The following is a 57,671-nucleotide window of genomic DNA, read 5'->3' as shown; positions in this document are numbered from 1 at the left end:
TTGTGGTTGTTTGTCATTAACGCAATGTCCGTTACGAAATCCTGATGATCAGTTAGGACGTGATTCTGCTGGCGCACATTTTCAGCAAGTGCTCATGAGTCTAAAAGACCTACCTACTCATTTAGCTGATGATGAATGGGATGAAACGAGCCACGTGTAAGATATTTTACTTGGTATGTGCCAGTTTCTTTTTTGACAGCGTAATCATCAGTACGCCTAAAATATTTAACAGACAACCCATCCACTGAATTGTATTTAGATGTTCATCTAAAAAAGCGACAGCCAGTAAAATGGTTAAAATTGGCCCAATAGAAGCAATCATGGCAGATTGAGCAGCCCCTAAGCGCACAATACTTTGCATCATTAAAATAGTAGGTAACACCGTCACAAAAAAGCCTAAGGCGACCCCATAACCCAACACGCTTAACGGTAACCGTTGTAATAATTGTACGGGTTCAGGAATGGTTAGAGCAAAATGAACCAGTGTGCCCATACAGGCAATACTGAGCGCTAAGCCTGTAAAGTGCCACGACCCAAATTTCAGCATAAGCTTGGGGGTCATAAGTAAATAGGCAGCAAAAGCCACAGCACTGGCAAAAACAAAACTTGCACCGAGCCAAAACCCACTTTCATGTGGGGTATGACTTTGTTCTTGTAACATCACAATCACGGTTCCGCCGTAACTGAGTGCAATCGCAAAGATGCTTTTTAAACTTAGTTTTTGTTTATAGATAAAACTTGAGGCAATTACTGTCAGTGTCGGATATAAAAATAAAATAATCCGTTCTAAAGACGCGCTGATATACATTAGACCCTGAAAATCTAACCAACTGGCCAAATAGTACCCGAGCAACCCTGCCACAATCAGTAAAAGCCAATCCTTCTGTTTAATGTCTGTATACGATTGACGACTGAACCAACAAATCAGCAGAAAAAAAGGCAATGCACTGGCCATCCGCAAAGCCATGAGTACCGTTGCATTGACTTCAGGGGAAAGTGCATAGGCCTGCTTAATAAAAATAGCCTTCGTGCTGAACAAAAAAGCCGCGCAGATTGCACAAAGTGAACCTACTTGAGTGCGGGTCAAAAATTGTTGCATGGATGATCATTCTTAATCTTGTAGAGGATATGAAAAACAGTATAAAAGGCCAAAGCTAAAAGTTGAAATGTAAAATAATTATGGACTCCATTGCCAAAAGGTATCGATGAAGAATACAAAAAGCACTGTATTGAGTTTTTTTGAGCTTTTAATCTGTGGAATTGACACGAATGAGCTCTAGCAAATGTGATGAATAACTGAAAAGCACTTTATTTGTAAGATAAGAAATTACTTTATGCACCAATATGAAGCGAATTAGGTCAATTTGACTAAAATATTGTGTGGGTCATCATGGTGCAAAATATTCAAAAAAATATTTTATTATTAATTTTTTACTTTATTTGACTTAATCTATATAAGAAAAATAAATATAAAACGACAATTGGGTGAATCGACATGAAACAGCTGACATTTAACCAAATCTGTAGAATTGACTAAAACCACCAGAAAAAACCTTCGATACAAATGAAATTTAGGCGTGATATTTTGTCATTCAAGTCAATGATAAATTTTTGCTCTTTGAAAGAGGCGAAAATGCAAGGGATTCTCTGACTTTGGAGAGTAACTCAAAGATTTTTGATCTATGCGTAAATTGTCAGAATCATCAATTCTTGTTTAGAGCATTAGCAATTTAGATGATTTTGGAACAATGGTTGGGGTTGGATTTATGACAAAAAACAAAAGTAGTATAAAAAATATTCATAGCATTAAAAATAAAAATGAATAAGTACAATATAACACCATATTTTTTATGAATCATCAGTTCAAAATATGGGTATTTATTAAATAAATATTGGGTGGTAATTTAGAAAACTTCAATTAGAATCCAAAAAATGAACAAAACATCCTGAGGGGAAGCATCGCTGACTTGCGATGTTTACTTTAAAAAAACTAGCTTGAGGAACGCTCATGCAGATCGGAATTCCAACCGAAACAGTCGTCGGTGAAAATCGTGTAGCTGCTACGCCAGAGACAGTAAAAAAGTTGATCAGCGCTGGTCATACCGTTGTTATTGAACGTGGAGCAGGGGTTAAAGCTGCTTACATTGATAGCGCATATGAGCAGGTTGGCGCCAAAATTACAGATGATGCCTTTACTGGTAGCCAAATTATTTTGAAAGTTCGTGCCCCAATGGGAAGCGAAATTCAAAAACTTGCGCCAAATACCGCAGTCATTGCAATGTTTGACCCCTACCGCAATCCAGAGTTGGAGCAATTTGCGACTCAACAAGTGTCTGCATTTGCGTTGGAATTGTTGCCACGAACCTTATCTCGTGCGCAAAACATGGACGTATTGTCATCTCAAGCCAATTTGTCAGGTTATAAATCTGTGCTTTTGGCAGGGGCTGAATATCAGCGCATGTTCCCAATGCTCATGACCGCAGCAGGGACTGTAAAACCTGCACGTGTTGTCATTATGGGTGTAGGGGTTGCGGGTCTACAAGCCATTGCAACAGCAAAGCGTTTGGGTGCAGTGGTTGAAGCTACAGACTTACGTCCGACTGCACGTGACCAAGTAGAATCACTGGGTGGGAAATGGCTAGACGTACCAATGTCAGCAGAAGAACAGCAAAAAGCTGCTGACGCTGCTAAAAATGGTTATGGTTGGATGCCGGGCGAAGACTATATTCGTGATCAAGCCATTATTGTGGATAAAGCTGTATCGAACGCCGATATTGTGATTACAACCGCATTATTACCAGGCCGTGATGCACCGCGTTTAATTAAAGCTGAAACTGTTGCCAAAATGAAACCAGGCTCTGTCATTTTAGATATGGCGGTCGAAACAGGTGGTAACGTCGAAGGTTCGAAGTGCGGTGAAACCGTTTTCACTGAAAATGGCGTGAAAATTTTGGGTATCCCGAATTTACCTTCGACTATTTCGACGGAAGCATCGGCACTATATGCACGCAATGTTTTTAACTTCTTAGAAACGTTGTTTGATGCGGATAAAAACTTCGTGATTAATCCAGAAGAAGAAATTCAAAAAGCCCTGCTAGTAACTCATAGCGGTCAAGTCCTGCTGAAGCGTGGTTAAGGAGAGTCATCATGGTTGAAACTATTACTATTTTCGTCTTAGCCATCTTTGTTGGTTACTACGTGGTTTGGGGTGTGACACCTGCATTACATACACCACTGATGGCAGTAACCAATGCACTGTCTTCGATTATTGTGGTTGGTGCAATGCTACAAACTGTGGGAATTCCAGGTGTAGTCGATGCAAATGTACAATTTCAAAGCATTAATGTTGTTAGCGTATTAGGTGCAGTGGCTGTATTTTTAGCCAGCATCAATATTTTCGGTGGTTTCGCAGTAACAGCGCGCATGCTTGAAATGTTCAAGCCGAAGCAAAAGAAAAAAGAGGGCTAAAACATGGAATTCATTCGAGAATATGCAGAGTGGTTCTACCTTATTGGTGCAGTCCTTTTCATTTTGACTTTACGTGGCTTATCAGGGCCTAAAACAGCAATTCAAGGCAACCGTTATGGCATGATCGCTATGGCGATTGCAGTCATCACGACTTTCTTTGTCGCAGATCATCCTGTTGTTTGGATGATTGGTGGCGCAATGGTGTTGGGTGCAGTTGTTGGTATTGCACGTGCACGTACTGTTCCAATGACGCAAATGCCTGAAACTGTTGCCTTGATGCATTCATTGGTGGGTTTGGCAGCGGTTTTAATTGCGATTGCTGCAATTTTACACAACAACCAATTGACTGCTTTGTTTGTAGAAAATGAAACTGCTTTAACTGCTGCAGGTGTACAGCATGTACATATGAGCAGTGTGCATTTGTTTGAATTGTTTGTCGGCTGTTTTGTGGGTGCCATTACTTTTACCGCATCAGTATTTGCATACGGTAAATTGGCTGCTAAAAAATGGGCAAAAACCATTTCAGGTGGTTGGGTTAAACCCGTTCAAGCGCTTATTTTTCTAGCAATGCTAGCTTGTGGTATTTACTTCTTTACCACAGGCAATATGAATGCATTCTGGGCAATGACAGTACTTGCATTGGTGTTTGGTTGGGTATGGATTGCGCCAGTTGGTGGCGGTGATATGCCAGTTGTGGTATCGCTTCTGAACTCATTTTCTGGTTGGGCTGCAGCAGGAATTGGTTTCACGCTAGAAAACAATATGCTGATTGTTGCAGGTTCTCTGGTGGGTTCTTCAGGTGCAATTCTGTCTTACATCATGTGTAAAGCCATGAACCGTTCAATCATCAACGTATTGTTTGGTGGTGCAATGGGCGGAACAGCCGTAGCTTCTGCGGACAAAGGCGAACAAGCACAGCGTAACCATCGTTCAGGTTCAGCAGATGACGCAGGCTTCTTGATGTCAAATGCAGACAGCGTTGTGATTGTACCGGGTTATGGTATGGCGCAAGGTCGTGCACAAAATGCTGTGAAAGAACTGTGTGAAATTTTAAAAGGACAAGGGGTCAAAGTTCGCTTTGCAATTCATCCAGTCGCTGGTCGTATGCCGGGTCATATGAACGTACTTTTGGCTGAAGCAGATGTGGCGTATGAAGATATTCTAGAGATGGATGAAATCAACTCTGACTTCCCTGCGACAGATGTTGTGTTAGTCATTGGTGCGAATGACGTAGTTAACCCTGCAGCCAAAGATGATCCGACGTCGCCAATTTATGGCATGCCAATTCTTGAAGCGCATAAAGCAAGAACGATTATGGTCATCAAACGTTCTATGGCAACAGGTTATGCAGGCTTAGACAATGACTTGTTCTATAACGAAAAAACCATGATGATTTTTGGTGATGCGAAGAAAGTAGTTGAAGATATGACCAAAGCCATTAATGGCAACGGACATTAATTGATTGCGTATCATGAAATAAAAAAACTACCTTAGGGTGGTTTTTTTATTACTACATTTATTGGAGACATAGTCTTAAAAACAGGTTTACATAAGTTAAAAATAAAGATTTTTTTATTTTTAGTATTGGGCGGGTTGCTGTAACTGCGAGCGTAATTATTTAAATATAAGTATTGAAAGTGGTTACCTTTATAGTAATTTTAACCATCACTCTACAGCCGTTATTGGTGATCTTCTATGAAATATTTCATAGATTTTATGTAGAAACTCTGAAAAATAAACTCGTTGCAAAGAGTGAAAACAACATGGAAGATTTTTTCCAAAAGCCGATTGACCTCGCTGAATATAAATAATAGACATTAAAAAAGCGGTCATGATGACCGCTTTTTTAAATCTTGTGCTTAAGCGACAGACTCAGGAGTTGTACGCCAAAGGCTTTCTAAATCATAAAACTTACGGGCTGTCGGCAACATGACATGTACAACGACAAGGCCGAGATCAACCAAGATCCACTCAGCATCACGTTCACCTTCAACACCAATTGGACGGAAGCCCGCTTTACGCGCTTCTTCAGCAACATTGTCTGCAAGAGATTTAATGTGGCGAGTAGATGTACCGCTTGCAATCACAATTGCATCAGATACGTTGCTGATTAAGCTGACATCTAGCTCTACGATTTCTTTTGCTTTTACATCTGCAAGTGCTTCACGCACCACTTCTAGACAAATTTGTACGTCTTTCTTTTGGGTGTTGGTTAGATCGTGAGAATTAGAAGCGCTGGGCGATGGTTCTAAATTCATGGAGGGCCTGATTTCCTGACAAATATTTATGCTCTAATATAGCGGTTTTAGTAATAAATTTCAAATCAACTAAGCATTGGTTTAAATGGGTTTAAGCAAAGTATTTGTCTTTCCAAGCAAAAGTTTTTTCAGAAGCTTGACTTGGACGGTATTCTGCAGCAATAAAACCGGTATATGGACTTTGTTTTAGCCATGTAAAGATAGATGCATAATTGATACTTCCAGTATCAGGTTCATGTCGTCCAGCACAATCTGCAAATTGGATATGTCCAATAAATTCAATATTTTCCTGAAGACCTTCAAGGATATCTTCACCCATCATGGCCAGATGATAGCAATCATATTGCATTTTTAGCGCTGGGTGTTGCACCGCTTCTAGCATTTCTTGTGCCTGAGCAATATTTTGCACTAAAAAGCGAGGCATATCTGTGCCATTAATCATTTCAAAAACAGGTTGAATACCTGTATGACTGAACATATGACAGGCCATTTTAAAATTGGCAGATAAAGTGTTTAGGCAGGGGAGAAGGTCTGCATCTTGAGGTTGTCTACCAGCTAAAATATTCACACTCGGTACATTTAACGCTGTGGCATAGGCAAGGGCTTTTTCTACAGCTTGATGAAATTCAATTTCTTTACCAGGTACGCCTGCTAAGCCATTACCGCCTTGCATTAAGTCACCCGCAGGCACGTTAATTAAGCAGAGCGTTAAGTCATGTACGGTCAATTGGGTTTGAATTTGTTCAATGCTCAATTCATATGGAAATTGGATTTCAACATGATTAAAACCCTGAGCGCGTGCCAATGCAAAGCGTTCAATTAAGGGCACTTCGGTAAAGATCATGGAGAGATTGACAGCAAGTTTAATCATATTGGCATTCCATGCAGATTTAAATTGATGAATCTAGCTTAGCAGGATTATTCAGCTTCAACATGCTGAATAATCGTGGCTAAATCTTTTTCGGCAAAGCCATTGGCTTGATGAGCCTGTAGTTGATTGAGCGCTTGCTGCGCCACAGGAATTTGAAGTTCACATTCGGTTGCCAGCTGAATTGCATTATTTAAGTCTTTAGATAGTGTTTGAACTTTCCATTGCACAGGTTCAAAGCTGTGTGAGGCCATGCGTGGGGCTAAAATTTGAAAAGGTTTTGAATCGGCAAAACCACCTGCTAAGGCAGGTGCCAATAAACGGGTATCTACGCCAGCGAGTCCAGCCAATGCAACGGCTTCGGCAATAAGTGTGCTATTGGCTGCCACAATCAATTGATTACAAATTTTAGTGGCTTGACCTGTGCCTGTTTCGCCCATACGGGTTACACGTTGTGAAAGCACATTATAAATTAGGGTTAAGTCTTGAATCGTTTGTGCATCACCGCCTGCAAAAATGACTAAAGTACCGAATTCGGCACCTGCTGTTCCTCCTGAAACAGGGGAGTCAATCCAGACCACCTGTTTTTGGGCAGCTTGTTGGGCCAATATTTGGGTTTGTTTTACCGATAAGCTAGAAAAATCGACCATCACTTGCTGTGCTTGAAGGTAGGGTTCAATTTGTGCATATACAGATGCCACAGCATGATCATCGGCCAGACAGCTTAAAATGACTGGATATTGGCCAATATGGGCAAGTTCGAGTGAACTTGCACCACTATCAATCAACTCGTCACAGGCCGTGGCGGTACGGTTCCAAACAGCAACATCGAAGCCTGCTTGAATTAATCGAGTCGCCATTCGACTGCCCATTAATCCCATGCCTAAGAAGGCAATTTTACTGTGACGGTCAACAATCATATTATTTCTCTATTTTACCCATACATCTGGTGTATTTATTGGAATTGGCGAGGTAAAAATTGAACGTCTGGATTTTTATCTTTTTTACGTGCCAATTTGCTGTTCTTACCTAAAAGTAATTTGAGTTGCCAGATTTTTTCGAGGCGCAAGGACTTATTTGAATTGTGTTGCATGGCATCTAAAACGCGCTTAACCGCAGTTAAAGCATCTGGTGAGCGGTTCAACATTTCTTCAGCCAAAGCTTGAGCTTTAACCAATGGTGATTCATCAAGATGGGTGACTAGACCAATGTCTTTGGCATAGTTGGCGTCAAAAATTCGTGCTGTTAATGTCAGTTCTTTGGCCAAGTCTAAGCCGATAATACCTTTCATTGTACGGCTAAGGCCCATATCAGGGACAAGCCCCCAGCGACTTTCCATAATGGACATTTGCGTGTTCGGATGTGCAATTCGAATATCCGCAGCCAATGCCAATTGCATCCCAGCGCCAAAGCAAAAGCCTTCAATGGCCGCAATCACAGGAACTGGTAAATCTTGCCAAATTAAAAACGCTTTTTGAAATAAGCTTTGTCCCGGTTTAATTAATTCCCATACAGCATAAGCAGTATTTTTAGGATTGTTTAAGTCAGAAAGGTCAATGCCTGCGCTAAAAACTTGCGCTTCACCTGTTAAAATCACACAGCGGATAGAGCGGTCTTTTTTGATGAGATTAGCAATACGCACTAATTCTTTTAATAGTGCAAAACTCATGGCATTGCGCTTATCGGGACGGTTCAAGCTGACCGTAGCGATACCGTTCTTTTTTTCTAATTTGACCAATGACATAGTGAAAACTCTTATTTTATCCAGATTTTGAGCATAGCATGCGCGCTCTTGGCATGCATGACAGCGCAGTCACGAATTTTAGAGCGCAAGATTAAGCCAAATTTTTTGTAATGCTATTGCTCATATTTACTTAAAATAGATTGTGCAACTTGTTGAACTTGATCCATCACCGTTTTTAATTCATCGGCACGGTTTAGGGTTTCTTGAACAAAGGCATCATCTGCTTTACGCCGTTCTTTACGTAATGTGGAAACAAATTGTTCAAAGCCACCCGCCACGTCTTGCAAAGCTGGTGTACCCACATAGCGGGTTGCACCATAGAGACGATGCAACACATGTTCGAGTTGTGGATAATCTTCAAGTTCAATCAGCTGTTCAATTTCATGTAATTCTTGCTGGAAACTATCCACCAACATTTTCAGTAAGTCGGTGGCTAAATCCTCTTTATTGGCGGCTAAATGTAGACTTTGTTGCCAATCTAAAATATTCGGATCGAGTGCATCAATGACAATTGCACGGTCTATGACTGGTGCTTTTTTAAAGTTTTCTGCAGTCCAATGGGTCAAAATTTGAATAATTTGTTCCATTTGAATGGGCTTGGTGACGTAATCGTCCATTCCGACTTGCAACAGTTTCTTTTTCTCATCTGAAAGTGCATGGGCGGTCAGTGCAATAATAGGTAAGCGCTTATGATTTTCAAAAGTCGATTCAAGTGAGCGAATGGCACGGGTGGTATCTACACCAGACATGACGGGCATTTGAATATCCATGAAGATTAAATCAAATGCCTTCGATTTACGTTCATGATTGGTTTTAATAATATCAATGGCTTCTTGGCCACTCAGTGCTTTGGTTGTGGTGACATTCAATTCTGCTAGTAGTGCTTCAAGGACAATTAGGTTCGGTAGATGATCATCGACAGCCAAAACATGTAAGCCTTGGCCATTAAAGTCTTCATGCTCATCGGCATCAAATACGACCTGATTACTGAGCAACTGAATGAGAGCAGTACGGCTGAGGGGTTGATGTAAAGGACGAGCACGGTATTCATTTAACATGTTCGGATCAAGAAGCATTTGATAACCGTACACGGCTAAATTTCCTGTATAGCGGGTACGAATTTCTTTTAACATGGCTTCTGTGTCGCCACTATGATCTACAATTAACCAAGTATTGTCTGATTGCTCAAGCTGATTCAATCTGCTGAATAAGTCTAAAATAGACTGTGCTTCAATATGTTGTGCATCGTAATTTTCTAAATAATGACGCAATACATGAGCTGTTGCAGGGTGAGCCAGATAAGAAACCACTTGCAAATTATTAAAGTGAGGATGGGCGATTTCCTCTTCTTTTTCGATGGCAAAGTTTGCGGTAAACCAAAAGGTTGAACCTTTTTCAGTTGGCGCACGTTCCTGATTATCTTCAAAGCCAATTTGCCCGTGCATCAAGCTGACCAATTGTTTTGAAATGGCTAAGCCTAAACCTGTTCCCCCGAATTGGCGGGTCACAGAGGCATCGCCTTGTGAGAATGATTCAAAGAGTTTTTTACGGTCTGTGCCACTTAAACCAATACCGCTGTCCTGTACACTAAAATGGAGCAGACTATGTTCAAGGTCTTCATGCTCAATACGTACACGTACAATAATTTCGCCATCTGGTGTGAATTTAATGGCATTAGAAATGAGGTTGGTCAGAATTTGTTTAAAGCGTAACGCATCGCCAATGACATGTTTGGGCACATGGTCGGCATAGTAAAACGTCATATTGATGTGCTTTTGCGCGGCCAATGGCGACAGCATATCCATCACATCAAATACCGCTTCTTCTAAATCGAAAGGTGCGGTTTCAAGTTCGAGTTTGCCTGCATCAATTTTAGAAAAATCCAGTACGTCATTAATCAGTGCCAATAAGTGTGCTGAAGATTTACGAATGGTTTGTAGATATAAATTTTGTTCATTACTTAAATTGCCTTGGCGGAGCAATAAATGAATGAAGCCATCAATACTGTTTAAAGGGGTACGAAGTTCATGACTGATATTGGCCAAAAATACCGATTTCGCTTGATTGGCAGAAATTGCTTGGTCTCGTGCTTGACGATAGGTAATATTTTGCACTTCTAAAGTATCAAGTGTGCGCCGTAAATCATCTTCGGTTTGTTCGGTATGTTCACGCAGTTCTAGAAAGCTAAAATGTAGACGTTTCACCACATTGGCAATATCGCGTTGTAGCAGGCGCAGTTCGCCCGTACTGTTGATAATCATGTGCTGATCTAAGGTGTCGGCATTTAAACGTTGTAATTGCATCCGAATTTCATACATCGGCGCAATCCAGCGGCGCGAGTAAAAATTCAGACATAGCAAAAGAAGCAGTAGGGTGAGTAAACCTGTAGCGATTAAAACAATAAGTACGCGATAATGCGCAATTTCTAAAGGTTGATTATCTAGTTCGACCAGTAACCAGTAAGGCGTATTGGTTTCATCGGTAATTTTAGAAGCATATACATTATTTTTATTAAAATGAATTGGGCCACTAAAACTGGTTTTGCTGTTGATGGTTGGCCATACGTCTAATTCTTCTGGGCCAATATTCAGCCGATTTTTTCCTTTACTGTCGACAATAGCCGCACGAATTAAATATTTTTCATTTAGCATGTTCTGCATGCCAAAACGAGCTTGGTCAAATTGCCAAGGATATTGTCGTAATAAATTAAGTGCGCTTTCTGCGGTGGGTTGATAGCGTGTTAAAATCGCAATTGCCATTTGGCGTTGCTGTGCTTTGGCTGCATTGGAGGTTTCTGTAATAACCAACATTGCCCCAACACATGCCAATATGGTGATTGGCACAAAAATAAGTGCAATGAGTTGCCCATAAGCATGGTTTAAGTGTAGACGTTTAAAAAGCTTTTTGTTGATCGTCGGCATGGTGCAAGCAGTTTATTCCTTATGCATCGCATATTAACATGGATTATTTAAAACTGATTGCGCTTTAATCACTTTCAAGAAAAAGCCTATCCAATGGGTGCAGGCAAAGTTATTTTTTCATACAATAGGCGCACCTCGATATAGGTATCTAGAATGAGTAGCCCATCCCCTGAGTTTCAAACAGACGATTTTTTATTAGACCACTATGTTGGGAAAACTCCTTTAGTGCGTTTACAACGTCTGGCAAGTCATACTCAAGCAACCGTATTGGCTAAGCTAGAAGGCAATAACCCCGCAGGTTCTGTCAAAGATCGCCCAGCTTATAACATGATTATGCAAGCAGAAAAGCGTGGGCAGATTAAGCCAGGTGACACGTTAATTGAAGCGACAAGTGGAAATACAGGGATTGCCTTGGCCATGGTGGCTGCTATGCGCGGTTACAGAATGAAGCTGATTATGCCCGCGAACGCCAGCCAAGAACGTAAAGATGCCATGCGTGCTTATGGTGCAGAGCTGATTGAATCTTCCAGCATGGAAGAGGCGCGTGATATGGCCTTACAAATGCAAAAAGATGGTGTAGGCTTGGTATTGAACCAATTTGGTAACCCAGATAATGTTGAAGCGCATTATTTGACGACAGGGCCAGAAATTTGGCAACAAACAGGCGGTAAAATTACTCACTTTGTCAGTTCCATGGGTACAACAGGTACGATCATGGGTATTTCAAAGTATTTAAAAGAACAAAACCCAGAGATTCAGATTGTGGGTTTACAGCCGTCTGAAGGCTCGAATATTGCTGGAATTCGTCGTTGGCCACAAGAATATTTACCCACTATTTTTGACCCGAAACGTGTTGACCGGATTATGGATATTCCGCAAATTGAAGCGGAAAAAACCACACGACGTATGGCACGTCACGAAGGCATTAGTGCGGGAACTTCATCGGGTGGCGCAGTTTGGGCTTCTATTAAACTGGCAGAAGAAAACCCCAACGCGGTCATTGTTTGTATTATTTGTGACCGCGGTGATCGTTATTTATCGACAGGTCTTTTTTCTGTTGTTGATCCTGAATAATTAAATTCTGAATAATTTCAGGAAAAAAGAGAGTGCTTATGCGTTTACCCGTTTTAACTTTTGATATTGAAACATTAACTGACTTAAAGTCAGGTGCGCATTTGTATGGCCTAGATTTGCCTGAAGCTGATTTAGAATCAGCGCTAACGAAATTACGTCGTCAAGAGTCAGGTACAGATTTTCAGCGTTTAGCTTTACATGAAATTGTCTGTATTTCTGGCTTATGGATAGATGAAAAAGGCATGAAAATGTTCTCATTTAGCCGTGAACACTATTCAGAAGCCGATATTTTAAGAAAATTTTTATCGATTTTTGAGAAGCGTCATCCCACGCTAGTCAGTTGGAATGGTTCACAATTTGACTTACCCGTGATTTTATTCCGTGCCATGTATCATGGACTTTCTGCGCCAAGTTTGTTCGATCAGGGCGAGATTGATACGCAAAAGCGCTATAATAACTATCAGAACCGTTATCATCAGCGTCATGTCGATTTAATGGATGTTATGGCCATGTTTCATGGACGGCATTTTTTAAAGCTTGATGATGCTGCACATTTACTGGGTTTTCCTGGCAAGCGTGGTGACGGTGGCTATCATGTTCCTGAATATATTCGTCAGCAACAATGGCAGGCGTTGACCAGCTATTGTGAAGGGGATGTCCTGAATACTTGGCTGATTTATTTACGTTGGCTACTGTTAAAAGGTCAGTTGTTATTGGCCGACCATCAGCATTTGGTACAAAGTACCATTCAATATTTACAGGCATTGCCACAGCATGCTGAGTTTTTATCAGTTTGGCGTGAAATGTCACAACACACTGAATTTACACAATTTGATTTTCCATCTTCCACAGATTAGGTTCGCATGAAACAAAAAGCCAAGCCCACAAAAGCCCAACAGCCCAGTTATATTTTTCAGGTTGAGTCGCTTTCACATGAAGGGCGAGGCATAGCGCATTATGGGTCACATCCTGATCATCCAGAAGAAAAGCAGGGTAAAAAAGTCTTTATCCGTTATGCGCTTCCGGGGGAAACGGTACGAGCAACCATTACACATACGGCAAAACGTTTAGAAGAAGCCGACAGCACGGCGCTATTAAGTGAGGCATCTACTCTGCGTGTGCAACCTCAATGTCCACATTATGGCATCTGTGGTGGTTGTAATATGCAACACATTCATGCAGATGAACAGATTCACTTAAAGCAAGATGTATTGAAATCACATTTAAGTCATTTTGCAGGACTGCAACCAGAAGCATGGCTGGAACCTTTGCGTTCGACCCGAGAGGATTACCGTCGTAAAGCACGCATTGGGGTGCGCTATTTACCACAAAAAGATCAATTAATTGTCGGTTTTCGTGAAAACGCCAGTAATAAGCTGACGTCCATTGACCGATGTTTGGTATTAGACCGTGAATTTGGCTCAATTACACGATTAAAGCAATTAATCCAAAGTCTAAAAGGCAAAGGGGTGGTTGGTCATATAGAATTAGCTATGGGTGATCAGGACGTTGCCTTGGTAATTCGGCATACAGAAAAATTATGTGCAGAAGATGTCAACCAATTACAACAGTTTGCGTTACAAAAGAAGTGGCAATTGTATTTACAGTCAGCTGGGCCAGAAAGCTTAATTCGAGCAGATGGTCAAAGCAACGAGATGCGATTGCATTATCGTTTAGATGATTTTGAGATCAACTTTGCCTTTAGTCCCTTAGATTTTACGCAAGTAAACTCAAGTATAAATCCTAAAATGGTCAAATTGGCATGCGATTTGCTTGAATTAAAAGCCGGTGAGCGCGTTTTAGATTTATTCTGTGGTTTGGGTAATTTCTCTTTGCCACTTGCTCGTCGGGTGGGCGCGACAGGTTTTGTTGCTGCTGTCGAAGGTAGTGATGAAATGGTGCGACGCGGTACGGAAAATGCTCAAAGCAACGGTATTGACTGGTTACAGTTTTATTCACAAGATTTAACAAAAGATTTTTCACATCATTCTTGGGCAAAACAAGGATTTGATGCATTATTGATAGATCCTCCGCGTTCAGGCGCAGAAGAAATAATGCATTATGCTCCCAAATTTGGTGCGAAAAGAATTGTGTATGTGTCTTGTAGTCCCGCTACATTGGCACGTGATGCAGGTATTTTGGCGCAGTACGGTTATCAGCTCAAAAAAGCCGGCGTGATGGATATGTTCACCCATACCGGCCACGTCGAATCAATTGCGTTGTTTGAACAAGCACCGCAGTTGAATGATTTAAGTAATAATGAATAGTACAAAGTAGGAGTAGGGTATGGTCACAGTGCGTGAACAGCTCCCGGGACGTTTAAACGAACTGTCTCAGGAAGCGACTGTAGAACATGCCGATCAAGCACTACATGATTTGGCTGAATGGCTAGATCGTGTGCGTGGCATATTGGGGGCACCCCTAAAGCAACTCGAAGAAGTTGCACATTTCACCTTAAAAAAAGAGTTGGACTCAACAGTTCATCATCGTTCTAATACCTTTTATATGGGTATTGAAATGGCGGATATTCTGGCGTATTTACATGCCGATGAAGATACTCTTTCTGCCGCCATGCTCTATCGGAGTGTGCGCGAAGGTTTAATGCCGATTGACGAAGTGTTGCAAAAATTTGGCGAACAAGTCCATAGCCTCGTCAAAGGCACTTTGTCGATGGGTAAACTTTCTGACCTAATTGAACAGAATAAACGCCTAGAAGATCATTTTAATAATAATCAACGTGAGCATTTGTCTGGCATTTATAAAATGCTGATTTCGGTCACCGAAGATGTACGCGTTGTCTTAATTAAATTGGCAGAACGAACCTACGCGCTTCGTGAGCTGACCAAGGCGTCACGTGAACGTCAGGAACGTGTTGCGCGTGAAATTCTAACCATTTACTCACCTTTGGCCCATCGTTTAGGTATTGCGCAGTTAAAATGGGAGCTGGAAGATTTAGCCTTTCGTTACTTAGCCCCTGAACGCTATAAAGAAATTGCGTCCTTATTGAATGAAAAACGTTTAGAGCGTGAACAGTATATTCAATTCGTGATTGATAAATTACGCAAGGAACTTTTAGAACACGGTATAGAAGCGGACATTAATGGACGGGTGAAGCACATTTATTCGATTTATCGAAAAATGAAAAGCAAGAACCTGAGTTTTGATCAGCTTTATGATATTCGTGCAGTACGGGTTTTGGTGAAAGGTGTTCCAGAGTGTTATCACTCTTTGGGAATTGTGCATCAAATTTGGCGCCATATTCCGCATCAGTTTGATGATTACATTACCAATCCAAAAGCCAATGGTTATCGTTCTTTACACACAGCGGTTATTGCAGAAAATAAGTCTTTAGAAGTACAAATTCGTACCAAAGCGATGCATGAAGAAGCGGAACTGGGTGTGTGTTCGCACTTTAATTATAAGGAAGGCGGTAAAAATACTGACCGTTCATTTAATCATCGTTTACATTCGCTACGCGCCGTACTTGAGCATTATCAGGAACGGAATGATGCGAGTGCACACAAAGATGATGAAAGTGGAGAAAGTTTTGAGCAAATTCAAGATTTTGAAGGCTTTGAAAAAATCTATGTGTTCAGCCGAGACGGTGATATTAAAGAATTACCACGCGGATCTACAGTTTTAGACTTTGCTTATCATGTGCATACCGAAGTGGGTAACAAGTGCTATGCGGCACGGGTCAATCAGCGTTATGTGCCACTGACGTATACCTTAAAAACCGGTGAGCAAGTTGAAATTCTGACCAAGAAAGACCGTGAGCCTAACCGCGATTGGTTGGTAAATTCGCTTGGTTATATTAAAACCTCTCGCGCACGTGACAAGTTGCGTCATTGGTTCAGACAGCAAGACCGTAGTAAAAATTTAGAAGTTGGTCGTGATATTTTAAACAAAGAATTATCACGTTTGGCGATTCACCATAAGAGCATTGATTTGAATGATTACTGCAATCATTTTAATGTGAAGTTGGGTGAAGATATCTTGATTGGTTTGGTCAGCGGTGATATCAGTCTGCATGCCTTAATGAATCAAGTGAACCGACATATGCATTTGGATCAGGATGAACCTGAACTGGTGCTGAAACCGACGCTAAACCCAAGAGCGAGTCATACACTTTCTGCGCATGGTATTTTAATTGACGGTCTAGACAACGTGGAATTGCATGTTGCACAGTGCTGTCAACCTGTGCATGGTGAAGCGATTGCAGGTTACATTACGTTGAACCGTGGGGTGAGTATTCATAAGGTCACTTGTCCTGATTATGTTCGTATGATTGGTCAAGAGCCTGAGCGGGCAGTTGAAGCGGACTGGGAGATGCAACCGACACGAGGCCAAAGTGTACAAATTGTTGTAGAAGCTTATGACCGTCGCGGTTTGTTAAAAGACTTAACGCAAGTGATTTTTTCTGACCAAATTAATATTCGTCAGGTCAATACGATTTCAGAGGCAGATGGTATTGCCAATATGAAGTTGTTAATTGAGGTCAAGGGTCTAGCACAATTGTCGCGATTGTTGGCTCGTTTAGAGCAGCAACCGGGGATTATTAGTGCGCGTCGGTTTATTCAAGGTAACTGATCACGCTTAAGATAAAAAGCCTGCTACATGCAGGCTTTTTATCTACTGTATTGGGTTTTTAAAAGACGAAATGCACATAAGTATATGATAAATAAAAAATTCAACATGGTTTTTGTAATTTTTATAGCAAATGCTATAATTCGCGCCATTATTAAAACTCCAGTTTTAAAGGCAAGGGAATACAGCGCATGATACCGTTGAATATGTCTCGACTATGTATTAGTCGGGCAGATGAAGTGTTCCCTGCATTAGAACAAATTCCTGCTATGCAGCGCCGTCGCTTATCGATGGTGGCAAAGTTGGCCTTAAACATCGCTCTACAAACTTTGGCTGACCAGCGCGTTGATTATATTGTGTGGGTTTCGCAGTATGGTGATGAAAAGAAAACCTTAAAAATTTTAGAAGATGTATTGCAAGACCAAACCCCTTCGCCGACACAATTTTCGACTTCAGTGCATAATGCGATTTCTGGTTTGTATTCTATTTTATTTGAAGATGCGACACCGGCAACCAGTTTGGCAGGAACTTGGAATGATGGTTTGATTGAAGCTTATGCATGGTTAAAAACTGTGCCAGAAGCCAGTCGCGCCTTGGTGGTTTACTATGATGAAGCCTTGCCTGAAATTTATTTAGAACATCAGCCTTTTCCTGCTTTTGCTATGGCTGCTTTAATTTCATTAACAGAGCCCGTCAATTTAGTATTCGAACCCAATGCAGTAAAGATGAATCAGGCGAGTTTTAAACAAGCATTAAATTTTTATAGTTTTTGGCAAGATTCTGATCAAAATAAAAGTGAAGCGTGGAACAAATGCTGACATTAAATAAAATGAAACAAAAAGCCAATTATGCATGGCGAGTCGGTGCCACAGGATTCAGTTTTTCTAGCTTCGGTTTGGGCGGTGTAGTGATTGGTAGTTTAATTGCACCTTTAGTAAAACTGAGTACTCAAGATGCAATATTGCGTACACAACGTACGCAAAAAGTTATTAAATACAGCTTTAAAGGTTTTACTGAAATGATGGTAAAACTGGGTATTATGACTTATGAGGTTGAAGGTTTAGAAAAATTACAGCGTAGCCAACAAGAACTGGTGATTGCCAATCATCCAACCCTGATTGATGTGGTAGTTCTAATTGGTTTAATGGAACAGGCAAACTGTGTTGTAAAACAGGCATTGTGGTCGAATCCGTTTACCAAAGGCCCTGTACAAAACGCAGGCTATATTTTAAATGCCGGTTCTGAACAATTCATTCAAGATTGTGTACAGAAGTTGCAACAGGATAAAGTGGCTTCATTGGTCATTTTTCCTGAAGGAACGCGTACAGAGAAAGGCGAACGATTGAATGAATTTCAACGTGGTGCTGCCAATATTGCATTGCGTGCCGGCGTGCCAATTCGACCAGTGCTAATAACCTGTACACCCTCGACACTGACAAAAAATGAAAAGTGGTATCACATTCCAGAACAACCCTTTCATATTCAAGTGAAAGTGCTGGATGCGATTCAAGTGGAAGACGTATTGGATGACGTTAGCGTCAACCCAAAAAATGTACGTCAGTTAAATCAACAATTACAGCGGTTTTTTAACCAAGAGTTATCCCTAAATGAGCAATCTTGCTGATGAATTAAAGCAAATGATTATTGATGTCCTTGCCCTTGAAGATATTACAATTGACGATATTGACACCGAAGCGCCGTTATTTGGTGATGGGCTTGGTCTAGATTCAATTGATGCCTTAGAATTGGGTTTGGCACTGAAAAAGCGATATGGCATTCATTTGAATGCAGAATCGGCAGAAACCAAAGAATATTTTAAATCAATTCAAAGCTTGGTGGCTTTGGTTGAAGCACAACAATCAGCATAAGAGGTCGCTATGCTTACGCAAGAACAAATACTCGAAAAGCTCCGCGAGTGGATGGATGAGCTGTTTGAAATTGCTCCTGAAACCGTTCAATTAGAATCTCATTTAGGTTCGGACTTGGACGTAGACAGTATTGACGCCATTGATTTGGTCGTGAAAATTAAAGAATTAACAGGAAAACAAGTGAATCCTGAAGATTTTAAAAGCGTTCGTACGGTTCAAGATGTTGTGACTGTAATTCAGAATATGTCTGCTGAATGAGTGTCATCTTAAAGGGGGTAGCGGTCATTGGTTTGATTCTCTATCCTTTTTTTGTGGGATATGGTTTGACACATGGGCAATATATCTGGGTCAGTGTTTTATTGATTGCTTTGGGTATTATTCGCCTACTGAGTAAAGGTAATGCATTGCTTTGGCCTTTGACTGGCTTTGCAATTTTGTGTGGTGGTTTAAGCCTTATTTTGAAAGATCAGGCTTGGCTGAAACTTTACCCAGTCTTTATGAATATGGGTGCTTTTATTATATTTACGGCAACTTTAATTAAAGCCCCCTCGATGATTGAGCGTTTTGCACGCTTGGCTGAGCCTAATTTACCCCCTGAAGGTGTGCAATGGACACGCCAAGTAACCAAAGTATGGTGCGGATTTTTTTGCATCAATGCAGTCATTTCCTTGCTAACCGTTTTTTTTGCACCAATGAATATCTGGGTGTTATATAACGGTTTTATCTCTTATGTACTGATGGGAATATTATTGCTAGGGGAGTTTCTTTTGCGTAAGCGCCAACAGCGTTTGTATCAGGTGCAGAAATAACCACATATCAATATAGAAATTAGAAATTAGAAATAGGGTTTAAAATAAATTATATGTCTTGTCATTTTCAGCACCATATTCATTCCCCTCAAACATTATGTATTAAAACAGATTTAAGTCGCATTTCTTTTCAGAAATTTTGGCTGGATGTCGCAAGCCAAGCGCTACAAATTCAACAATTAGAAGCACCTGTTTGGGCATTATGGGAACAAGACAGTTATGATTTTTTGGTTCTATTGTTTGCTGCCTTACAGGCCAATAAGCAGGTTGTCCTTCCACCGCATCGGGTCAGCGATTTAGAAAAAGAATTGGCGAGTCAGCAGATTTATTTTCTGCACCGGACTGCGCATTTTGTTGCAACTGATACGAATATTTTTAATTTTGATTCTAATTTTTTAAATCAGGCACAGCTGTATTTTTATACTTCGGGTTCAACGGGACAACCGAAAAAAATTCCACGAACTTTGCAACAATTGTTTAACGAAGTCTGCGGTTTAGATGCCAGTTTTGTATTGCCAGAGCAAGCGGTTGCCATTGCAACAGTCAGCCATCAACATATTTATGGACTATTGTTTAAGCTCTTGTGGCCTTTGGCGAGCGGACGTAGTTTTTATCAAAATCAAGTGGCATTCCCTGAAGATGTTGCCGATATTCAAAAGAAAATCGCGCCTTTGAATCAATCGAATTATGTCATTTCTAGCCCTGCATTATTAAAGCGTTGGACTAAAGATGTGCTTCTGTATGATTGTATTACGGTGTACACCTCGGGTGGAAAGCTTGATTCAGGAGTTCGCCCTTTTCTGAATTGTCCAATTACTGAAGTATTTGGTAGTTCTGAAACAGGAGGAATTGCCCATCGTCAAGAAGATGACGCATGGTGGATTCCATTTGCCAATGTTGAAATTCAAAGTGGTGAACAGCAGGAGTTGGCGGTAAAAGCCAATCATGCATTCAGTACAGATTGGATTTTGACTGGTGATAAAGTTGAAGTTATTGAGTCAGATCATTTAAAAAGCCCATTCAAATTGTTAGGGCGACTGGACCGTATTGTAAAACTGGAAGAAAAACGCCTAAGTTTAGATGCAATTGAACAGAAAATTTTAGAATTAGATGGCATTACGCAGTGTCATGTTTTGGTGTATGAAAAAGCACACCGTCAAATATTGGCGACGGTGATTGTTTTGAGCCAAGAAGCACGACAACGCTTAGAAAACCATGGCAAAGCAGACTTTATAGCAACCTTAAAAAAACAATTGGCAGAGAAACTAGAGAGTATTGCGATACCACGACAATGGCGTTTTCTCATGCAGTTGCCACAAAATACGCAATCTAAGCTGAATAAAACCTATTTAAAATCATTGTTTCAACCCATGAACTTACCCGTTGTCCTTGCACAGCATAGCCTGAATGAACAAATATCTTATCGTTTAGAGTTCACGCCTGAATTAGAATGCTTTAAAGGACATTTCCCCAATTTTCCAATTTATCCGGGGGTGGGGCAAATTGGTTTTATTCAGCATTTGGCTAAACAGCATTGGGCTGATTTACAGTGGTGCAACGGTTTTGAGCAAATGAAATTTCAAAATTTGATTCGTCCCTATAGTTGTGTTGATTTAAATTTAACGCGTAAAGCCCATAAAGTGAGTTTTGAGTTAAAAATGGCAGATAAAACGTTGGCTTCAGGTCGGTTATTATTTTCAGTTGATTCAGCACAAACATCATCGGGGTCGGTGTGATGCAACCTTGTTTTGTCATTCCAGTTTATAACCATCCTGATTGTTTAGTGGCATTGGTGGCATATCTGACTGGTTTTCAATTGCCAATTATTATGGTGAATGACGGCAGTGAGTCTGTTTGTAGCACGTTGCTTCATCAGTTGGCCAAAGACAATTCGTTACTTGATTTGGTTGAGCATGAAAAAAATTTAGGTAAAGGGCAAGCCGTTATTACAGGTTTAAGGTATGCACATCAACATGGATATAGCCATGCTTTGCAGTTAGATGCAGATGGTCAACATGATTGGAAGGACATTCAATATTTTTTAGATAGCGCCGAACAACATCCAAATGCAATGATTATTGGTCAGCCTGTTTTTGATGCAACGGTACCTAAAAAACGGTTGTATGGTCGTTATGCAACCCATATTTGGGTCTGGATTAACAGTTTATCTTTTGAGATTAAAGACAGTATGTGTGGCTTTCGGGTCTATCCATTGCCCCAGACCATTAAAATTTTAAATTCGGCAAAATTTCAGCCTCGAATGGGTTTTGACTCGGAAATTTTAGTGCGTTTAAAGTGGGACAATGTGCCTTTTGTCAATGTGCCGACACGGGTGGTTTACCCTGAAAATGGGGTTTCTCATTTTAATGTCTGGCGTGACAATGTGGGTATGGCGCGTGCGCATACGCGTTTATTGGGTGGCATGTTACTGCGTTTTCCCAAATTGATTTATCACAAAGTGAAAGGCTAAACGTGTCAGACCCTAAAACACAAAAATGGAGCACCATTAAAGAGCGCGGTGGCCTATTGCCCTTGATGCTCATGCTTGGTTTTTACCGTATGGGTGGGCGCTGGCTGTGTAGGGCTGTGCTGTATTTTGTCATTTTGTGGTACTGGTTATTTTCTAATACAGCACGCCAAGCCTCAATTTTGTATTTGAAAAAACTGCATCAATTTGCAGGAGATCAGTCTCCTTTTAAAGTTGAGCCACAGTTTTGGCAGAGCTATACCCATTTGATGCAATTCGGTGAATGTATTTTAGATAAAATTGAAGGTTGGTTGGGTCATATACCAGAGCAACATTTAAAATTATATGGACATGAGCATTTCCGAGCGCACTATCAAAAAGGTGCGGTCATTGTGGTTTCACATTTTGGAAATATTGAATTGTTACGGGCAATTAAATCGGAACATCCACAAAAAATTAATGTTTTGGTTTATCAGAAACATGCCACAAAATTTAATGCCTTTTTAAAAAAAATTAATGAACATGCAGATGTTAATTTAGTTTCTGTAGATGAGTTAGGCATAGAAACTGCACTGATCTTGCAAGAAAAATTGGATCAGGGTGAGTGGATTATTGTGGCGGCGGATCGGGTGCCTGTGCAGTCGGGTCGCGTACAGTCCGTAGAATTTTTAGGTGAATCTGCATTATGGCCTCAGGGGGCATGGATTTTAGCCAATTTATTAAAAGCACCTGTGCTAGCGGTATTTTGTTATCGCATGCATGCAGATTTTGAAGTGTATATTCATCAAATTGCGACGCAACTCCATTTCCCGCGTCAGGAGCGTATGCAAGCGATGCAACAAACCACTCGTCAATATGTAACGTTATTGGAACAACATTGTCTACGTGCGCCGTATCAATGGTTTAATTTTTATAATTTTTGGAATAAAGGATAAGTCTTGTGTTAACGATTGGGGAAACACCGCTCAGTATTGAAGATGTTGTGGCTGTAGCGCGAAAAGAACAAAAAGTGGCTTTACCTGCCTCGGCTGAATGGCATGCATTGATTCAGCGCGGTGCAGATTTCCTTGATCAATTATTACAAGATGAAGGCGTAATTTATGGGGTCACTACGGGTTATGGGGATTCTTGTCTGGTAGAAATTCCGCCACATCAAGTCCATGAGTTGCCGTTACATTTGTCACGTTTTCACGGCTGTGGCATGGGGCAAAATTTAGATTTAACTACAGCACGTGCCGTGGTGGCTGTACGTTTATGCTCACTGGCACGAGGCTATTCAGGTGTATCACATTCATTATTAGAGCGTTTAGCTTGGATGTTAAATGAGAATGTCATCCCTGTAATACCGTCTGAAGGTTCGGTTGGTGCCAGTGGTGATTTAACGCCATTATCTTATATTGCGGGCGCTTTAGTCGGTGAGCGTGATGTGTATTATCAAGGAAAAATCGTTCCAATTACGCAGGTATACGCTGAAAAAGACATGCAACCTTTGGTGCTACGTCCTAAAGAAGGCTTGGCATTAATGAACGGCACGGCAGTGATGACTGCAATTGCATGTTTAAACTATAAAAAAGCCGAGCAGATTTCATTGGCCAGCACACTGATTACCGCATTGAATGTTTTGGCCTTAGAAGGTAACCCAAGTCATTTTGATGAAGTACTTTTTGCACAAAAGCCACATTTGGGGCAACAGCATATTGCGACGCAATTACGTGATTGGCTGAATAGTCAAGTTCAAACTGAACACCAAAGTTCACGCTTGCAAGACCGCTATTCATTACGCTGTGCGCCACATATTATTGGTGTATTTGAAGATTCTAAAACATGGTTGCGTCAATTTATTGAAAATGAATTGAACTCAAGCAATGACAATCCCTTAATTGATCCTGTGAATTTACGGGTGCTTCATGGTGGTCATTTTTATGGTGGGCATATTGCCCAAGCCATGGACAGCTTAAAAATTATGATCGCCAATATTGCCGACTTGATGGATCGTCAATTGGCACAATTGGTAGATTATAAAATGAATAATGGTTTACCACGTAATTTAACAGGTTCGAGTATTGAGCGTTTACCATTGAATCATGGCTTTAAGGCTGTACAAATTGGGGTGTCAGCATGGACGGCAGAAGCACTGAAACAAACCTTATCGGCATCTATTTTTTCACGTTCAACCGAATGTCATAATCAAGATAAAGTCAGTATGGGCACTATTGCTGCCCGTGATGCCAGTCGAGTGATTTTGTTAACTGAACAAGTGATTGCAGCCCTAAGCTGTGCCAGTGTGCAAGCCGTTAAATTAAAGGGCGTAGATACAGAACTTAGCCCTGTATTAACCGCATTTAAACACTGGGTACTTCAAAGCTTCAATTATGTGGAGGAAGATCGACCTTTACAAAATGAATTACAGGCTTTGGTTGATCGTTTAGAAAATTTAGCGCTGTTAAATAGCGCTCTTGTTTAGTTTGAAGGGACTTTTGCCATGCATGCAGATGTAATTATTGACGTGCCATTTCATGATGTGGATACCATGAATGTGGTTTGGCACGGGCATTATCTTAAGTATTTTGAAATTGCGCGTTGTAAATTGCTCGATCAATTTCATTATAACTATAAGCAAATGCTTGCTTCTGGTTATGCATGGCCTGTGATTGAAAGTCATGTGCGTTATGTGCAAGGAATCGAATTTGAACAAAAAATTCGTGTGCGAGCAATTTTAAAAGAATGGGAAAACCGTCTTAAAATTGAGTATCAAATTTTTGATGCTACCACGGCAAAAAGACTGACCAAAGGGTATACCTCTCAAGTGGCTGTGCATATTGAAACACGGGAAATGTGTTTTCAGTCTCCTCAAGTTTTATTGGACTGTTTAAATGCATGGTCTGAATTTAAAGCGGAGTAGCCTATGTTAATTCAATTCGAAAAATCAGTGAAAGTATGGATGCTCTGTGCATTTGGTGCGATGGCATTATTTTCACCTGTAATATATGCACAAAATACCGAGCTGAAACAGGTTTTTGCACAATTGGGTTCAACTCCAGTGGTACGTGCTAATTTTGAACAGCAGAAAAAATTGGCCTCTTTAAATAAAACGTATGTATCGAAAGGTGAGGTGCTGTTCAGTAAAAATCAGGGGGTTTTGTGGAAAATTCAAAGCCCTGTACAAGCCGATTTAGTCGTAACAGCACGCAAACTGGTACAAAAAACGCAACGAACTTCGAGTCAAATTGAAGTCGACAAAACGCCTTATGGCTCTGTTGCAACGATGTTTTTACAGTTGATGTCTGGCAATGAAGCGGCTTTAGCGAAGAATTTCAATGTAATTTCGGTGAATTATACGCCTGCACAATGGAGTGTTTCACTTGTCCCGAAAAGCAGTCTATTTAAAAAACTGTTTGTTCGTGTAGATGCGCAAGGGCAACAATATGTCGACCGAATTGTTATTCAAGAGCAAGCCAATAATCGTACTACTATTCGCTTTAGCCAACACAGCACACAACCTCAAATTTTAACGGCGGCGGAAAATGCGCTTTTCCAATTGGCAAAATAAGTTCACAGCCCTTTGGCTGATTGTCCTGAGTGTGGTTTCCATTGCTTTAGGAATGGCGTGGTTTAACAAAGATATTCGGATTCAAACCAATATTTTTGCATTGCTACCAGCCACGCACCAAGATGCCAATTTGGAACGTGCACAGCAATATGTCAGTCAACAGCTCAATGACAAAGTATTCGTGGTGCTAGATGCAAAGAATGAGCAGCAATTAGAGCAGGCGACGCAAGCGCTGAAAAGTACAGCAGATCAAAGTCAGCTATTTCAATTGGTAAAACCGCAATTAGACAATGAAGAATTTGCACGAGTTCTATATCAGCATAAAGCGGGTTTATTGGCGAAAAATGACCGGCAGTTGTTAGAGCAAAAAGATTATCAGTCCTTAACTGAACAGGGCATGTTGCAATTGATGAGCCCCGGTATGCCCATCACCGCGACTTTATTACAACAAGACCCATTGTTACTTTTTCCACGTTATGCCATGGGTTTAAGTGCATTACAGAATAATGCAGACATCAGTTTAGAACATGGTTATGCCACGCTTCGCGATGATCAAGGTCTTTCACGGTTAGTGGTTTTGGCCTTAAACAACAGCCCGTATAATATTGAATATCAAGAGCAAACAGCTGATTTTATTCAGCAGATGAATCAACAATTTGGCCAATTACAAGTAACACCACATTGGACGGGAACATTGTTGTTTGCGCAATTTGGGACACATTCTGCACAAGAAGAAATTTCGACTATTGGTGTGGGTTCCACCCTCGGTATTTTATTATTAGTGTGGTTTGGTTTTCGTTCTATACGCCCCATGCTTACAGAAATGGTTGCGGTGGGAACAGGCAGTCTTGTGGCTTTTGCAGTGACCTATTGGGTTTTTGGCGAAATTCATTTAATGACGTTGGTTTTTGGTGCCAGTTTAATTGGCGTTTGTGTCGATTTTTCTTTTTACTTTATGGCAATGCAGTCTCAGCATCGACAAGTAGATGGCTTTAGTGTTTTAAAGCCGTTATTGCCAAGCCTTTTTGTGGGCTTAATGACTACATTATTGGCTTATGTGGTACTGAGTTTTACGCCTTTTCCAGGTTTTAGACAAATTGCTGTTTTTTCCATGGTGGGACTGACTGCTGCATGGATTACCAGTATTCTGTTGTTGCCTCGCTTACCTGCATTGAATGCCGAACCTGCGATTAAAACCTTAAGTTTTATTGGGCAAGCGCGTCGTTACATGCAAGCGCGTCATACTTTGCGTTATGTATTTATTGCATCAATTATTTTGCTTACAGGCAGTAGCTTATTTTTTCTGAAAAGTAATGATGATATTCGTAATTTACAAAGTATGGATGCACAACTGAAACAGGAAGATATGTACGTCCGTACGCGGTTTATGCAACAACAAAGCAGTGAATATTTTGTGGTACAGGGTAAAACTCCAGCGCAATTGGCACAGAACGAACAGCAATTATTGCTTCAACTTGAAGCTTTGCAAAAGGATGGGAAATTAGATTCTGTACAGGCCTTGGGGCAATGGTTGCCACCGTTACAGCACCAAAAGCAAAATGTGGCTTTGTTACAGAGTATTCCTCAAAAAAATTTAATTGAATATGCGCAAGCTATGCAATTGAATGTACCTGAAGTTTTGGCATGGCAAAGCAACTTAGCGCATCAGCCTTTATTAACAGAATCTATTTTTAAAGGTCATCCTTTGGCGTTTTTGCAAATGAGTCCAACAGAACGTTTGGTCATGTTGCAAAACGTACATGATGTGCAAGCTGTACAGCATTTAGAAAATTCAAATGTTCAGTTGCTTCGACCTGTAAATCAGTTGTCTGAATTATTTAAGCAACATCGACAACATGCACAATGGCTATTGCTCAGTGCTTTGGTTATTTTAGCCATTGGCTTGGGGCTACTCTATGGTAAAGAATCCATCTTGGCCTTGGTGCTACCAGTGAGTATGGCATTAATGACAACGTTTGCCATTCAGGCATGGTTTGGCGTCGAAATTAATTTATTCAGTATTATGGGCACCTTCCTCATTATTGGGATTGGCGTTGACTATGCTATTTTTTACCGCCATGGACATGATCATCCTCAGGTAGTGAGTATGGCTTTGTTTCTATGTATGATGTCGACCTTATTTGGATTTGGCTTACTGTCTTTTAGTCATACCCATGCCATTCACAGTTTTGGTTTAACGGTATTGTTGGGTGTTATTTTTTCATTTATTTATGCAACATTGTTTACATCGGCAGATGAAAAACATGTTGTGGTTCAGCGTTATCAGCCAAAGAGCTGAGTAAAAGGGTACAGTGCAATGAGCACAATACAACAAACAGATGTGTTAATTATTGGTGCAGGGCCTTCAGGTAGTTCAGCTGCAGCGCTGTTACGCCAAAAAGGCTATCAAGTCACCATAATTGAAAAACAACATTTTCCTCGGTTTTCAATTGGTGAATCTTTATTACCACAATCTATGGTGTTTTTAGAAGAAGCGGGGTTATTGGATACCGTTCGTACACATGCAGAAGAATATGGCTTTCAGTTTAAAAATGGTGCGGCCTTTTTGAAAGGCAGTCAGCGCAGTTTTTATGATTTTACGCAAAAATTTAGCGATGGGCCGGGAACAACATGGCAAGTGCGTCGTGCTAATTTTGACCATATTTTGGCCCAACAAACAGAAAAAATGGGTGCAGAGATTCGTTTTGGTCATGAAGTGATTGCTGTAGATGTTGAGCTTAAACGACCACTCTTGACCGTAAAAACTGAACAAGGCGAGATTTATCAAATTCAGGCAGAGTTTTTGTTAGATGCCAGTGGATTTGGCCGAATTTTACCAAAATTTCTAGACCTAGAAAGCCCATCCGACTTTCCAGTTCGACGCGCTGTTTTTACCCATATTGAAGATGGTATTTTAGATGATCCTGAATTTGATCGTGAAAAAATTCTAATTACAGTACATGAAAAAGACCCACGTGCATGGTATTGGTTAATTCCTTTTGCGGATGGTCGTTCATCTTTTGGTGTCGTTGCAGAACAAGACTTTTTTGAAAAATATGGTTATGACGGCAGTCCAGACTATGATTTAGAAGCTCTACAAAAACGTATTTTGGCCGATGATGAAAGCTTGTCACATGTTTTAAGGAACGCCAAACATGACACGCCTGTGCGGACTTTAGTGGGTTATTCTGCCGATGTAAAACATTTGGCTGCCCTTAACTATGCGCTATTGGGCAATGCAGGTGAGTTCCTTGACCCTGTCTTTTCTTCGGGTGTCACTATTGCGTTGAAATCTTCTAGTTTAGCGGTGCCATTGGTCGATCAGGTTCTTCAAGGCCAAACGGTAGATTGGCTGGAACAATACGAAAAGCCACTACGCAAAGGCATTCAAGTGTTCCGTGCCTATGTGGAATCTTGGTATACCGGAGAATTTCAAGATGTGGTTTTTTCACAACATCAGGATGAAAAAATTCGCCGTATGATAGCCTCTTTATTGGCAGGATATGCATGGGATACCACCAATCCAATTCATCGCAATGCCAAACAGCGTTTAAGTACTTTGGCGGAATATTGCCGTGAAGATTTGCAAACAGACAGTGTAAAGCATGCTACATAACTTTCGTTTTAAGGCCATTACGACCTTGCTGGCCAGTGCATTGCTTTGTAGTGCCTGTCAAAGTTTTATTCCAAAGGCACAAGGTTTAGTATCTTTACATTGGGTTGCACAAAACTATCAGCGACAAGACCAGATAGAAGTGCAATGGAAAACCCATGGCTTTAGTTTTTTGTTGTATCAACAACAGCAAGGCCAAAAATTAGAAATGGTGGCTTTAAGTCTGACAGGGCAACAATTATTTAAACTGTATTTTGATGGTCAACATGTGATTGTAGAACAACGTGTTGAGTCCATGAAGCACCTTCCATTTGACTATGTGGTGCGTGATATTTTGTATGCGACCTATCCCAATTTTGTGCAATTACAGGCGGGTATTGCTGTTCTAAAACAGCAAGAGGGGTTGCAAACCATTTATATTCAACAGACGCCTGTGCTGAATATTCGCCAGCAGGAGAACATGGTTGAATTGAATAATATTCAAGTGCCATATCAAATGGTGATGAGTGCTGTAAGTAATACCTTGGAAAATGATGGAGAGCTGAATGAGCAATAACACAGAATGGCCTCATCAAGCAGTAGGCATTCAATTCAGTACCACACTTTCTGCACTAGGGACAACTGCATTCGAGATACAACAGGCTTTGAGCGGTGTAGAAAACACCTTGTCCGAACGGTCAGATTTAATTGCAGATCAGACTGTCTGGGTAGGGGCATCGAAACAGGTGCTTAGCACTGAGGTACCTAATGGTTTAAGTCAGGCTGATTCTCGTAATTTACGTTTTGCTTTAACTGCATTAATGCAAATTGAGCCACAAATTAAAGCCTACACCGCAAAATTTGATATTCAGCGGTTAGCCATTATTTTAGGGACATCAACCTCGGGTATTGCGGACAATGAGCCAGTGTTAAAAGCCCATTTTCAGCATCAGTCAATGACTCCAGTACAGCACCAAAAACAAGAAATGGGGTGTCTGGCTCAATCATTACAACAGTATTTGGGTTGGGAAGGGGCTGCGTATACTATTTCTACAGCCTGTTCTTCAAGTGCCAAAGCAATGGCGGCGGGGCAACGTTTACTGAATGCCAATTTAGCCGACGCCGTATTGGTGGGTGGTGTCGATACTTTATGTCAACTGACCTTAAATGGTTTTAATAGTTTAGAAAGTTTATCGAATAGTATTTGTCGGCCATGTGGCGAACAGCGTGATGGCATTAATATTGGCGAAGCAGCAGGCTTATTTTTATTGGCTAAAGCGCCTGCCCCCGTGATGTTGTTGTCCAGCGGTGAGTCAATGGATGCATGGCACATTTCTGCACCACACCCAGAAGGGCAAGGGGCCGCTAAAGCGATGCAACAGGCTTTAGATCGCGCAGGGTTAAAAGCTTGTGATATTGGCTATTTAAATTTGCATGGAACTGCCACTGCACAAAATGATGCAATGGAAATAAAGGCTGTGCGAACAGTCTTTGAAGGCTATCAAGTACTGTTGAGTAGTACTAAACATAAGACAGGGCATTGCCTTGGTGCGGCGGGTGCCATTGAGGCAGTCATTTGCCAACAAATTTTATTGGATCAGTCTTGGTTGCCCTTACATCAGAATGGTGAATTAGATCATGCTTTGGCAGATCAGCAGTATGTACGTGATAGCCATTTAGCACAGCCTATTCGTTATGCCATGAGCAACTCATTTGCATTTGGTGGAAGCAATATCAGTTTAATTTTTGGAACAGTATTACCATGATGGATGCGATACAATTTATCCCGCATGCAAAACCAATGGTTTTTGTTGATCATTTAATTGAAGCCAACGATGTTTTTGCTATTGCTGAATTGTACATTAGACCTGAGCTGATGTTTTGTGATGCAGACGGTTTACCGACATGGGCCAGTATTGAATTAATGGCACAAACGGTGAGTGCTTACGCAGGGCATAAAGGGCAGTTACAAGGTGCGGCACCGAAAGTTGGATTTTTATTGGGAACCCGTAAGATGCAACTACCTTGTGCTTATTTTGCTTTGGGTAATACTGTAAGTATTCGTGTAGAACAGTATTATTTGCATGAAGGCTTGGGCCAGTTTCATTGTGAAATTAAATATCAAGAACATACATTTAGTGCCATGCTCAGTGTTTTCGAGCCAGCAGAATTTGACGGCAATATTGGGAATTTAGGGTGAATAGAAGAATTTTAGTCACAGGATCAAGTCGTGGCATTGGTAAGGCCATTGCATTAGAACTGGCAAAAGCGGGTTTTGATGTAACCGTACATGCACGTGCCAGACAACAAGAAGCAGAACAAGTGGTACAGGAGATTCAAGCCTTAGGCCAAGCGAGTCATGTGCTAATGTTTGATGTCAATGACCGTGAAAAAATAGCCACCATTTTAGAACAAGATATGGCACAACATGGCGCATTTTATGGCGTGGTATTAAATGCAGGCTTAACTCGTGATGGTGCATTTCCTACGTTAACGGATGATGATTGGGATGATGTGATTTCGACGTCGCTCAATGGTTTTTACAATGTATTAAAACCTGTGATGATGCCAATGATCCGTCTAAAAAAAGGGGGACGAATTGTCACGTTATCTTCAGTTTCTGGGATCATGGGTAACCGCGGTCAAGTGAATTATAGTGCGGCCAAAGCGGGTTTAATTGGCGCAACCAAAGCATTGGCGCTTGAATTAGCAAAACGTAAAATTACGGTAAACTGCGTAGCACCAGGTTTAATTGAAACGGAAATGGTCACTGAAGAAGTTAAAGAACATGCATTGAAAATGATTCCTATGCAACGCATGGGGCATGTAAACGAAGTAGCAAAAACCGTAAAATTTTTATGTAGTGATGATGCCAGTTATATTACGCGCCAAGTCATTTCGGTCAACGGGGGGCTTATTTGATGAAACGCGTTGTCGTTACAGGTATGTCTGGTATTACCTCTTTAGGGGAAACGGCCGATCAAATTTTTGAACAGTTTGCACAGGGCAAAAGTGGTATTCGCTATATGCCAGATTGGAAGGTGTATAACGATCTGCGAAGCAAATTGGGTGGGCCTGTAGAGTCATTTACAATTCCAAAGCATTTTAACCGCAAAGTTACCCGTGGTATGGGACGTGTCGCACTGATGTCTGTTGTTTGTGCAGAAAAGGCCTTGGAAAATGCAGGTTTGCTTAATGATGATATTCTGAAAAGTGGTGAAGCGGGCGTGGCATTTGGTTCATCTGCGGGCAGTGTCGATGCTGTACGCGAGTTTGGCGCAATGTTGATTGATAATAATATGAATCAGCTGAATGCAACGACTTATATACGCATGATGTCACACACTAGTGCAGTCAATATGACGGTGTATTTTGGCCTTAAAGGCTTAACTTTACCGACATCGAGTGCTTGTACCTCAGGTTCTATGGCGATTGGCCAAGCTTATGAAGCAATTAAATATGGCAAGCAAACCCTCATGATTGCAGGTGGTGCTGAAGAACTGAGTGCCGCAGGTTCTGCTGTCTTTGATGTGTTGTTGGCCACCAGTACGCGAAATGAACACCCTGAAAGCACCCCTCGTCCTTTTGATGCACAGCGCGATGGTTTGGTGGTGGGCGAAGGCGCAGGCTGTTTAATTTTAGAAGAATACGAACATGCGAAAGCCCGTGGCGCGACCATTTATGCTGAAATTTTAGGGTATGGTAGCAATACCGATGGTCAGCATGTGACACGTCCCGATTCTGAAATGATGGGGCGTTGTATGCAATTGGCTTTAAAAGATGCACAAGTCGACGCCACAGAAATTGATTATGTGAATGCACATGGGACGTCAACCGATCAGGGTGATATTGCCGAATCACAAGCCACTGCGCGGATTTTGGGTAAAAAGCCGATCAGTTCATTAAAAAGCTATTTTGGCCATACGCTAGGCGCTTGTGGCGCAATAGAAGCATGGTTAAGTATAGAGATGATGCAACGTCAGCAATTGGTGCCCACTTTAAATTTGGTTGAACTTGATAGTGCATGTGGCGATTTAGACTATATTGTCACAGAGATGCGTTCAGTAGAAACGCAAATCATTATGAGCAATAATTTTGCTTTTGGCGGTATTAATACTTCCTTAATTTTTAAACGTGTCTAATTACATGAGGGTATAACAATGTTACTTCAAAAAATTTGTCTAGCAACCATGCTGGCATTCGGTGGGATTGCAACTGTTCAAGCAGCCGATAAAATGCACGACTTCAATTTTAAAGAAGCAGTAGATCGTGCCGTGGCAGATGGGACGCTAGATGGTTCGGTGAAATTTTATTTGGCAGGAACCAAGTCAGGTGGCAAGGTTATTCAAAAAGGTTTAGTGACCAATAAAAAGACCAATGGTTTTGCAAAGTCTGCTGAAAGTGCTTGTGATCATGTTTTACGTTCAGCATTAATTCAATTCCAAAATACAGCCAAAGCTAATGGTGCCAATGCCGTAACAAACTTGGTGAGCTTCTACAAATCGAATGAAACACGTAGCACCACAACATACCAATGTGCGAAAGGCACAGCAGTAGCGGGTGTAGCGCTAAAAGGTGATATTGTTAAGTTCTAAGCGTGTGTAAAACATGTAGAACTGAGCTGAGAACAGAATGTCTAAAGCAAGAAATATTCAAGTTTATGTGCAAGCCTTGTCTCAGCTCGCACCTTTAAGCAAATCCGATTTTCCAGATATACAGCATTATTTGGCGTATAAAAAACAGCAAATTTATATTCAGCGGAATCATTATTTGACTGAATTTACACAGCAATCTGTTCGTAATACAGACATTGCTGTGAGTGAGTTTGGGAAACCATTTTTAAAACAGCGGCCTGACATATCCTTTAATCATTCACATAGCCAACAGCATTATGCTTTGGCCATGAGTTATCATCTTCAAGATATTGGGGTGGATGTTGAAGACTTAGCGCGAAAAGTGCGTTTTGATGCGTTGGCCAGTCATGCTTTTCATCCACATGAGCTAGAGGTTTGGAAAGCGTTAGAACATTCCAAAGATCACTGGTTTAAAGTTTGGACCACCAAAGAAGCTGTACTTAAGGCTTCTGGTTTAGGCATCCGAATGAATTTAAATGAGTTGGATACGCAAGTACACCCGCTACAAAATGGGGGTATGTGTAGCCATCCGAATATTGGTACTTTTGCGTATCAAAACTTTCAGTTGGCACATGTAATGTTGACTGTTGCATGGCGCTCAGAGCTGTCTTGTCAGGGGTTCGCCTTTCCAGAAATTCAACTCAGGCAAGTTTAAGCGAATTCAATTTTTTGCGAAAAACCAATAAAAAAACCATCCGAAGATGGTTTTTTTATTTTAAGACTCAAGCTGAAGATTAGTGAGGAATTTCGTTCTCTTCTTCAAATTCAGGCTTCACTTGTACAATAAAGTCTTGACGGTTCAGACCACGCCAAAGTGCAAAGGCAGTACCAATATAAATTGATGAATAAGTACCGACAAAAACACCAATAAACATGGCAACAGAGAACCAATGTAGACCATCACCACCCAAGAACATCATTGCAAGAACAACCAACAATAACGTTGCAGAGGTATGAATGGTACGACGCAATGTTTCAGTCAGGGCAATGTTGACGATTTCCAAAGGTTCTGCACCGCGAATTTTACGGAAGTTCTCACGAATACGGTCAGAAACCACGATGTTATCGTTTAATGAGAAACCTAAGAGCGCCAAAATGGCAGCCAATACGGTTAAGTCAAACGGCCATTGCATCATCGCGAAAACGCCGACAGTGACAATGACGTCATGGAACAAGGACAGTACAGCGCCGAGTGCCAATTTAAACTCAAAGCGAATGGTGACATAAACCAGCATCAGCAGTAGGGCCAAGGCCACCGCACCGCCAGAGCGCACGTACAGTTCATTACCGACTTGGCCACCAACGACATCGACCTTATGTACTTCAGCTTTATTGCCAGGCAATTGCGCTGCAGCGGTAATTTCTTTGGCTAGATCAGATGCTTCGGCATTTTCTTGAACAGGCATCCGTACCATGAGGTCACGGTTTGAACCTAGTGTTTGAACCACTGAATCTTTAAAGCCTGCTTGTGATAATGCTTTAGACACATCAGAAGCGTTAACAGGTTCTGCATAGTTAAGCTCGGCAGAAACACCGCCTGTAAAGTCTAAACCTAAGTTCAAGCCTTTGGTGGCAATGAAGAAAATGCTAGCCAGTGTTAATATGATGGAGAACACTGCCGCAGGCATTGCAATCTTCATAAACGGAATAACATGTTCGTCGTCTGGACGGCCGTACTTTTTTGGATTGAGTTGAGTATTTTCAGTCATCTTCGATCTCCTTAAATGCTCAACTTATGTAAGTTGCGTTTTTTGCCGTAAATGAGTTGGACGATTGCACGCGTGACTGTAATTGCAGTAAACATCGAACAAATAATACCAATCATTAAGGTCACTGCGAAGCCTTTGATCGGGCCAGTGCCAATTGCAAATAAAATAAACGCCACCAAGAAAGTTGTTAAGTTCGAGTCGAAAATGGTGTTATAGGCTCGATCATAGCCGGCCACAATGGCCTGTTTGGGCGAAGCGCCCCATTTAATTTCTTCTCGTATTCGTTCACAAATAAGTACGTTGGCATCGACGGCCATACCAATGGTAATCACGATACCTGCAATACCCGGTAGGGTGAGGGAAGCGCCAATCCAAGACATGATGGTTAAAATCATGGCAAGGTTAATAACCAATGCGAAATTGGCAATTAAACCGAATAGACGGAAGAACACCACCATCCAAATGGCAACCAATAAGAAACCAATTTGAGTCGACAGTACGCCTTTATCAATGTTTTCTTGACCCAAGCTTGGGCCAATCACACGTTCTTCAACAAAGTACATGGGTGCAGCTAAAGCGCCTGCACGTAGCATAAGCGCCAATTCAGATGCTTCTTGCGGTGAAGATAAGCCTGTAATACGGAACTGAGAACCTAATACGGCTTGAATAGTGGCCGCATTAATCACCACAGATTCTGTATATGGTGTACGAACCTCAGTTTGTGCACCAGTTGCAGGGTCTGTTACATAGCTAATTTTTTGTTTATTTTCGATAAATAACACAGCCATGCGCTTACCGACCGCATTGCGTGTCGCTTCAGCCATGAGTTTGCCGCCAGCAGTATCTAGCGTAATATTAACTTCTGCACCACCAGAGTCTTGGCTAAAGCCAGACGAGGCATTTTGAACACGTTCACCTGTTAAAATACGGTTACGGTTCAAGAGCAATTGACGCCCACTGTCTAAAGACTCATAAGCAAATGCTTCTGTGCCCGGAGGTAAAGAGCCTTTTACTTGTCCAGTATATGGGTCAATGTATTGATCATTGAGGTCAGAGACTAAACGGAATTCAAGGTTCGCAGTACGACCCAAAACACGTTTTGCTTCGGCTGTGTCTTGCACACCCGGAAGTTCAACCACAATACGGTTGCTACCTTGGGTTTGTACCAACGCTTCAGCCACACCTAATTCGTTAATACGATTACGTAGTGTGGTTAAGTTTTGGTTTACCGCATACGATTCAATTTCTTGTTTGCGAACGTCGGTATACGTTAGACGTAAACTTGCACCATCATTGGTTGCCACAGCTTGCTGTGTAAACTCATTACCATTACGACGCAAAAAATCCATGACTGCTGAACGGTCATCGTTATTTGCAAATTGAATGATAATGGTGTTATTGCCTAAGGACAGGCTGTTGAATTTCAGTTTGCTGTCGCGTAACTGACGGCGTAAGTCAGCAGCAGATGTTTCCATACGCTGTGAAATAGCTTTATCCATATCCACTTCAAGTAAGAAGTGAACACCGCCACGTAAGTCCAAACCAAGCTTCATTGGCTTAGCGCCAATTTTTTGTAGCCACTCAGGTGTCGTTGGTGCAAGGTTTAGAGCAACAACATAGTTATCACCTAAACCATGACGCAAGGCATCTTTGGCTTTTAATTGTGCTTCGCTTGAATCTACGCGCAATAAGGCAGCATTATTGGTGAAGCTGTTGTCATGTGATGCAATTTTTTCACTTTTTAATATTTGCTCTGCTTTTTGCACGATGCTCTGATCAATTTGAGTACCAGCTTTGGCACCCGAAATTTGAACAGCAGGTTCATCTGGATACAAACTTGGCAGGGCATATAATGTACTGATCACTAAAACCACGAGGATCAGCAGATATTTCCATGCTGGGTAACGCATTTATTTTCTTCTTAAAATGAAAAAAGTCGTGCGGATGCACGACTTTTTTTTGATTAAAGGTTGTTTAATGTGCCTTCAGGAAGAACCGAAATAACACTTGCGCGTTGTACTTTTACTTCTACACCTTTGGTTAATTCAACCACTGCAAAGTCACCTTCAATTTTAGTGATTTTGCCCATTAAGCCACCAGCAAAAACTACTTCACTGCCTACGCCTAAACTTTCTACCAATGAACGGTGTTCTTTGGCACGTTTAGATTGCGGACGCCAGATTAAAAAGTAGAAGATTGCAACAAAAACAGCAATCATTAAAATATTGGCCATCAGGCTTGGTTGTTGCGATGCTTCACCTGCCGCATGGGCAGTAGAAATAAAAAGGCTCATTTCAATTTCCTAAACTAATAAAATTGTATATCAATAACATGATAATAAATTGGTTTGCTCTGCAATTTACCTTGTCTTTTTGTTCAGCGCAAATGCTGAAAGATTAATCTTGTGGACAAGGAGGTACTTCTAAACCACGACGGGTGTAAAAGTCCTGAACAAAGTCATCAAATGTGCCATTGTCCAATGCATCACGAATCTCTTGGGTAAAGCGTTGGTAATAGCGCAAATTGTGGATAGTCCCAAGCATAGAACCCAGCATTTCACCGCATTTTTCTAAATGGAATAAATAGGCGCGGGTAAAGTTGGTGCAGGTATAACAATCACAATGTGGGTCTAAAGGGCTTTGATCATGACGGTATTTGGCATTACGAATGCGTACTAAACCATCGGTCACAAAATAATGACCGTTCCGTGCATTACGTGAAGGCATGACGCAGTCGAACATGTCTACACCGCGACGGATCCCCTCAACAACATCTTCAGGTTTACCTACGCCCATCAAGTAACGTGGTTTATCTTCAGGCATTTGTACAGGAAGATAATCCAGAACCTTGATCATTTCTTCTTTGGGTTCACCAACAGATAAGCCACCAATGGCATAACCGTCAAAACCAATTTCAAGTAGGCCTTTTAAAGATTCTTCACGCAAATCTTCATACATACCACCTTGAATAATACCAAAAAGGGCATTGGTATTTTCAAGTACGTCATGGTGCTGTGTTTTACAGCGTTTAGCCCAACGTAGAGACAGTTGTAGCGATTTTTGTGCTTCTTCATGTGTCGCAGGATAAGGCGTACATTCATCAAAAATCATCACAACATCTGAATTTAAGGTCTTTTGAATGTCCATTGAAATTTCAGGAGATAAAAAGACTTTAGAGCCATCAATCGGTGAGCGGAAAGTTACGCCTTCTTCCTTAATTTTACGCATTGCGCCAAGGCTGAAGACTTGGAAACCGCCTGAATCGGTTAAGATTGGTTTGTTCCACTTCATAAATTCGTGCAGGCCACCGTGCTCTTGAATCACTTCTAGGCCAGGACGTAAATACAAATGGAAGGTATTGCCCAAAATAATTTGCGCTTTAATGTCTTCAATATCACGCGGGAGCATGCCTTTAACTGTACCGTAAGTACCAACAGGCATGAATACAGGTGTTTCAACCACACCATGTGCAAGGGTCAAGCGGCCACGACGGGCGCGTCCCGATTGACCTAGTTTTTCAAACTTCATAAAGAGTCCAAATCAAGGCGAAAAACAGTTCGCTGATCATTAGTGCTAAAAGTACGCTATTTTCCTTGATTATGAACTTAAACGCCAGCGCTGTAGCGTACTGACGCTGTAATTTATTTCAGGGACTGAAGTTTGTTTATTTTATGAAGACACTTAGCGGGTGGTTTCGGTTGTAAATTGAGAGAGGTGATAAAACTGATTAATTCGATTTAACAACTCATCCTTTTGCAAAGCACAGCTTTCTTTTTGCCCTGTAGGCATAGATGCAATGGTTTGAATGAGCTTTTGAATGTAAATATTGGTATCGATAAAATGAGGTTCAAGCGTCAATAAAAAGGCTGCGTGAGAGACTTGTAGTTCATTGTAGGGTTCAACTTCAGCCAATTGAGCTAAGTCAATTAACATATCTTTATCTGCCTGAGACAGTTTAAAGCGGTTGGTCTGTTGAATAGCGTTTTGCTGAGGTTGTCGATCCGTTAAAAAGGACTGGAGAAGTTCATGTTCTGGGTTTAAGTATTGCGCAGAATGTATCTCTATTTCAGGCTGGGTCGGCATGCTCATAAAAAACAAAGTCTGATTGGGATCTAATTGGTATGAATTTACGAAGGCGTCTTTGGCCTGCTTGAAGGCATCTAATAAAATTTGATAATTATTGCTAGATTGATGTGAGGTTGTGTTGAGTAGCGGATTGTCAAAACTGTGTTGCACCTTAAAATAGTCGGAAGGAATATCTTTAAAATGATTGAGTGCAATGTTTTGTGCAGAGCTAGATTTATAGCGCCATTTACTGACATTCCAGCGGTCTGATTGCGTTAAATACTGTGCGTGGTCTTCATGTTCAGCAAAAATACTACGCTGTGTTGAAATGGCTAAATAATCAATCAATAAATAGTCATTAAAAACCAAGGTGTATGCATAAATATGGTCTTGATTATATTGTTGGTAAAGTTGATGGAATTCTTCTATTAATGCATTTTTTAATAAGTTTATATGTTCTAGCATGGCTAAAAATCCATAGCAGGGCACAGGTTGCCCCCGTGCCTAACCAATTAAAAGTTTGGACGGTAGTCAAAACTTTGAGTGACTGCATTGTCCCGAAATGGACGTATTGTTTTTTTACCCAAAGTCATGGTGTTAATAATGTTATTTGGAAAGACTTGGATATGATTATTAAATAATTCGACATTGCGGTTGAAAATGGTAATTGCGGCGCCGACATTTTCATTTTGTTCTTCAATTTCATTCATCATTTTCAGATAAATTTCATTGGCTTTTAGCTCTGGGTAGTTTTCCACCACAACATTCAAGCTGTGCATGAGCTCTTTATTTAAAGACTCAATATGTTGTAACTGAGTGACATCGGCTTTATTTAAATTTAAGTTTAAAATATTTTGACGTAGTTCAGTGACTTTTTCTAAAGTCCCTTTTTCAAAACTGGAATATTGTTCGACCAGTGGTTGTAAGCCATCTAAAATTTTGACTTTCTGACGTTCATAACTGGCAACATCTGACCATGCCCGAATAGTTGCATTATGATGGCGTACAATATTATTACGAATCACAATACAGCCAAAAATTGCAGCAATGATCAATAAAAAAAAGATCAACAACCCCATAATTTTTATTCCCCGAAATGTCTGTGTTGCATTCTATTTTAGAAATAACATCAGATCATGTTTTAAGTTGTCTAAGGCTATTAATTTAAACGTTCTGAGATGCCCGCGCAATGTCGAAATATCTTCTATTTTTGAGGCCTTGCTAGAGGCTTTAAATAAATCTTGCGAACCTAAAAAACATAAAAGGTTGCTAGATGGATGAAACATGAGGTCGCCTTGGCGGTTTTGAAAAAAGTCAGCCGAACGTAACACAAAGCTAGGGCTCATCAATTTTGCAGTTTGCATTTCATCACTACCGTAAAATTTGAGCTTTTGATTGGTTTGAATGTCACTGCTGTGCCATGGAAAACTATAAGGATAATAAAAAGGCGTGTTAATACTGGTGATGGCGAGCCCTTGAATATCAATATCAAAAATAAACACACCCCATAAATCTTTATGTACTTCTTTGAGTTTTACTTCTTCTCTATTTTGGTCGCGGACTTTAATTTCATTGACATAGTGGTATTGAAAGACCAAAACTTGCTGTTGTTTACCATCTTCATCTTCCCATACGGAACTTGCATAGTTAGATATGTCATTAGAAATTGAACCCTGATTGAAGACCGGGAAGAGCTGTTTTAAATGCGCCATGAAATGTAGCTGGTTCATGGGGATAGCAAGGTGCTGAGGCTGTCTGCCAAATGCGAGTTGATATTTTTTGGCGATACTTTCACGTTCTAAGAACTCAATGATCTCTTCAATCGGGTCATCATTTTCATAACTTAGATAGGCCCAGAAAACCATCATCAGGCCAGCTAAGAAACAAAGCTGTGCCCAAAAATGAGTTGACTGAAAAAAGACAGGAATAAGAAAAAATACGCCCAAAATACCTAAAAGACACGGAAGTAAGTTTTCAAACTTTAAGGTGATGGACGCATTCCACGGGTGAAGCCCATCTAAAATCTCTTGATGGGATTGTGCAGTGCGACCTAAATCCCATAGCCGAGCAATATTTTGAAAAACCACTTTATTTTTCTTACGACGAATATGAATGGAGTGTTGAATAGAATCGATCGGCATAGGGGGAGGTCTTAAATTATTTCACGTTAAGATTGTCAATGAGCATGGCATCGCCATAACTAAAGAAACGATATTGCTTGTCTACAGCATGATTGTAGGCATTTAAAATATTGTCACGGTTCGACATTGCAGAAACCAGCATGAGCAAAGTAGATTCAGGCAAATGGAAGTTGGTGATTAAGCGGTCTATTACTTTAAACTCATAACCTGGGTAGATGAAAATTTGTGTATCGCCCGTCCATGCTTTGAGTTCGCCACCATTGGCTTGTGCTGCACTTTCGGTTGCACGGGTTGCTGTTGTCCCCACGGCAATCACTTTATTGCCACGTGCTTTGGTGGCTTTAATTATTGCCATTGCTTCATCAGATACATCACACCATTCACTGTGCATAATGTGGTTTTGAATATCTGTGGTACGAACAGGTAAGAATGTGCCTGCGCCTACATGTAGGGTCACAAAGGTTTTTTGAATACCTTTGGCTTCTAGTTTTTTTAGCAAATCTTCATCAAAATGTAGGCTGGCTGTTGGTGCTGCTACAGATGCGAGTTTGGTGGGGTCATTAAATACGGTTTGATAGCGTTCGGTATCAATCGCTTCTGCTTCACGGTTAAAGTAAGGCGGAATAGGCAAAGCGCCATATAAATCTAAAACATTTAAAATAGGCTGTGAAAACTCAACAATAAATAAGTTTTCATGACGACCCTTAACAGTCACTTTAACTTCATCTGGGCCAATAAAAAGCTCTGCACCTTCTTTAGGTGAGTTGCTGGCTTTAATATGGCAATGCGCCGTGAATTTATCCATCATACGTTCAACCAGTACTTCGACAGCACCACCTGTTGCACGTTTTCCTTTTAAGCGCGCTTTCATGACTTTGGTGTCATTTAACACCAAAAGGTCACCTTCATTCAGTAAGTCTAAAATATCGGTAAAGTGATGGTCATGATATTGACCTTGCGTGTCTAGGTGAAGCAAGCGAGAAGCGCTACGTGTTTCTAAAGGATAGCGAGCAATCAGCTCATCGGGGAGATTAAAATTGAAATCTGAAAGTTGCATGATAAATATGTCAAATAGCGAAGAGAAAAAATTGTGCTTAGTATATGCTTTTTTCGATTTTTCGGCTGATTTTGCTTAATTTTAAGACGAAAAAATATTGAGTGATTTAAAAATAAACAAACGTGTATTTTCGGTGTTGACAGTACCGAGAAACAGCGTATTATAGCCCTCATCCACTCCCGAGGTGGTGAAATTGGTAGACGCGGTGGATTCAAAATCCACTATCAGAGATGATGTGTCGGTTCGAGTCCGACCCTCGGGACCAAAATTCTAAAAAACCCCAAGCTCATTCAGACTTGGGGTTTTTTATTGCCTGATCATAATAGAAAACTTAAAGCATATTTAAATAAAACGCTTCACCTTTTTTAAATCTAATGACAAATCATAGATTTTGCGAAAAATCCAAATATAGATCATACGTTCATGAAAATGGTTTAATTAATTTTGACTAAAAAATTTATCTATCAAGCCTTTGTTATTTTTAAATCCAAGATGTCGGCGTTATTTGTAGTGGGATATTTTATTCTTGCTTCGGTAGGGGGATATGTGCTTTTTGGCGACCAGTTTAAAAAAGGGGTCTCAAATTGTTGTTCGCTTGGCACTTATTTTTATTTCATTAGCCTTTATTGTATGAGTATTATTGTGTTTGGTGTAAGAGGATAAACTTAAGTATGCTTTCGATTTTATTGAAGAATTAAATAAAGCAAATGAAAAATATAAAGATATTAAAAAGCCTAAAATGATTCTATTGTTAGATGGAAATGGTCAGTCTACCTAAAATCGCCTTTATTGCTCTTTATTGAGGGGGGCAGTCGAGAAATAAAAAACCGGTGCCTAAGCACCGGTTTTTTATTTCACTCATTTAAGTCAGTTGTATGTGACTTAAATAGTAGCAAGTGTTGCGTTGAAAGTTTGACTTGGGCGCATTACAGCATCTACTTTCGCTGTATCTACTGCATAGTAACCGCCAATATCAACTGACTTACCTTGCACTGCTGCAAGTTCAGCAATAATCTTATCTTCATTTTCAGCCAATGCTTTCGCAAGTGGTGCAAACTTCGCTTTCAATTCAGCATTTTCATCTTGTGTTGCAAGTTCTTCAGCCCAATATTTCGCTAAGTAGAAGTGACTGCCACGGTTGTCTAATTCACCCGTGCGACGTGATGGAGACTTGTCGTTGTCTAATAGCTTGCCAGTTGCTTGGTCTAAAGTTTTAGCAAGTAACTTGATGTCATCATTGCCTTCTTTAATGCCCATTTCTTCTAACGATACAGCCAAAGCCATAAACTCGCCTAAAGAATCCCAACGCAAATGGTTTTCTTCTACTAACTGTTGTACGTGTTTCGGCGCTGAACCACCTGCACCCGTTTCGTACATACCACCGCCCGCCATTAACGGAACGATAGACAACATTTTAGCTGAAGTACCCAATTCCATAATTGGGAACAAGTCAGTAAGGTAATCACGTAAGATGTTACCTGTTACTGAAATGGTATCTAGGCCACGAGCAACACGTTCAAGTGTGTAGCGCATTGCACGAACTTGCGACATAATTTGAATGTCTAGACCAGCCGTGTCGTAATCTTTTAAGTATTTTTCAACTTTCTTGATTAATTCATTTTCATGTGGACGGTACGGGTCAAGCCAGAAAATTGCAGGCATGCCAGAGTTACGTGCACGATTTACTGCAAGTTTTACCCAGTCACGAATCGGTGCATCTTTCACCTGACACATACGCCAGATGTCGCCTTCTTCAACGTTTTGTGACATTAAAACTTCACCAGTTTCAAGATCGACGATGTTTGCAACACCGGCTTCTGAAATTTCGAAAGTTTTGTCGTGTGAACCGTATTCTTCAGCTTTTTGTGCCATCAAACCAACGTTAGGTACAGTACCCATGGTTTGTGGATCGAAGTTACCATTCCATTTACAGAAATTAATCATTTCTTGGTAGATACGTGCAAAAGTTGACTCAGGCATGACTGCTTTACAGTCATAAGGTTTGCCATCAGCGCCCCACATTTTACCGCCACCACGAATCATTGCAGGCATAGAAGCATCTACAATCACGTCGTTTGGTGAATGGAAGTTAGTGATGCCTTTAGCAGAGTCAACCATCGCAAGTGCAGGACGGTGTTCTTGGCAAGCGTGCAAGTCTTCGATGATTTCTTCACGAACAGACGTTGGTAAAGTGGCAATCTTCTCGTAAAGACCAGCCATACCGTTGTTGACGTTAATGCCTAGCTCATCGAACAATTTACCGTGTTTTTCAAAAGCATCTTTGTAGTAAATTTTCACACAGTGACCGAAAACAATCGGGTGTGAAACTTTCATCATGGTTGCTTTAACGTGTAAAGAGAACAAAATGCCTGCTTCTTTACAATCATCAAGTTCTTTTTCGTAGAAATCGCACAGTGCTTTTTTGCTCATGAACATTGAGTCGATGATTTCGCCATCTTTCAATGCAACTTTTGGCTTAAGTACAACTGTTTCACCATTTTTAGTGATGAGTTCCATTTTTACATCACGTGCGCGGTCTAAAGTCATAGACTTTTCACCGTGGTAGAAGTCGCCTTCATCCATGTGTGAAACATGCGTTTGTGACCATTGCTTCCATTCGCTCATAGAGTGAGGATGCTTTTTCACATAGTTTTTAACGGCAGCGGGTGCGCGACGGTCAGAGTTACCTTCACGTAATACTGGGTTAACAGCAGAACCTAAACATTTGCTGTAACGTGCCTTAATCGCTTTTTCTTCGTCCGTTGTTGGGTTTTCAGGATAGTCAGGAATTGCATATCCTTTAGACTGAAGTTCTTTAATACATGCTGTTAATTGGCCAACAGATGCACTAATATTTGGGAGCTTAATAATATTCGTGTCTGGATCTTGAGTAAGACGACCGAGCTCTGCGAGTGTGTCAGGTACCTTTTGTTCATCGCTTAAGTAGTCTGCGAATTCTGCAAGCACGCGCACGGCTACAGAGATGTCACTTTTAACAATCTCAACGCCAGCTGGCTTAGTAAAGGTCTCAATGATCGGCAGCAATGAGTAGGTCGCCAATAGTGGCGCCTCGTCGGTCAGTGTGTAAATGATTGTTGACTTTCCACCAGCCATATATAGCCCCTTGCTTTGTATTGAGTATTTGAGAACCAAGCTTTTGGCTCGGTTCCTGTGAACCGGTTTGCTTAAATTAAACCTTGAAAAAGTTGGTGCTTATGCACCTCAGCCAAATAGAAATATCGTTCTAGATTGTCATTAGGCTGAAAATTCGTATGTATCAGTGTTGTTCACTAATGTTGATATTCTACTTGAAATTCCATCTCATTTCGACTAGGAAACACCCTTAAAAGTACCTTGAAGGCCGAAACACACTTTTGTATGAATTTGTGCAATAGATGGTCTGAATTTAAATTTAATGTATATTTTTCAATTGATTGTTGTGGTTTTTAGGATTTTTTTGCTTGAAATTTAAACGTTATATTTTGAAAATTTTCTCGCTAATTACTTGCAACATGTTGGGTATCATGCAAATAAATTACTCATTGGTCATTTGACGTTAATTTTAAGCCTATTGGAATTGGAGTTTGAAATACTCGAATTTTGTCAAAGTCCTTGTTTTCAGGAAACAGTAGATGCCTTGCATAAGTGACTTTTTGACTTTTTAAAAGTAGAAGTCATGTCTACCAAAAAAGATAAAAAATTGAATCAATCAAATGAAGCCACGCTGATTTTTTAAATGAAGAGTAAATATTTTTGATTTATGCAAATTATTGAGTACTGTACGTTTGAATTGCTTTAAGTGTGATGTCTGATTTTTATTCAAATAATAGGTGATTTTAACAGTTGGGGCAGGACATTGCTTACATCATGTTATATTGGTAAGTGTGAACTCAATTACATTTGTATAAACTTTTATTTTTATTTTTATTCTTTATTTCTACAAAACCATATTTTCTTGTTCATAATTGACTGAAATATATTTATTTTATTGATATTTACATGAAGAAAACATCATTGTTAAATTTACCTTTGGTCAATTTGATAGGTTCTATTGTTGAGTTATTTGTTTAAATTTGTTAGTTAAGAGTATATGTTAAGTTTAAACCAAGTGGAAAAATTGGTTTTACTCCTTAAGCAACAGCAAGGTGAAGCTCAATGGCGATTCAACTGCTTGAAATAGGAACACAGACAGAACAGTTAGCATCTTGTAGGCTGGCTTTGCTGATGGGCGTTTTTACTGAAGACAACCGTGTCGCTGAGTTTCTGAGGTTTTCAAGAAGTATGTTGCAAATTGAGAACGCTATTTTAGTCTTTCAAGATGAACCTTATATTTGGTTTTCCTCTGCAAAGGGATGTAAGCCATTTTTGGCCCATGAAGAAGCCAACTTAGTTGCTTATTTTGATGGGGCAGATTGTCTCGATATCTTGCATCCGAATTATGCACAGTTTTCGCAACACATTAAAAATTTGGGTGTAGATCATGCACGCTTATTGGCCTTTAACCTAAAAGATGGCGATATTTCTATTGGGCAAGTTTTATTGTTTGATGAACAGCCTGATGTGTTTGATGCCCAACAAAAAATGGTGGTACAAGAGTTTGTGCAAAGCCTAATAAGCATTATTAAACTCCGAGTTGAAAATGCTGAATTAAAAGAACTATATGAACAACAATCGGCTTTAAATTTTAGTAAAACAAAATTTTTCCAAATTATTGCGCATGATTTACGCGCACCTTTTCATGGCTTACTGGGTTTTTCTGAAGTCTTGGCGCAGGAGCGTGATTCTTTAGATGAATCGAGTATTCAAAATATTGCCGACTATTTATTTGATACCGCACAATCGACCTATAGTTTGTTGGAAAGCTTACTCAATTGGGCAATGGCAGAAGGTGGACGATTTGTCTACCATCCTATTAATTTTGAGATTAGTCAGTCAGCCAAAATTGTTTGTAATGTATTAAATAGTTTGGCCATCAAAAAAAATATTCAACTATTAAATGAAATACCCGCAGATCTGAAAATTTATGCAGACATCAATATGGTGACTTCTATTATTCAAAACTTGGTTTCGAATGCATTGAAGTTTAGCCGCACTGATGGCACGGGTGTGGTGGTGCTTAAAGCAACCTCTACAAATTTAGGTGTGTGCTTAACCATTCAAGATACAGGTTTAGGTATGACACAACATCACACCGAGCAATTGTTTGAACCCAAATTTACTGTAAGCCTAAAAGGAACCGCAGGTGAAAAAGGCATAGGTCTGGGGCTGATGCTATGCAAGCGTTTTGTCGATTTAAACAATGGTGAAATACAGGTGGAATCGAAGGAAGGAGTAGGGACGACATTTACGGTAACTTTACCATCGGCGACCAACCACCATCAGGCTTTATGTGCTGAAAATAGCGCTATAAATACCCAATAAACCTGACAATAAGTAGAATAAAAGCGAATTTATTTTCCACTCTTGGTTTTCAACTGATATAACTAGAAAAAAACTTGGGTCAAGGGTTTGAAAATGAACGTGGAACAATTGCAAAAAACATTGCGTGCTAGCCAATATGCTGAACAAGTATTGGGAATACACCGCAGTTTAATAGACCAAGATTATGCAATTGATCAGTTTCTTGCGCCACTCAGCACCGAGCAAATACACACATATGTCGCGACAGCTTTAGACCAAATTCAAGATGAAGCCACTTGGATGCGTGCATTGCGTACTTTACGTGCGCGTTTAATGTTTCGTTGGATTTGGCAAGATGCTAATCAGCTTACCGATGTCATCACCCTCACCAAAGAATTATCTGATTTTGCCGATGTGGCGATTTGTGTCGCCAAAGCGTTTGCTTATGCACCTTTGGTGGCTAAACATGGCGAGCCTGTGGGTTACAATGGGGCGATTCAAAGTTTAATTGTGATTGCGATGGGGAAACTGGGTGCGCAAGAGCTGAATTTATCCAGTGACATTGACCTGATTTTTGCCTTTGATGAGCAAGGTGAAACCAATGGCCGTAAATGTATTGATGTGCAACAGTTTTGCATTTTGTGGGGACAAAAACTAATTTACTTGCTGGATCATATTACGGCAGATGGTTTTGTATTTCGTGTGGATATGCGCCTGCGACCTTGGGGAGATGGTTCAGCCTTAGCTATTAGTCATGTGGCTTTAGAAAAATACTTAAGCCAACATGGTCGTGAATGGGAACGCTATGCATGGATTAAAGCGCGTATTGTGACAGGTGAAAAAGAAGGGCAAGACTTACTGAATATGACGCGCCCTTTCGTGTTCCGAAAGTATGTAGATTACAGTGCTTTCGAAGCCATGCGTGAAATGAAAGCCATGATTGAACGTGAAGTGTTACGGCGTAATATTGAAGATGATATTAAATTAGGTGCAGGCGGAATACGCGAAGTTGAATTTATCGTTCAAGTTTTTCAGCTGATTTATGGCGGCTCTAAACTTGAATTACAAGACCGTCAATGTTTAGTTAGTTTGCATCATTTAGGGGAAGTCGGTTTACTCGAACCTGATGTAGTCGTTGAACTGGAAGATGCCTACTTATATTTACGCAGAATAGAACATGCTATTCAGGCACTCAATGATCAACAAACGCAATCTTTACCGACAGAGGAAGATTCACGTCAGCGAATGTTAGATACTTTGGGCTATGCGTCTTGGGATGCCTTTTTACAGGTACTGAACCAAAACCGCGCCAAAGTGATTTATCAATTTGAACACTTAATTAAAGAAAAAGAACCTGATCCGCTGATTGAAAGTTTTAGCCAGCTGGAAAAACAACTGAATGACGTATTGGATGAAAATGCGAAAAAAATGATCCATGAATTTTGGTATGGACATGCGCTGAAAAAGTTGCCAGCAAAGGCAGTACAACGGTTAAAAACATTTTGGCCTCATTTGGTTGAAGCGGTCATTCAGTCTAGTCATCCACAAGTTGCATTATTACGCCTCATGCCATTGGTTGAATCTGTGATGCGCCGTACTGTGTATCTTGTCATGCTTATTGAGAGTAAAGGTGCATTACAGCGTTTGGTCAAAATGGCGACGGTTAGTCCATGGATTTGTGAGGAATTGACGCATTATCCTGTATTGCTAGATGAATTTTTGTCGATGGATTTTGAACTGCCAAAACGTAAGGATTTAGAGGATTCTCTGCGTCAGCAATTGCTTCGCATTGAATTGGATGACGTTGAAGACTTAATGCGAGTATTACGTTTATTTAAAAAATCTAATGTATTAACCGTAGCGGCCAGTGATGTCTTAGCAGAAAGTCCATTAATGAAAGTGTCGGATGCATTGACGGATATTGCAGAAGTATCGGTCGATGCGACCTTAAATTTAGCCTATCAAATTACCGCTAAAAAACATGGTTATCCGATGGATGCGGAAGGGCAACGTTGTTCACTGGATCATATTGCATTTGCTGTTGCAGGTTATGGAAAATTGGGTGGAATTGAGCTAGGTTACGGTTCAGATTTAGACTTGGTGTTCATTCACTTTATGGATGAACAAGCGGATACCGACGGTTTAAAAGCCATTAGTGGTTTTGAGTTTGCTATGCGTGTGGCGCAGAAATTTATGTCACTGATGACCACGCAAACCTTAGATGGTCGGGTCTATGAAATTGATACACGTTTACGCCCATCGGGTGAGGCGGGTTTGTTGGTCACCAGTCTGAAAGCCTTTGAACAATATCAGTTTAAAAGCGCATGGGTGTGGGAACATCAGGCTCTGGTTCGTGCACGTTCTATCGCGGGTGAAAAATCGCTTCGAACCAAATTTGAGCATTTACGATGTCGTATATTGACGCAACCACGTGATGAAGAGAATGTTCGCACTGAAGTATTGAAAATGCGTCAAAAAATGAAAGACCATCTGGGTTCTTCTAAAGAACAGCAAAAAGACGGAATTTTTCATTTAAAACAGGATGCAGGTGGTATCGTTGATATTGAATTTATGGCACAGTATGCGGTATTAGCATGGAGTGGAGCGAATCCAGATCTCGCTCATTACTCTGACAACGTACGAATCCTTGAAGACGCCGCAAAAGCAGGTTGCTTATCCAGCAACGATGCGACAGCATTGATTCAAGCTTACCTTCGTGAACGCGCCGAGAGCCACCGCCTAGCGCTTGCAAATCAATCCATGCAAGTCAATGCTGCGGACTGGCACGATACCCGAGAGGTCGTTTGCAAGTTATGGCAAAGATTAATTGATCCCTGTGCAACTGTTGCCTTGGATAAAAATGACTGTGTATAAAAATTTGGAGTGTGCGCCATGAACTTGGCTGATCGTGATGGTTTTATTTGGCAAGATGGACAATTGGTTGACTGGCGTGAAGCGAAAACTCACGTCTTAACACATACTTTACACTATAGTATGGGTGTGTTTGAGGGTGTCCGTGCCTACGAAACTCCGAATGGAACGGCTATTTTTCGTTTAAAAGAACATACCAAGCGTTTGCTTAACTCTGCAAAAATTTATCAAATGAAAGTTCCATTTGATCAAGCAACGCTAGAACAAGCACAAATTGATGTGGTTCGTGAAAACAAATTAGCGTCTTGCTACTTACGCCCAATTATCTTTATTGGTTCAGAAAAATTAGGTATTGCTGCCACAGATAATACTATTCATGCCGTTGTTGCTGCGTGGAGCTGGGGTGCTTACCTTGGCGAAGAAGCTATGGCAAAAGGCATTCGTGTTAAAACGTCTTCATTTACACATCATCATCCAAACGTGACGATGTGTAAAGCTAAAGCATCAGGTAACTACACGTTGTCGATTCTTGCGCATCAAGAAGTTGCTCATTCGGGCTATGACGAAGCAATGTTGCTTGATCCTCAGGGTTATGTATGCCAAGGTTCTGGCGAAAATGTATTCTTGGTACGTGATGGTGTTATTCATACACCAGATGTTGCTGGTGGTGCACTAGACGGTATTACACGCCAAACCATTATTACCATTGCTAAAGACTTGGGTATTGAAGTCGTTGAGCGCCGTATTACCCGTGATGAATTCTACATTGCAGATGAAGCATTCTTTACTGGAACTGCTGCAGAAGTAACGCCAATTCGTGAATATGATGATCGTCAAATTGGTGAAGGTGTTCGTGGTCCAATCACAACACAAATCCAAAAAGCATATTTTGATGCTGTTCAGGGTAAAGACCCTAAATATGCTCATTGGTTAACTTACGTAAAATAAGCTGATCGGTTAAGATAAAAGGCGGAACGAAAGTTTCGCCTTTTTTATTGCTAAAAATTGAATACAGGAAGAATAATGCATATTGTTTATGTGAGTGATGGTAAAGCAGGGCACCGCTCGCAGGCTGTCGGTTTGTATAAGGCCATGCAGCGTTTAAGTAAACAAAATGTGACTTTTCAGGAGGTTTCAATTGAGCAATTGCCTCTTTTTAGCTTATTTAAAGCCGTATTGACTCATCAACTAGATATTTTTGAGTCCGTGCCTGACTATGTTTTTGGCGTAGGTAGTCATACGCAGTTACGGGTTTTATTACTGGGTAAGGTCTATCCGAAAGCAAAAACGATCATTTTGATGAAACCCAATTTTCCATTTGGCTGGTTTGATCATGTGATTATTCCTGCACATGATGCTGTGCCACAACAGGGAAATGTGATACTTAGCCAAGGTGCTTTAAACCCGATTGTGAATGAAAATCGGCACCAGAAAAACAGAATTTTGATTGCATTGGGTGGATCGTCTAAACGTCATCAATGGAATGATCAAAAAGTGTTGCAAGCCATTCAGCAGATTATTGAGCACAATGAACATGCTGAAATTGTATTGACCACGTCACGTCGTACACCTAAAGAATTTTTTCAACATTTACAGTCTCAGCCATATCTTCAGCAAATTCAGGTTTTTCCAGTTGAAAAGACACCACAAGGTTGGATTTTTGAAGAAATGCAAAAAGCAGAAGCGGTTTGGGTGACTGAAGACAGTGTCTCGATGATTTATGAAGCTTTAACTGCGGGCTGTAAAGTTGGGGTAATTAAAATTGATCGATTAAAAGAAGATCGGATTACTTTATCTGTGGATCAAATTATTCAGGCCAATTTAGTTTCTGAGTGTGTCTCTGTTGAAATGTTAGTTGAACCTCATGCTTTTAAAGAAGCAGAGCGTGTGGCATCTATAATTATGAACTAATGATTTATGCTCTAGAAATTGATGTCTTTGGAATTGGAATCGATAAGGTTAAAAACCACAGTTCTTTATATAGCTTTAAAATTGCCGTCATGTAGCCGAAATCTATTTTTTCATGATTGATAGTGCAAAAAAAGAATTTTGGGTAACCCTTTTTCTTGGCTGTATGTTAAATAAATCGGTAAGGGTTTTTATAGTAAAGCCTGTGCTAAAAAATTAGGCCAGTTCTCTTTGAGTTGTTATTGATATTTAGTGATTTTTTTGAAAAGTAGATATCTGTCCCTTTCTATTGGTCGCAATCTAGTAATGCTAGTGTTTTTTAATATTATTAAAGTTATTGTTTTTTAATGACAAAATTAAGATAAAAGCCTAAAATTGCCCCAATTACTTGGGGGGTGTATGAGCCGTAAACTTATTGAATTGTATTTTTTTCCGATTATTTTATCGATAGGCTACTGTGTTGGCTTAGGATTTTGGGATTATTTATTAAAGATAAATGACAGCTGGATGTTTATTTTACCTGTCATCGTTAATGTATTTTTTTTTATTTTTATACAGCAGTCAAAAAATAAGTTAGGCAAAATATTGGCGCTTGCTTTATGTTCTATGATGATAGGTTATATGGCGACAGCTACAGGCTTTTTGCAAGGACATATGTCTATCGGAATTGTTGCGTCAGCCTTTCAGACCAATACCAATGAAGCATTAGAGTTTTTATCTGTTATTCATTATAAATTTCTGCTTTATGTGGTGATATTGGGGATTTTAACATTTTATTATCTCTGTTTATATCAAACCTCATATAAGCTGGTAGTCAATAAGTATTTGATTGTATTTTTATGCATTTTTAATATTTTTAATATTTTTCTGATTCAAACTGCAAATGCTGCTTTGAAATATAAGAAAGAAGAAAAAATCCTTAATGAAGGTAATGGAAAAGAGCTTAGCTGGAATATTTCTAGAAGTAGCCCTAAATACAGCACGCAGGTTTTCATACTGGGTGAAAGTGTGCAACGGGATTATTTATCCCTGCATGGCTTTAAGGAAAAAACTACACCATTTTTAGACAGTATGCCTGTTCAATATGTAGAGCATTATGTTTCAACTGCGCCAAATACGGCAACAAGCTTGCCTCGTACTTTGGCTTATATGGATAAAGATCGTAATATTAAGTCTTCGATGAATGTGATGACGCTAGCTAAGCAGGCGGGATATAACACTATCTGGATTTCTAATCAGGGCTTTCTTGGAAAAAATGATACTGCTGTATCTAAAATAGGCATTCATGCTGAACACCAGCTATTTTTAAAAAGTGGCAATTATCAATCGAAAAATAAAGATGATAATGAATTGATTACTTTACTTGATCAGCAAGTAAAAAAATATTCTAATCAAAATAATGTCATTTTTTTGCATATGATGGGTTCGCATCCAGATGCATGTGAACGCCTGTTTGATAGCCCGCGTTTATATCCTAAATACCCAGAAACAATTAATTGTTACTTGTCCAGTATTAATAAAATGGATACATTCCTTGAGTCTGTTTATGCCGTTTTAAGTAAAACTAAAAAAAGTTTTAGCATGGTTTATTTTTCCGATCACGGCATGACCGTAAATGAAGATTCATATCATGTTGATAATACATCCAGAGCTAACTATAAAGTGCCTTTTATTGTACTTTCGAGTGATCAGATTGTGCGTAAAAAACTGGACAAGTCTATCAGCGGATATGACTTTTTAAATATATATGCAGGCATGTTGGGTGTGGAAACACCCTATTTGGATCAAACCCGGACGTTGGATAAAATTGAAAATAATCCTCATATTACTGTATTTGACTGGAATGATTATCTGCCTTATGCATCATTGCAAGACTAAGTTTTTACGTTAACAGTTTTCTTTAATTGGCGGACTGCTTTATTATATAAATCAGTTCGCCTCTTTGCGTACTGTCTGAATTTATATTGCTGCCTGAAATTTTCATGCAGACGCCTATTTTGTTGAGTAGATGGATGAAAATTTTACATATTGCGAATTTTGGTTTTAATAAACAGGGTGCTCATTTTTACTGTACAGACCGCAAAATTTCTGCGGGGTTGACTGAAAATGGACATTTTGTTTATGACTTCAGTTTTCGTGATATGGCACGTATGGGTACAATTTTTAAAACCAAAAAACTAGGTGCAAATTGGGCCAATAAAGAGGTTGTAAAAGTTGTTAATAACCTTGGACCTGATTTGGTGCTGATAGGGCACAGTGATTTAATGAGCCCTAATGTACTGAAAGAAATTAAACAGCAATTCCCGCAGACAAAAATTGCTTTTTGGTATGTTGATTGGCTATGTGAAGCGCCTAAAAGCAATTTTATATATGATTTTTTACCTTTTGCTGATGCAATATTTTGTACAACAGGTGGTGAATTGCTTGAGCAATATAAAACTAATAATAAAAAAGTTGCATATATTCCAAATATGGTAAATCCAGCTGTAGAAAGCCAGCGCCAATTTGAAAAAGAGTATTTTTCAAATGAATTAGTTTTTTTGGGAACAATTGAGAAAAATTCTTTACGCGAAAAATTTATTACTGATATAGCCCAAAGCTTAGGGAAACAAATGAAATGCTTTGGAACATTTGAAAATAATGCTGTATATGGTGCTGAATATATGAAGGTCCTTTCCGATTCTAGAATGGGACTGAATTATTCCCGCAGGAATGATATAGAGTTATATTCTTCAGATCGAATTGCTCAGTTAACAGGTAATGGGCTTCTTACATTTTGTCCTCAGATTCCTAACTTTAATTTATTATATGCTGATGATGAAGTTGTTTATTTTGAAAATGCACAAGATTTCATAGAGAAATTTAAATTATATAGCCAAGATACTGAGCTATCGAAATATGTTGCTAGAAAAGGTTGGGAAAAGACTCACCGCGCATATAATGGTAAAAGAGTAACAAAATTTATGCTTGAGACCATTTATGGTGATACATATTCTGAAGAGTATGAGTGGGTAAGCTATGTGTATTAATCAAGAGTTTTGGGCAAAATAATGATCTGGATTTTATTGTTGGTCTTAGGCTTACTAAGTTTATTCGTTTATAAAAACAAGTATAAGCGAAATAAAGTGTCATGGAAGTCTCCGCGGATATTAATGTATCACATGGTGCGTGAGCATATTCCAAATGCAAAATTTAATAAGCTAAGAGTGAAGCCAGCAGAATTTGAAAAGCAAATTTTATGGATGAAAGAACAGGGCTTTCATTTTATTACGATGCAGAAATTACAGGAAAACTGGGGTAAACACCTTGAAAAAACCGTAGCGATCACTTTTGATGATGGTTATTTGGATAATCTAGAAAATGCTTATCCCATTTTGGAGAAATACCAAGCCAAAGCCACTATTTATGTTGTCGTGGATCGTCATGATCGTGATTGGTCAACCTATAAGAAAGCGCATCATAATAGTGGTGAATTGGCACGTGAAGCTAAACTCAATGATGAACAAGTCCAGTTTTTATCAAATAGCGGTATTATTGAAATTGGTTCACATACCATGACTCATGCCAATTTAAGTAAATTAGACGATGCCGAGTGCTTAGTAGAATTAACTCAATCTAAACAACAATTAGAAAATTTAACGGCTAAGTTGGTAACAAGTTTTGCTTATCCATTTGGGATTTATTCACAGCGTGATGTGGAGATAGCAAAACAAGCTGGTTATAGCAATGCTGTAACTACAAAAGAAGGAATCGATGGTCTGGATCCTGATTTTATGCAATTGCAACGGATTAAAATAAGTGGTAAGGATTCAATAAGAACAATTAAGCGTCGCCTTGAATGTGGAATAAAGTGATAAGAAGTATTTAGTGTTATAATAATTCCTTGGGAATCTATTATATAAATAGGGTGAATTTATAGTGTGGTATGTTATTTTTTTGGTAATTATTATAGCTATAGTATTGTATTTATTGGGTAATTATACGTTTTGGTTGCCTTTTAGATCTAAAAAATTCCCACGTCTTGTTATGCTACACCAAATCACTCCGGATATTCCTGCCTCAGGTATGAATATGCCTCCAGAAAAATTTGAAAAGCTTTTACAATATTTGGTAAAGAAACAAACGATTTTTTGTTTTGTATCAGAAGTCGATGAATTTCATGATAAAAAAAATATTGTAGCTTTAACTTTTGATGATGGTTTTTTTGATAATTATCAGTATGCATATCCTTTATTAAAAAAATATAATGCTAAAGCAACGATTTATTTAGCGACACAAATCGAAGGTATTGAAAAATTAAACGCTGAACAAATTCGTGAAATGTCAGAATCTGGTTTAATTGAGTTTGGTGCACATACACAACATCATGTAAATTTATTACAGACCTCAGATCGTGAAGCTTATGATGAAATTTTAAAGTCGAAACAAGATGTTGAGGCGCTTGTTGGTCGTTGTCCAAGTTTTGCCTATCCATTCGGCAGATATAATAAAAAACATCAGCAGATGGTAAGAGAAATTGGTTTTAAAAATGCGGTTTCTACACGTAAAAAAATAGAGTGTTATTCGGAAAATAATCAATTTGAACTACCTCGTATTAGTGCAAGTGGTATGATGAATGCAGTCCAAATGCGTATTGCTTTAGCAAAAGGGCGTTACAAATTATGAGTATTCCATGTAGTGT

General features: G+C 40.0%; 52 protein-coding genes and 1 tRNA gene (2 of these 53 running past the window's edge). 38 read left to right on the top strand and 15 right to left on the bottom strand.

All coding sequences use genetic code 11. The features are described 5' to 3' along the window. Window positions 1-160: the final stretch of a redox-sensitive transcriptional activator SoxR gene (gene soxR / locus BBP83_RS12085; protein ID WP_068888896.1), read on the top strand. Its footprint begins 353 nt before the window's first position; only the last 160 of its 513 coding nucleotides appear in the window; its start codon lies beyond the left edge, outside the window; it ends in the stop codon at window positions 158-160. Between the two features lie 6 nt (window positions 161-166). Here the strand turns inward: soxR and BBP83_RS12080 are convergent, their stop codons facing one another. Next, complete coding sequence (locus BBP83_RS12080; protein WP_068888894.1) at window positions 167-1,099, bottom strand: DMT family transporter; 933 nt, start codon at window positions 1,097-1,099, stop codon at window positions 167-169. A 909-nt stretch (window positions 1,100-2,008) separates the two neighbouring features. Between BBP83_RS12080 and BBP83_RS12075 the strand changes: the two genes are divergently transcribed. From BBP83_RS12075 to BBP83_RS12065, 3 genes are read left to right on the top strand one after another with little or no spacing between them, the layout of a single operon-like run. Then, window positions 2,009-3,136 (top strand): Re/Si-specific NAD(P)(+) transhydrogenase subunit alpha, encoded by a 1,128-nt coding sequence (locus tag BBP83_RS12075; RefSeq protein ID WP_068888892.1) that lies wholly within the window; start codon window positions 2,009-2,011, stop codon window positions 3,134-3,136. Window positions 3,137-3,147: 11 nt separating this feature from the next. Further along, window positions 3,148-3,468 carry a proton-translocating transhydrogenase family protein gene (locus tag BBP83_RS12070; RefSeq protein ID WP_068888890.1) on the top strand — a complete coding sequence of 107 codons (321 nt, stop codon included), beginning with the start codon at window positions 3,148-3,150 and terminating at the stop codon, window positions 3,466-3,468. A 3-nt stretch (window positions 3,469-3,471) separates the two neighbouring features. Then, entirely contained in the window at window positions 3,472-4,926 is a 1,455-nt protein-coding gene (locus BBP83_RS12065) for an NAD(P)(+) transhydrogenase (Re/Si-specific) subunit beta (protein ID WP_068888888.1), read from the top strand. A gap of 401 nt (window positions 4,927-5,327) precedes the next feature. Here BBP83_RS12065 and rsfS read toward each other — a convergent pair whose 3' ends face one another. From rsfS to BBP83_RS12040, 5 genes are all read right to left on the bottom strand, one after another. Further along, entirely contained in the window at window positions 5,328-5,726 is a 399-nt protein-coding gene (gene rsfS / locus BBP83_RS12060; RefSeq protein WP_068888886.1) for a ribosome silencing factor, read from the bottom strand. 91 nt (window positions 5,727-5,817) lie between these two features. Then, on the bottom strand, window positions 5,818-6,597 hold the full coding sequence (locus BBP83_RS12055; protein WP_068888884.1) for a hydroxypyruvate isomerase family protein: 780 nt from the start codon (window positions 6,595-6,597) through the stop codon (window positions 5,818-5,820). A 47-nt stretch (window positions 6,598-6,644) separates the two neighbouring features. Beyond that, the gene (locus tag BBP83_RS12050) at window positions 6,645-7,514 is read right to left on the bottom strand and encodes an NAD(P)-dependent oxidoreductase (RefSeq protein ID WP_068888882.1); all 870 of its coding nucleotides are present in this window, start codon (window positions 7,512-7,514) and stop codon (window positions 6,645-6,647) included. A gap of 35 nt (window positions 7,515-7,549) precedes the next feature. Beyond that, window positions 7,550-8,338, bottom strand: coding sequence for a crotonase/enoyl-CoA hydratase family protein (locus BBP83_RS12045; protein ID WP_068888880.1), 789 nt, complete (start codon window positions 8,336-8,338; stop codon window positions 7,550-7,552). Window positions 8,339-8,451: 113 nt separating this feature from the next. Next, window positions 8,452-11,259 carry a GacS-like sensor histidine kinase gene (locus BBP83_RS12040; RefSeq protein ID WP_068888878.1) on the bottom strand — a complete coding sequence of 936 codons (2,808 nt, stop codon included), beginning with the start codon at window positions 11,257-11,259 and terminating at the stop codon, window positions 8,452-8,454. 153 nt (window positions 11,260-11,412) lie between these two features. Between BBP83_RS12040 and cysM the strand changes: the two genes are divergently transcribed. The 24 genes from cysM (at window position 11,413) to BBP83_RS11920 (ending at window position 34,495) form a co-directional block, all read left to right on the top strand. Beyond that, a complete protein-coding gene (gene cysM / locus BBP83_RS12035) occupies window positions 11,413-12,333 on the top strand; it encodes a cysteine synthase CysM (RefSeq protein WP_068888876.1) in 921 nt (306 codons plus the stop codon). 38 nt (window positions 12,334-12,371) lie between these two features. Then, window positions 12,372-13,190, top strand: coding sequence for a 3'-5' exonuclease (locus BBP83_RS12030; RefSeq protein ID WP_068888874.1), 819 nt, complete (start codon window positions 12,372-12,374; stop codon window positions 13,188-13,190). 6 nt (window positions 13,191-13,196) lie between these two features. After that, on the top strand, window positions 13,197-14,600 hold the full coding sequence (gene rlmD, locus BBP83_RS12025; protein WP_068888872.1) for a 23S rRNA (uracil(1939)-C(5))-methyltransferase RlmD: 1,404 nt from the start codon (window positions 13,197-13,199) through the stop codon (window positions 14,598-14,600). A 19-nt stretch (window positions 14,601-14,619) separates the two neighbouring features. Then, window positions 14,620-16,923, top strand: a complete 2,304-nt coding sequence (locus BBP83_RS12020; RefSeq protein WP_068888870.1) for a RelA/SpoT family protein — start codon at window positions 14,620-14,622, stop codon at window positions 16,921-16,923. A 188-nt stretch (window positions 16,924-17,111) separates the two neighbouring features. Then, a complete protein-coding gene (locus BBP83_RS12015; protein ID WP_068888868.1) occupies window positions 17,112-17,738 on the top strand; it encodes a beta-ketoacyl synthase chain length factor in 627 nt (208 codons plus the stop codon). Further along, complete coding sequence (locus BBP83_RS12010) at window positions 17,732-18,544, top strand: lysophospholipid acyltransferase family protein (protein ID WP_068888866.1); 813 nt, start codon at window positions 17,732-17,734, stop codon at window positions 18,542-18,544. Before BBP83_RS12015 ends, BBP83_RS12010 begins: the two co-directional genes overlap by 7 nt. Next, complete coding sequence (locus BBP83_RS12005) at window positions 18,528-18,788, top strand: phosphopantetheine-binding protein (protein ID WP_068888864.1); 261 nt, start codon at window positions 18,528-18,530, stop codon at window positions 18,786-18,788. The genes BBP83_RS12010 and BBP83_RS12005 overlap by 17 nt, the downstream gene beginning before the upstream one ends. Before the next feature lie 9 nt (window positions 18,789-18,797). Further along, window positions 18,798-19,046 carry an acyl carrier protein gene (locus BBP83_RS12000; RefSeq protein ID WP_068888863.1) on the top strand — a complete coding sequence of 83 codons (249 nt, stop codon included), beginning with the start codon at window positions 18,798-18,800 and terminating at the stop codon, window positions 19,044-19,046. Next, window positions 19,043-19,597, top strand: a complete 555-nt coding sequence (locus tag BBP83_RS11995; protein WP_068888861.1) for a COG4648 family protein — start codon at window positions 19,043-19,045, stop codon at window positions 19,595-19,597. Before BBP83_RS12000 ends, BBP83_RS11995 begins: the two co-directional genes overlap by 4 nt. Window positions 19,598-19,650: 53 nt before the next feature. Next, window positions 19,651-21,333, top strand: a complete 1,683-nt coding sequence (locus BBP83_RS11990; RefSeq protein ID WP_068888859.1) for an ApeI family dehydratase — start codon at window positions 19,651-19,653, stop codon at window positions 21,331-21,333. Next, window positions 21,333-22,067, top strand: coding sequence for a glycosyltransferase family 2 protein (locus BBP83_RS11985; RefSeq protein ID WP_068888857.1), 735 nt, complete (start codon window positions 21,333-21,335; stop codon window positions 22,065-22,067). Before BBP83_RS11990 ends, BBP83_RS11985 begins: the two co-directional genes overlap by 1 nt. 65 nt (window positions 22,068-22,132) lie before the next feature. Further along, window positions 22,133-22,999, top strand: coding sequence for a lysophospholipid acyltransferase family protein (locus BBP83_RS11980; protein ID WP_078055446.1), 867 nt, complete (start codon window positions 22,133-22,135; stop codon window positions 22,997-22,999). Between the two features lie 5 nt (window positions 23,000-23,004). Next, a complete protein-coding gene (locus tag BBP83_RS11975) occupies window positions 23,005-24,528 on the top strand; it encodes an HAL/PAL/TAL family ammonia-lyase (RefSeq protein WP_068888853.1) in 1,524 nt (507 codons plus the stop codon). A gap of 18 nt (window positions 24,529-24,546) precedes the next feature. Next, window positions 24,547-24,966, top strand: a complete 420-nt coding sequence (locus BBP83_RS11970) for an acyl-CoA thioesterase (protein WP_068888851.1) — start codon at window positions 24,547-24,549, stop codon at window positions 24,964-24,966. Window positions 24,967-25,026: 60 nt separating this feature from the next. After that, window positions 25,027-25,614 (top strand): outer membrane lipoprotein carrier protein LolA, encoded by a 588-nt coding sequence (locus tag BBP83_RS11965; RefSeq protein ID WP_078055445.1) that lies wholly within the window; start codon window positions 25,027-25,029, stop codon window positions 25,612-25,614. After that, window positions 25,589-27,913 (top strand): MMPL family transporter, encoded by a 2,325-nt coding sequence (locus BBP83_RS11960; protein WP_068888847.1) that lies wholly within the window; start codon window positions 25,589-25,591, stop codon window positions 27,911-27,913. Before BBP83_RS11965 ends, BBP83_RS11960 begins: the two co-directional genes overlap by 26 nt. A gap of 18 nt (window positions 27,914-27,931) precedes the next feature. Beyond that, on the top strand, window positions 27,932-29,230 hold the full coding sequence (locus tag BBP83_RS11955; RefSeq protein WP_068888845.1) for an NAD(P)/FAD-dependent oxidoreductase: 1,299 nt from the start codon (window positions 27,932-27,934) through the stop codon (window positions 29,228-29,230). After that, a complete protein-coding gene (locus BBP83_RS11950) occupies window positions 29,220-29,783 on the top strand; it encodes a DUF3261 domain-containing protein (RefSeq protein WP_068888843.1) in 564 nt (187 codons plus the stop codon). The genes BBP83_RS11955 and BBP83_RS11950 overlap by 11 nt, the downstream gene beginning before the upstream one ends. Then, window positions 29,773-30,972, top strand: a complete 1,200-nt coding sequence (locus tag BBP83_RS11945; RefSeq protein WP_068888841.1) for a beta-ketoacyl-[acyl-carrier-protein] synthase family protein — start codon at window positions 29,773-29,775, stop codon at window positions 30,970-30,972. The genes BBP83_RS11950 and BBP83_RS11945 overlap by 11 nt, the downstream gene beginning before the upstream one ends. After that, window positions 30,969-31,406 carry a hotdog family protein gene (locus BBP83_RS11940; RefSeq protein ID WP_068888839.1) on the top strand — a complete coding sequence of 146 codons (438 nt, stop codon included), beginning with the start codon at window positions 30,969-30,971 and terminating at the stop codon, window positions 31,404-31,406. Before BBP83_RS11945 ends, BBP83_RS11940 begins: the two co-directional genes overlap by 4 nt. Further along, window positions 31,403-32,128: a 3-ketoacyl-ACP reductase FabG2 gene (locus BBP83_RS11935; RefSeq protein WP_068888837.1), complete on the top strand. Its 726-nt coding sequence runs from the start codon at window positions 31,403-31,405 to the stop codon at window positions 32,126-32,128. The genes BBP83_RS11940 and BBP83_RS11935 overlap by 4 nt, the downstream gene beginning before the upstream one ends. Beyond that, window positions 32,128-33,348: a beta-ketoacyl-ACP synthase gene (locus BBP83_RS11930; RefSeq protein ID WP_068888835.1), complete on the top strand. Its 1,221-nt coding sequence runs from the start codon at window positions 32,128-32,130 to the stop codon at window positions 33,346-33,348. Before BBP83_RS11935 ends, BBP83_RS11930 begins: the two co-directional genes overlap by 1 nt. A gap of 18 nt (window positions 33,349-33,366) precedes the next feature. After that, complete coding sequence (locus tag BBP83_RS11925; protein WP_068888833.1) at window positions 33,367-33,801, top strand: excinuclease; 435 nt, start codon at window positions 33,367-33,369, stop codon at window positions 33,799-33,801. Window positions 33,802-33,838: 37 nt separating this feature from the next. Continuing rightward, complete coding sequence (locus tag BBP83_RS11920; protein ID WP_068888831.1) at window positions 33,839-34,495, top strand: 4'-phosphopantetheinyl transferase family protein; 657 nt, start codon at window positions 33,839-33,841, stop codon at window positions 34,493-34,495. Window positions 34,496-34,574: 79 nt separating this feature from the next. On the opposite strand, the gene secF is transcribed toward BBP83_RS11920, so the two are convergent. From secF to queA, 8 genes are all read right to left on the bottom strand, one after another. After that, window positions 34,575-35,549, bottom strand: coding sequence for a protein translocase subunit SecF (gene secF, locus BBP83_RS11915; RefSeq protein ID WP_068888829.1), 975 nt, complete (start codon window positions 35,547-35,549; stop codon window positions 34,575-34,577). Between the two features lie 11 nt (window positions 35,550-35,560). Then, window positions 35,561-37,459 carry a protein translocase subunit SecD gene (secD, locus tag BBP83_RS11910; protein WP_068888827.1) on the bottom strand — a complete coding sequence of 633 codons (1,899 nt, stop codon included), beginning with the start codon at window positions 37,457-37,459 and terminating at the stop codon, window positions 35,561-35,563. A 53-nt stretch (window positions 37,460-37,512) separates the two neighbouring features. Next, entirely contained in the window at window positions 37,513-37,842 is a 330-nt protein-coding gene (yajC, locus tag BBP83_RS11905; RefSeq protein WP_068888826.1) for a preprotein translocase subunit YajC, read from the bottom strand. A gap of 103 nt (window positions 37,843-37,945) precedes the next feature. Then, window positions 37,946-39,076: a tRNA guanosine(34) transglycosylase Tgt gene (gene tgt, locus BBP83_RS11900; protein WP_068888824.1), complete on the bottom strand. Its 1,131-nt coding sequence runs from the start codon at window positions 39,074-39,076 to the stop codon at window positions 37,946-37,948. Window positions 39,077-39,229: 153 nt separating this feature from the next. After that, window positions 39,230-40,078 (bottom strand): DUF4303 domain-containing protein, encoded by an 849-nt coding sequence (locus tag BBP83_RS11895; protein WP_068888823.1) that lies wholly within the window; start codon window positions 40,076-40,078, stop codon window positions 39,230-39,232. A gap of 47 nt (window positions 40,079-40,125) precedes the next feature. Continuing rightward, window positions 40,126-40,692, bottom strand: a complete 567-nt coding sequence (locus BBP83_RS11890; protein ID WP_068888821.1) for a LemA family protein — start codon at window positions 40,690-40,692, stop codon at window positions 40,126-40,128. A gap of 33 nt (window positions 40,693-40,725) precedes the next feature. Next, window positions 40,726-41,754, bottom strand: coding sequence for a hypothetical protein (locus BBP83_RS11885; RefSeq protein ID WP_068888820.1), 1,029 nt, complete (start codon window positions 41,752-41,754; stop codon window positions 40,726-40,728). Between the two features lie 16 nt (window positions 41,755-41,770). Beyond that, window positions 41,771-42,811, bottom strand: coding sequence for a tRNA preQ1(34) S-adenosylmethionine ribosyltransferase-isomerase QueA (queA, locus tag BBP83_RS11880; protein ID WP_068888819.1), 1,041 nt, complete (start codon window positions 42,809-42,811; stop codon window positions 41,771-41,773). Window positions 42,812-42,989: 178 nt separating this feature from the next. On the opposite strand from queA, the gene BBP83_RS11875 reads away from it, so the two are divergent. Beyond that, a tRNA-Leu gene (locus BBP83_RS11875) sits at window positions 42,990-43,076 on the top strand. Window positions 43,077-43,693: 617 nt separating this feature from the next. On the opposite strand, the gene BBP83_RS11870 is transcribed toward BBP83_RS11875, so the two are convergent. After that, a complete protein-coding gene (locus BBP83_RS11870; protein ID WP_068888817.1) occupies window positions 43,694-45,925 on the bottom strand; it encodes an NADP-dependent isocitrate dehydrogenase in 2,232 nt (743 codons plus the stop codon). 1,041 nt (window positions 45,926-46,966) lie between these two features. On the opposite strand from BBP83_RS11870, the gene BBP83_RS11865 reads away from it, so the two are divergent. The 9 genes from BBP83_RS11865 to BBP83_RS11825 all read left to right on the top strand — a co-directional run. Next, on the top strand, window positions 46,967-48,232 hold the full coding sequence (locus BBP83_RS11865; RefSeq protein WP_068888815.1) for a sensor histidine kinase: 1,266 nt from the start codon (window positions 46,967-46,969) through the stop codon (window positions 48,230-48,232). A gap of 93 nt (window positions 48,233-48,325) precedes the next feature. After that, window positions 48,326-51,085 (top strand): bifunctional [glutamate--ammonia ligase]-adenylyl-L-tyrosine phosphorylase/[glutamate--ammonia-ligase] adenylyltransferase, encoded by a 2,760-nt coding sequence (gene glnE / locus BBP83_RS11860; protein WP_068888813.1) that lies wholly within the window; start codon window positions 48,326-48,328, stop codon window positions 51,083-51,085. Window positions 51,086-51,103: 18 nt separating this feature from the next. Then, window positions 51,104-52,030, top strand: coding sequence for a branched-chain amino acid transaminase (locus BBP83_RS11855; RefSeq protein WP_068888810.1), 927 nt, complete (start codon window positions 51,104-51,106; stop codon window positions 52,028-52,030). A gap of 75 nt (window positions 52,031-52,105) precedes the next feature. After that, window positions 52,106-52,993, top strand: a complete 888-nt coding sequence (locus tag BBP83_RS11850; protein WP_068888805.1) for an ELM1/GtrOC1 family putative glycosyltransferase — start codon at window positions 52,106-52,108, stop codon at window positions 52,991-52,993. Window positions 52,994-53,389: 396 nt separating this feature from the next. Continuing rightward, the gene (locus tag BBP83_RS11845; protein WP_068888803.1) at window positions 53,390-54,868 is read left to right on the top strand and encodes a phosphoethanolamine transferase family protein; all 1,479 of its coding nucleotides are present in this window, start codon (window positions 53,390-53,392) and stop codon (window positions 54,866-54,868) included. Between the two features lie 134 nt (window positions 54,869-55,002). Continuing rightward, complete coding sequence (locus BBP83_RS11840) at window positions 55,003-56,019, top strand: glycosyltransferase family protein (RefSeq protein WP_068888801.1); 1,017 nt, start codon at window positions 55,003-55,005, stop codon at window positions 56,017-56,019. A 21-nt stretch (window positions 56,020-56,040) separates the two neighbouring features. Then, entirely contained in the window at window positions 56,041-56,844 is an 804-nt protein-coding gene (locus BBP83_RS11835; protein ID WP_068888799.1) for a polysaccharide deacetylase family protein, read from the top strand. Window positions 56,845-56,905: 61 nt separating this feature from the next. After that, entirely contained in the window at window positions 56,906-57,655 is a 750-nt protein-coding gene (locus tag BBP83_RS11830; protein WP_068888797.1) for a polysaccharide deacetylase family protein, read from the top strand. Beyond that, on the top strand, window positions 57,649-57,671 hold the 5' portion of the coding sequence (locus tag BBP83_RS11825; RefSeq protein WP_245669751.1) for a glycosyltransferase family 2 protein. 751 nt of this gene lie beyond the right edge of the window; only the first 23 of its 774 coding nucleotides appear in the window; the start codon lies at window positions 57,649-57,651; its stop codon lies off the right edge, out of view. Before BBP83_RS11830 ends, BBP83_RS11825 begins: the two co-directional genes overlap by 7 nt.

Origin of the sequence: Acinetobacter celticus, assembly GCF_001707755.1 — a bacterium.
Classification (GTDB): domain Bacteria; phylum Pseudomonadota; class Gammaproteobacteria; order Pseudomonadales; family Moraxellaceae; genus Acinetobacter; species Acinetobacter celticus.
This window is presented reverse-complemented; position numbering and strand designations above follow the sequence as displayed.

What these genes read in the sequence shown, in the direction of transcription:
- BBP83_RS12080 (WP_068888894.1), bottom strand. Translation starts at nt 1,099, where the DNA reads ATGCAACAATTTTTGACCCGCACTCAAGTAGGTTCACTTTGTGCAATC.
- BBP83_RS12075 (WP_068888892.1), top strand. Translation starts at nt 2,009, where the DNA reads ATGCAGATCGGAATTCCAACCGAAACAGTCGTCGGTGAAAATCGTGTA.
- BBP83_RS12070 (WP_068888890.1), top strand. Translation starts at nt 3,148, where the DNA reads ATGGTTGAAACTATTACTATTTTCGTCTTAGCCATCTTTGTTGGTTAC.
- BBP83_RS12065 (WP_068888888.1), top strand. Translation starts at nt 3,472, where the DNA reads ATGGAATTCATTCGAGAATATGCAGAGTGGTTCTACCTTATTGGTGCA.
- rsfS (WP_068888886.1), bottom strand. Translation starts at nt 5,726, where the DNA reads ATGAATTTAGAACCATCGCCCAGCGCTTCTAATTCTCACGATCTAACC.
- BBP83_RS12055 (WP_068888884.1), bottom strand. Translation starts at nt 6,597, where the DNA reads ATGATTAAACTTGCTGTCAATCTCTCCATGATCTTTACCGAAGTGCCC.
- BBP83_RS12050 (WP_068888882.1), bottom strand. Translation starts at nt 7,514, where the DNA reads ATGATTGTTGACCGTCACAGTAAAATTGCCTTCTTAGGCATGGGATTA.
- BBP83_RS12045 (WP_068888880.1), bottom strand. Translation starts at nt 8,338, where the DNA reads ATGTCATTGGTCAAATTAGAAAAAAAGAACGGTATCGCTACGGTCAGC.
- BBP83_RS12040 (WP_068888878.1), bottom strand. Translation starts at nt 11,259, where the DNA reads ATGCCGACGATCAACAAAAAGCTTTTTAAACGTCTACACTTAAACCAT.
- cysM (WP_068888876.1), top strand. Translation starts at nt 11,413, where the DNA reads ATGAGTAGCCCATCCCCTGAGTTTCAAACAGACGATTTTTTATTAGAC.
- BBP83_RS12030 (WP_068888874.1), top strand. Translation starts at nt 12,372, where the DNA reads ATGCGTTTACCCGTTTTAACTTTTGATATTGAAACATTAACTGACTTA.
- rlmD (WP_068888872.1), top strand. Translation starts at nt 13,197, where the DNA reads ATGAAACAAAAAGCCAAGCCCACAAAAGCCCAACAGCCCAGTTATATT.
- BBP83_RS12020 (WP_068888870.1), top strand. Translation starts at nt 14,620, where the DNA reads ATGGTCACAGTGCGTGAACAGCTCCCGGGACGTTTAAACGAACTGTCT.
- BBP83_RS12015 (WP_068888868.1), top strand. Translation starts at nt 17,112, where the DNA reads ATGATACCGTTGAATATGTCTCGACTATGTATTAGTCGGGCAGATGAA.
- BBP83_RS12010 (WP_068888866.1), top strand. Translation starts at nt 17,732, where the DNA reads ATGCTGACATTAAATAAAATGAAACAAAAAGCCAATTATGCATGGCGA.
- BBP83_RS12005 (WP_068888864.1), top strand. Translation starts at nt 18,528, where the DNA reads ATGAGCAATCTTGCTGATGAATTAAAGCAAATGATTATTGATGTCCTT.
- BBP83_RS12000 (WP_068888863.1), top strand. Translation starts at nt 18,798, where the DNA reads ATGCTTACGCAAGAACAAATACTCGAAAAGCTCCGCGAGTGGATGGAT.
- BBP83_RS11995 (WP_068888861.1), top strand. Translation starts at nt 19,043, where the DNA reads ATGAGTGTCATCTTAAAGGGGGTAGCGGTCATTGGTTTGATTCTCTAT.
- BBP83_RS11990 (WP_068888859.1), top strand. Translation starts at nt 19,651, where the DNA reads ATGTCTTGTCATTTTCAGCACCATATTCATTCCCCTCAAACATTATGT.
- BBP83_RS11985 (WP_068888857.1), top strand. Translation starts at nt 21,333, where the DNA reads ATGCAACCTTGTTTTGTCATTCCAGTTTATAACCATCCTGATTGTTTA.
- BBP83_RS11980 (WP_078055446.1), top strand. Translation starts at nt 22,133, where the DNA reads ATGCTCATGCTTGGTTTTTACCGTATGGGTGGGCGCTGGCTGTGTAGG.
- BBP83_RS11970 (WP_068888851.1), top strand. Translation starts at nt 24,547, where the DNA reads ATGCATGCAGATGTAATTATTGACGTGCCATTTCATGATGTGGATACC.
- BBP83_RS11965 (WP_078055445.1), top strand. Translation starts at nt 25,027, where the DNA reads ATGGCATTATTTTCACCTGTAATATATGCACAAAATACCGAGCTGAAA.
- BBP83_RS11960 (WP_068888847.1), top strand. Translation starts at nt 25,589, where the DNA reads ATGCGCTTTTCCAATTGGCAAAATAAGTTCACAGCCCTTTGGCTGATT.
- BBP83_RS11955 (WP_068888845.1), top strand. Translation starts at nt 27,932, where the DNA reads ATGAGCACAATACAACAAACAGATGTGTTAATTATTGGTGCAGGGCCT.
- BBP83_RS11950 (WP_068888843.1), top strand. Translation starts at nt 29,220, where the DNA reads ATGCTACATAACTTTCGTTTTAAGGCCATTACGACCTTGCTGGCCAGT.
- BBP83_RS11945 (WP_068888841.1), top strand. Translation starts at nt 29,773, where the DNA reads ATGAGCAATAACACAGAATGGCCTCATCAAGCAGTAGGCATTCAATTC.
- BBP83_RS11940 (WP_068888839.1), top strand. Translation starts at nt 30,969, where the DNA reads ATGATGGATGCGATACAATTTATCCCGCATGCAAAACCAATGGTTTTT.
- BBP83_RS11930 (WP_068888835.1), top strand. Translation starts at nt 32,128, where the DNA reads ATGAAACGCGTTGTCGTTACAGGTATGTCTGGTATTACCTCTTTAGGG.
- BBP83_RS11925 (WP_068888833.1), top strand. Translation starts at nt 33,367, where the DNA reads ATGTTACTTCAAAAAATTTGTCTAGCAACCATGCTGGCATTCGGTGGG.
- BBP83_RS11920 (WP_068888831.1), top strand. Translation starts at nt 33,839, where the DNA reads ATGTCTAAAGCAAGAAATATTCAAGTTTATGTGCAAGCCTTGTCTCAG.
- secF (WP_068888829.1), bottom strand. Translation starts at nt 35,549, where the DNA reads ATGACTGAAAATACTCAACTCAATCCAAAAAAGTACGGCCGTCCAGAC.
- secD (WP_068888827.1), bottom strand. Translation starts at nt 37,459, where the DNA reads ATGCGTTACCCAGCATGGAAATATCTGCTGATCCTCGTGGTTTTAGTG.
- yajC (WP_068888826.1), bottom strand. Translation starts at nt 37,842, where the DNA reads ATGAGCCTTTTTATTTCTACTGCCCATGCGGCAGGTGAAGCATCGCAA.
- tgt (WP_068888824.1), bottom strand. Translation starts at nt 39,076, where the DNA reads ATGAAGTTTGAAAAACTAGGTCAATCGGGACGCGCCCGTCGTGGCCGC.
- BBP83_RS11895 (WP_068888823.1), bottom strand. Translation starts at nt 40,078, where the DNA reads ATGCTAGAACATATAAACTTATTAAAAAATGCATTAATAGAAGAATTC.
- BBP83_RS11890 (WP_068888821.1), bottom strand. Translation starts at nt 40,692, where the DNA reads ATGGGGTTGTTGATCTTTTTTTTATTGATCATTGCTGCAATTTTTGGC.
- BBP83_RS11885 (WP_068888820.1), bottom strand. Translation starts at nt 41,754, where the DNA reads ATGCCGATCGATTCTATTCAACACTCCATTCATATTCGTCGTAAGAAA.
- queA (WP_068888819.1), bottom strand. Translation starts at nt 42,811, where the DNA reads ATGCAACTTTCAGATTTCAATTTTAATCTCCCCGATGAGCTGATTGCT.
- BBP83_RS11870 (WP_068888817.1), bottom strand. Translation starts at nt 45,925, where the DNA reads ATGGCTGGTGGAAAGTCAACAATCATTTACACACTGACCGACGAGGCG.
- BBP83_RS11865 (WP_068888815.1), top strand. Translation starts at nt 46,967, where the DNA reads ATGGCGATTCAACTGCTTGAAATAGGAACACAGACAGAACAGTTAGCA.
- glnE (WP_068888813.1), top strand. Translation starts at nt 48,326, where the DNA reads ATGAACGTGGAACAATTGCAAAAAACATTGCGTGCTAGCCAATATGCT.
- BBP83_RS11855 (WP_068888810.1), top strand. Translation starts at nt 51,104, where the DNA reads ATGAACTTGGCTGATCGTGATGGTTTTATTTGGCAAGATGGACAATTG.
- BBP83_RS11850 (WP_068888805.1), top strand. Translation starts at nt 52,106, where the DNA reads ATGCATATTGTTTATGTGAGTGATGGTAAAGCAGGGCACCGCTCGCAG.
- BBP83_RS11845 (WP_068888803.1), top strand. Translation starts at nt 53,390, where the DNA reads ATGAGCCGTAAACTTATTGAATTGTATTTTTTTCCGATTATTTTATCG.
- BBP83_RS11840 (WP_068888801.1), top strand. Translation starts at nt 55,003, where the DNA reads ATGAAAATTTTACATATTGCGAATTTTGGTTTTAATAAACAGGGTGCT.
- BBP83_RS11835 (WP_068888799.1), top strand. Translation starts at nt 56,041, where the DNA reads ATGATCTGGATTTTATTGTTGGTCTTAGGCTTACTAAGTTTATTCGTT.